This is a genomic window from Alistipes sp. An116 (genome assembly GCF_002161005.1).
Classification (GTDB): domain Bacteria; phylum Bacteroidota; class Bacteroidia; order Bacteroidales; family Rikenellaceae; genus Alistipes; species Alistipes megaguti.
In genome coordinates, this window is sequence record NZ_NFLR01000010.1 from 57,672 (window position 1) to 102,975 (window position 45,304).

The following is a 45,304-nucleotide window of genomic DNA, read 5'->3' on the forward strand; positions in this document are numbered from 1 at the left end:
GGAGGTTGCTTGTTGACCGATATGACGTTTATGTCCCGGTGGTATGGGAGTTGCGCTTCCTTCCCTGCAAGGACCTGTGGATGGAAAAGAATCATCCATGAAAGCACAAAAGAAAACACAGAATAGCCTGTGAAACGAAAAATCTTCATAATAGATGATAGGACGGTGTGATGTCTGGAACTTGTGGATGGTTTATTTGCCAGGCCATACACTAATAAACGATTGTTTTTTTCAGTTTTATGTCGTTAACAGAGCTTCCTATTTTCAGCTCGAATTCTCCCGGTTCGACGACATACTCCATGTCGGCATTCCACAAACCGAACTCATTGAACGGGACCTGTAAGGTTACGGTTTTTGTCTGTCCGGGATCGAGCCATACCTTTTCAAAACCTTTCAGATAGTGGAGGGGCGTTACAACGCTCGAAATACAGTCGTTAATGAAGAGCATGACTGTTTCGTAACCGCCACGTGAACCAATGTTGGTGATGTCCACGCTTACTTCCAAAGGCTTTCCTTCTTCGAGATGTTCGGATGAAACCTGCAGGTTGTTGTAGTCGAATGATGTGTAGCTCAATCCGTGACCGAAACAAAAAGCAGGCTGGTCGTCGCTGCGACCGGAGCCGAGAGCGTAGCCTGTCGTGTAGCGCGATTTTGTTTGGTAGTAGTACATGGGGATTTGTCCTGCGGTTTTGGGAATTGTGATGGGGAGTTTGCCCGATGGATTGACCTGGCCGAAGAGCACTTCCGCGACGGCTTTCCCGCCATACATTCCTGGTTCCCAGGCATTCACAATTGCAGGAATGTTTTCCGTAGTCCACGGGTTGTTAAGCGCCGTACCGGTCACTATTACCGCAACAACAGGAATTCCGGTTTCGGCAATTCTGCGAATCAGTTCTTCTTGTCTGCCATAGAAATCAATGGTTGGCCGATCCGCAGATTCGCCATAAGTACGTAGTCCCCAGTCCGTGCGTATTCCGTACCCTCCTACGGCGATGATCGCAAGGTCGCATTGTTTCGCTTTTTCGACGGCGTCTTCGATTGCGAATTCGTTTAGTTCTCCGCCTTCCTCCAATTGACGGCTCTGCGTAACGGGATCGGTGGTTTCTACCGTGACGTCCGATTTCCTGCCTTTTATGCGGCCGCTGTTGCTGTAGACGATCTCACACTTGTCACCCACGCATTCACGAATACCGCGCAATAACGTATAATAATGATTTTCGTCTTGTTGAAGTGTCGTCCAGTCTCCCAGCATCGACTGATTCGCCGCATTGGGCCCTGTGACGAGAATCCGGCGATATTTCGCTTTGTCAAGCGGTAACAGTCCCCCTTCGTTTTTAAGCAGTACGACGCACTGGCGTGCAGCCTCCAGGGCCAGGTTGTTGGCCTCGTCCCCTCCGTACCCGGGGTTTTGCTCCGTCGGGAGTTCAACATAACGGTTCTCGAAAAGTCCCAGCTCGAACTTCACGGTCAGGATACGTCGGACGGCCTGATCGATTGTCTTCATGGAGATTTTGTGTTCGCGTACGAGTTCGCGCAGGTTGCCTTGAAACATTTGCTGCCCTTGTTCCGTATTATCGGTCGTAAACATGTGCATGTCTACTCCGGCGGAGATTGCTTGACGAACGGCGTCTTTTTGATCCGCAGCTACGCCGTGAATGCGATCTTCCCGCAGGTTTTCGATGTCTCCCATATCCGTGATGATGAAGCCGTTGAATCCGAATTCCTCCTTGAGCATGTCGGTCAACAACCATTTGGAAGCATGCATCGGAATACCGTTTACGTTGTTGTGCCCGGGCATGAGTGTCATCACCCCCTCTTCGACGGCAGCCTGGAAGGGCGGAAGGAACACGCTGCGGAGCATCCGTTCCGAGATTTCGGCATTGCCATGGTTTACACCCCCTACCGAGGCGCTGCCGCCCACATAGTGCTTGACGCATGCCGCGACACGATGTTGCGGATTTTCGTGGTTCTGATAGCCTCTGATGGCACTGCGAGCCATGACGGTCGTCAGAAATGGGCACTCGCCGTAAGTTTCGCCGGTTCGTCCGAATCGTGCGTCCTGCACGATATCAAGGGTTGGTGCGAAGGTCCATTGGTTCCCGGCATTTCGAATCTCCTTGGCTGCAATCTGGGCAGCATGGTTCACCAGTGTCGGATTGAATGTTGCGGCCATGGAGATGGATGTGGGGAAGATCGTGCGGTTTTGCAGTACGCCGTATCCGTGCACGGCGTCCACGCCGACGAGCATCGGGATTTTCAGGCGGGATTTTTCAGAGAGAGACTGCACTTCATTGTAGCGTTCTGGTGTCAATTCGCCAATAAATGCCCCTACACCGGTAGTGCGGATCATTTCGCTCTCTTTGAATTCATCGAACGACCATACTCCCACCATGTCCATTTGAGCGATTTTCTCGTCGAGAGTCATGCGTTTAAGCAGGTCTTCGACCCGTTGCTCTACAGGGAGTGTCGGATCCATGTATTTTTCGGCCTTGCGTGCAAAGCCGGAGAGCACGATAAAGGTTAGAAAAAAAACAGTAAGTATGCTGATTTTACGTTTCATGTCTGGACTTGGAATATTACTGAATGATTGTTCAGATAATGAAAAAGGATGACAACTGACACGCTCATTGTCAACGGGCGTTAGTTGCCACCCTTTCTTCTCATTGGATTGCATTCTGTTTTGGAACAAGACTAACGCGTCCCGTAAACCAGAGTACGTTTACCGTCCCAGGCAACAGCCTCAATGCGGGTCGATCCTGCGGGATAGCGCACGAGTGTGCTGCTGCGATCCGGAGAGTCAGTGCCTACCATGGTTACGCGATCGAGTGTTTCGCCACGGTAAGTCTCGAAGACCGTCACGTTTTTCCAAATGTTGTGTGATACGGTGAATGTGCCATTGCCATTATCTGTAATGCCGTTCCCATACGTGCCCTCGACGGGTAACTGCTTTACGTAAACCGGAAGGCTTTGAGACGAGATGTAGTATATAACCGGAGAGGCGGGTTTGGGATACTTCTTTGCGTAGTCAATCAGTTCTGCCACATCCTCCTCGGTAATTGTGATAGTTCCCACGCCGTAGTCGTCGAAAGTTTTGTCAATGGGTTTTAACAACCCGGCAGTGATGAAGAAATCGGTTAAATCTTCATGGATGACGTCCATGGTGTTGCGCATGAAGTTCAGTTGGTGTTGTCCATTGGTGAAGTTTGCGTCATCCGTTTCCCGTACGATCTGCGCTACGTCCGCGTACCAATCGGGTTTCTGCCATGAGGCTCCAGCAGATAGTCGGTAGTAGAGCATCAATTGCCATAATGGACACAATTTGACAATATGGTCGCCTCCGGTTTCTGCATACCCTGTCATCTTGTCTTGTCCGAACTGGAACATCCACGGTTCGCCATGAGCGACACCATAGGTAAGGTAGCAATTCATGCGACCGCCGAGTTCACGATTACCATTGGTGTCGATGTAACAATTCTCGGTTTCGAGAGAGATCGTACCGTGTAGTGGTACGACACGAGCGCTGAATAGACGTTATTCGTTACCTCTGTGGTTCCCAACCATTTTAATCCGGGACGTATTTGGTTGACATGGCCAAATTCGTGGGCCGGGCCCCAAATATAATTGCGGATCAGACTGACGTCGACGGCCTGCTTCATCGAATTTTTGTCGATGCCCACGCCCACGCCGTCGGCGAAGTATCCCGAAGCGACGGTGCGGCCGAACATGTGGTTTTTGGGTCGGAGGTTGTATTTGACCAGCCCCATGATTTCGTGCTCCATGGTGACCAGTTCGTCGTAGACCTGCATAAGTTCGTATCCGTCCGAGCAGTATGTGCGCAGGTCCTCGGTCGTGAAGGCAAGGTTCACGCTCTTTCCCTTCAGGTCGAAATAGGTGGATACGGCGCCGTCGATCAGCCGTTTCCAGTCGGCCGATGTGTGCTTTGCCAGATCGAAATAGCCATTAACCTTGCCGCTGGCGATGTGAATTTTCACGGGTTTGGCGCTCTTCCAGTTGGTCGTGTAGTAGGAGATATAGCCCAGTCCATTGCTTCTCACCGATAACTTGTTGATTCCCGTGCGCAGGGCGAAGGTGTCGTCGGAGTCGTTGGAAAAATTATGAATGCGCAAGGCTAGACTTTCCCCGTAGGTATCACCCACTATCACTACGACGTCGCTGCCCGACGGAAAGTAGATTCCCGTCGGATTCTCAAAGGGATTGTAATTGCTGGTTTTCAGTATTTTGGCTGTCTCTTTGAGCGTCGGATAGGCTTCGTATTCCTGTACGCGGAACTCCGTTTCATAGGTTCCGTCCAGTAATGCGAGGGCGATTGTCCGGAAGAATTCGTTGCCCATTTTTTCGATTTGCTCTCGCGTCACATCGGATCGCAATTCCGAGAGCGTCTGATCGGCGAAGATCTCGTTGTAGGCAGTAAGGTTATTGTCGCCGTAACGGTAGAACTCCATCTCGGCACAACTGACGAAGTCATTGCCGCCGCTCTTGACGGAGAATTTGAAAGCGGTGGCACCCTCAATCCGCCGGTCAAAGAGGATCGTCGAGGGTGTGGAGCTCATTTGGAAATCGTAGTCGCCCAGTTTGACGAATTCAGGCTCGGCTTCGGTGGCGACAAAGAGTTCGAACTCTCCGAACAGTCCGTTTTCGGCATCCTGGCGGGGTTTGTAGACGAGGTAGTCGACATTCTCGGGATTCTCGAACCGATATTCGAGGGTAACCGGGAAGTTGGCCGGTCCCGACCACGGCGAATGGTAGAGGGTACTCATGTCGCCGTCCCACGACTTTTCGATATTTTCGTCTAACTGGAACTCGCTGGCTTCACCCGAAGCGATCTCGATCCGGATGTCGCCGTCGATGCCTGCGGTGCTGCCCGGGACATAGGTATCCGGCGACGGGGTGGTGGGGCCGGGCGTCGTTTCATCTGCGCTGCTGCATGAGTTTGCTCCCAACAACAGCAGCGGAATCATCAATAATGTGTTCATTTTCATGGTATATGATTTGTGTTGGTCAATTTACCCGGACGCTCTGTCGTGGATTGTATCCGGGTACGGCGGAGCGGAGTTCCGCCTGCCGCCGGATGCTGCGGACAGCACGGGCCGATTCTGTCAGCCCATGCCGTCGCCGCATAACGTTATCAAGCTTCCGGGTCGATAACCTTGAAAGATACTTTTGAGAGTTCGAGCTCCGCCATACACCAGAGAGGCCATGTATCCTGCAGGACAACTTTGTTCACGGTGTATCGGATCTTGGTGAAAGTAGCTCCGGTCTCGGGATAGACGGACATCACGGGAGTCTCATAAACCCCATTTGATACGTCCGGGATCGTGCCGGCGGCAATGGAGCCCAATGTCGTCCAATCCACACCATCGTTACTCCCTTGGATGTCGACCACGCTCGGAGTGTATCCACTGGTGGCCCGGTTTGTTGTCTTGATTTTCACGCCTTGCACCGGTTCCTTAAGGTCAATCTGAATCCACTGTGGATAAGACTCAGAGGTACTGCTCCATAAGCAAGCCCAGTATGTGGCTGGATTGCCGTCAATCAGATTTGCCAAGCTACCTTCCTGCGGTTCCGTGAAGTCGGATGAAAGCATATCTGCTGACAGTTGGATAGGTTCTGGGGGGCCGGCTGTCACGGTAGGAGGCACGCGGAGCGCGGTGGCGCTCACCTCCTCCCAGGTCGAGCTGACGGTTCCGGTCGAACTCACGGAATAGACTTTGAAAGTATATGCACCGTTCTTCTGATAAAGCCCCGAGAGGAGATATTCGTCCGCAAAATGGCTGACATTTACTTTTTTGAGTTCATTTGTCAACGGATCTACATATTGAACCTGAGCATAGAGATAGTCTCCTTCGGTGGGGTTGTCCCACGTAAGGAGAATGGCCCCTTCTTGCGGCTCTGCCTGCAAGTTCGAGATCATTGCCGGAGTGACAGCTCCGCTGTCATCATTGCAGCTTGTGGCCAATAATGCTGCAATTGACAGAAGTAGCAGTTCTGATATTTTTTTCATTTTTTTTCATTTAATGGTTTGACGAGCATGACCTGAAGGTCTAATAACCTGGGTTCTGTACCAATCGGCGCACTACATTCACGTCTTTCTCCGGAATGGGAAGCAGGTAGTTGGTCGGGCTGTTGAAGGACCAGTTGCAGAGCGAAACGGGCGTTTCTTGGAAAAATTCCTCATCGGTAGCCCCCATGATGTTCAATCCTGTGGGCGTCTTGACATATTGTTCGGCTACTTTCCAGCGTTTAACGTCCCATAAGAGATTCCCTTCCATGAAGAGTTCGATGAGTCGTTCTTGTCGGATGATCTCTATCAATTTATTCTGATCAAGAGTCACCCCTGGTACCCTTTTCCACGACTCCTCGACCGTAGGGATGCCGGCTTTGGTGCGTACTTTATTCAGATAGTTTTTTGCAGTTTCGAGCTCTCCCGCTTCGGCAGCAGCCTCGGCAATGATCAGATAGAGTTCACTCAACCGAATAATCGGGAAGGGGAACTGTGTAAGGCCGGCCATCGTGTTGTATGATGGGCTGACGCTTTTCTTCATCAGATACCCCGTCATGCTGTAATCCCGGTCTCGCGAACCGATTCCATAGGTATCGTTTTTGCGGTAAGATGTGCGTATACGCTTTGCATCCCCCTTTTGCATTTCGTACCAACCATTGTGGAACGAGATCCACGCATAGAATCGCGGTTCACGCTTCAGATGCAGTTTGGCAGTTAACTCTCCCTCGTACAAATCGGTTTGCATCCATTCTGCCTGGGAATAGTAGGCTGGATCCACGTCGATGGGCAGACCGTTTTCGGTGTAGAACCGTTTGACAGTCTCCAATGTCGGAGCAATATTACTCCACGAATGTCCCGTGTTATCGTAGGGCGTGGCATTATTCTGGAGGTCATAGGTGCTTTCGCGGCGCGTGTCAGCCCAGATCAACTCGTTGGTATTACGGTCAATATAGGTCATGCGTGCACGCCATTCGAAAATATTCGATGGGTACGGCATCTCTCCGGTATCAGGATCGTCAGGGTTTCCGTCGTAGGGTTTGATACCGTTCTTGTTACACGAGGTTTCCGCTTCAAGTGCATATTGCAGAGCTTTCTTCCATTTGTTTGCGTCGTAATTCTGTGGCATCAGGTGTTCTCCTGTTTCAGGATCGATTAGCGAATCGCTGTAGAACTCCGTGTTGCCGTTGAAGAGCGGTGATGCTGCGTAGAGCCACAGCAGGGCCTTGAGAGTCTTGGCTGCCGGACGGGTTGCACGACCGTAATAGTTTGTGGGTTGCTGTTCGAGCAGGCCATTGTAGGCGTAATCGTACAAATCAGAGATCCATTGCACACATTTGTCGAAATTGGACCGCGGCGGGAACTCTGCAATTTCCGTGTCGAGATCATAGGCTTTTTCCACGATGGGAATGGGTCCGTATGCACGCAACAGGAGGAAATGGTAGTAAGCGATCAGAAAACGGGCTTCGGCCTTGTAGTTCTCTTTGGTCTCTTCATCGAGTCTCGGCACGGAGTCGATATTGTCAATGAGCAGATAGCAACGACGTATGGCGCCGTAGCAGATACTCCAATACGTGTAGTAGCCCGGAGCGGTGGCAGAATATCTGCCCTGCAGGAAAGACTGTTCGAGACTGGATGCAACCTCGGTGGTTGACATGAGCCAAACGCCGCCATTACGTTGGTTGGGCAGGTGTGAATAGCAGGAATAAAGGTATCGTTCAGCTGCATAGCGATCATTGAAAGCGTCTTCTTCGGTAGGTAATTCGTCCGGAACGATGTCCAGATAGTTGCACGAATAGCAGCAAAAGACGATTGTCAGGAGTGTGAGTATCGTTATTTTTCGTTTCATTTCTCACAGAATTTACTTGTTGAAACTGAATTGGATTCCGAGATTGATAACCCGTTGTGTCGGATAACCGAGACCGTTTCCACTACCTACTTCCGGATCCCAGTACTTGAATTCGGAAATTGTGAACAGATTTGTGGCTCTCAGATAGATGCGCATCATCTTGTGGGTGAATCCCACCTCTACGTTCTTAAGTTTCAGGAAGGATCCGTTACGAAGCCAGTAGGTAGATGCGACCGTGTTGTTGGGGTTGTCTTCCTTGCTCAGGCGTGGATATTTGGCCCAAATGTTCGGATTGCTCTCGCTCCAGTAGTCGTCGGCAATGTAGTCCAGTACGTTGCGAGAGATGTCGGTTCCGAAGGGATGGATGCCCGACATTAGCAGCTGTACGTGAGCCGCGCCCTGGAAGAAGAACGAGAAGTCCCATTTTTTGTAACGTATGGTCGGTCCAAAGCCGTAGACAATTTCCGGAGTACTCGAGTATTTCGAGTAGACGCGGTCGCTGGCGTTGATGACACCGTCGGTTTCGCCGTTTACGTCGGCAATGTCCTTGTACTTGATGTCTCCCGGGCGTACTTCCAGCCCACCCAATGCCGTTTGCGAGGGACTGGCGTCGATTTCGGCTTGGTCGATGAAGAGACGGTCGGCGACATAGACCGAATAGGCACCGATAGGGTGTCCGACGATCGAGAGGTTGGGATAGCGTTGGTAGTCGGGCTCATCGTATTCAAGCACCTTGTTTCTGGCGAAGGTGAAGGTCCCCTTGAACGTAATGGAGAAGTCTTTCGAGAATACCTTGGAGTAGTCGGCCGAGAGGTCGAAGCCTCGGTTGTCGACGACGCCCAGGTTTCCGTAGACCACGGTCTTCATGTTTATCCACTGGCTTGTCGGGTTGAACCCGAGCACATCGGGAATGTTTTGCCGTTCGAGGAAGATGTTGCGGCGCTTCTCTTTGAAGAAGTCGGCCGAGATATTCAGGCTTCCCTTGAAGAGTCCCAGGTCGATACCGGCATTCCACTTTTCACCTACCTCCCACTGGATATTCGGGTTCGCGAAGCGCTTGTAGTTGGGGCCTTGGCGGTCATAATTCTGGTCTCGTCCGGTCGTATAGTTCAGGCTGGAATCCTGCAACACGACGTTCGACAGGTAAACAAATCGCTGGCCCGCGCCTACCTGGTCATTACCGACCAGACCCCACGATGCGCGTAGTTTCAGATTGCTGACCACGTCGATGATCGGCTGGAAGAAGCTCTCACGGCTGATCACGTAACCCAGACCCACAGAAGGGAAGAATCCGAAACGGTGTCCCTTGGCGAAGTTCTCCGAGCCGTTATATCCGAAGTTGGCCTCGAACAGATACTTGTGGTCATAGGCATAAGTCAGACGCCCCGCGATACCCTGCTTGCGCTGGGGAAGAGAACTGATGAAGTCGGTGGGCTGGTTCGTGCTGTACTCTTCCTGATTGTAGACGACCATTCCCGTCACGTTGTGTTTTTCTCCGAAGGTGCGGTCGTAGTTGATCATCGCCTGGATGTAGATTTGGCGGTCGCCAGTCGATGCCGAGCCAAAGGTCAGCGTTGGATCCTGCTCGGTTTTCGACATCACGAGATCATATCCTGAAATGCCCGTATGATCGCCATTCCACGTGTAGTTGTCCACCTGGAACTGGTTATATCCGCCTACGCGCGTGGTGGTAGTGGAACTCCAATTCTTGAACGAGAACATGGCGCTGGCTGTCAGGCCTTCGGTCAGGAAGCTGAAATCCTGATGCAGTTCGATGTTGCCAAGTACCGTGCTCTGGAAATTGTCTTGATAACCACGCACCATTTCGGCGTATGGGTTGCGGTGCGAACCGTAGTTTCCACCGGTTTTGCCACCCCAGAGTACATAGTCATACTCGTCGGGCTGTCCGGGGAACATGATGGGAAAATCTACGGGGTTGGCATCCATCACCATTCCGAAGATATTCTGTGCCGACATGTGGGATCCGTGGTAGTCACGCAGCTGTGCGTTGACTTTTGCCGTAAGACGCGTCGTGGGAGTTACATAGACGTTGATATTGTTCTGTAGTACATAACGCTGCACCCTCAGGTCATTTTTGTAGGAGAAAACGTCGGAGTTTCTCAGCATACCGTTGTCGTTATGGAACGACACGCTGCTGAAATAGTCCATCTTGCGGCCTCCTCCTCGGATCGAGATGTTGGCGTTCTGGCTCATTGAGCCTTTGCGGAACATTTCGTTGTACCAATCGACGTTTGGAAAGACGTATGGGTCGAGTCCGAGGCGCGTTGCGTCGATCTTCTCCTGAGAATAGAGCCCGACGGGTGTACCCCCCCCCGATCGGGAATAGAGTGCTTCGTTGTACATCTCCATGAAACGCGGGCCGTCCACGAATGAAGGAACCTTTGTTGGCATGGTGTATGAGCCTTCGACGCGGACGTTGATGTGCGGTTTGTCAAGATCACGTCCCGACTTGGTTGTTACGATCATCACACCGTTGGCACCGCGCGAACCGTAGAGAGCCGTGGCCGTTGCATCCTTGAGGATCGAGAAACTTTCGATCATTTCCGGGTCCAGTGCGTTCAGATCGCCGCTCGAAGCCTTCACGCCGTCGATGACGATCAACGGTGAAGTCATGCCGCTGAATGTCGAAATACCCCGGATCCAGAAGTCGGCGCCGTCGGCTCCCGGCTCACCGGAACGCTGAACGGCAATCACACCGGCCAGTTGGCCTGCAAAGGCTGTGGAGAGGTTCGAACTGGGGACGCGCAGGTTGTCGATGTCGATGCTCTGTACCGATCCGACAACGCTTGCCTTCTTTTGTGTGCCGTAACCCACCACCACTACGTCATCGACTATCTGCGAGCCTTGTTTCATCGTTACGTTGATCTCGGTCTTGCGGCCAACGGTTACAGTCTGCTGATCGAATCCGAGGAACGAGAACTGGAGTTGGGCGCCCTCTCCCGATACGCGGATTTCGTATTCGCCCCACTGGTCGGTGATCGTTCCGTCAGTCGTACCCTTGACCATGACAGTCACACCGGCCAATCGCTCACCCTCGGTGTCGCGCACCGTACCCGTGATGGTTATGCGGGAGGGAACAGCTTCATTGCGAGCCGGAGCACTTTTCCGAGAGAGGATAATGCTGGAGTTGCGGATTGAGTAGGAGATTCCTGTTTCAGCGAAAGCTTCGTCGAGCAGGTCTTGGATGGAAGCGTCCGTTACATCTACGGACACTCGTTCGTTTGTGTCAATTTCGTTTGCTCTGTAATGGAATGTATAGTCGCTGCTATGTTCTACTTCTTCAAAAAACTGTCCCAGCGAGATGTCGGCATGATGGATGCTGAACGTTGTCGAGGATGAGGTTTTTGCAGGTGCCTGCAAGATGGTAGTGAGCAACAGAATGGAAGTCAGTTTCATGGGTAGCAGAAACTTTTTCAGATAATAAAGGGGAGTGGAACTCCTTATTATCGAATGTTTTTTCATACCTTTGTGGTGTTGGATTAGTTAGTATTCATGTCAGATGTGTACGATTAGTCTGCGAATCGGGGGATGTTGCAGCATCTCCCGAACTTCTTTATGAAGAATCAGGATGTATTCATGTCAGATACCGTTTTAAGCGTTAGGGTCAGTAGTTTTTCTTTTTCCGCAGGGGCTGCGATTGACATTATCTGATGTCTATCGAGCCGTCCGCGTTGAATTCATATTCGATGGGTATACTCATTCCAATGATAGTCAGGACCTCTTCCAGCGGTAGCGAACGTTTGAATTTGCCGGTATAGCTTGTTTTTCCCAGATTCTCATTTCCGAGCCGGATCTCTATTCCATAAGCATTTGCGAGAGTTTGTAGGATGTAGTCCAACGGTCGGGCTCGGAAGGTGAGGACCTTTTCCTTCCAGGCGGATGACAGGTATGGATCGGCCTCCGAGACAGAAATTGACAGGTCATGCTGATTGGCCACAGCCAATTCGCCCGGTTTTATTTTCACGTCCGCGACATCCGCTCCAGGCATATGTAGAGCTACGGAACCGCTTTCCAGCGCCACTTCAGTAATATTGCCATTTTGTTCTGTTTGAACATTGAAGCGGGTGCCCAGAACCTTGATCTCCACAGCGCTGGTGTTGACCGTAAAGGGGCGTGAAGTATCTCTTGCCACATCGAAAAAAGCTTCGCCAGTGAGTGTTACGGGACGTTCGTTCTTCGCAAACTTTTTGGGATAGGATAATTTCGCACCATTTCTCAACCAAACGTGCGTACTGTCTTCCAACATGAGTTCGCGAATTCCGGAGTCCATGTTCTCCACAACAATCATCTCTACGGGCCTTTCGAGCAGCAATAGGGTCATTATTCCAGCAGCCAGTATTGCCGCTGCTGCCGCAGTCGTACGTACGATTCGGCGACGCAAGCTAATCGTGCGGCCCTGATCGGAAAGGCGAGTTCTAATCTCCGCCCATGTCTCTTCTTGTATCCGCGACAGTTGGTCTTGGTCTTTGGGTCCGAATTCGATCGTAGTTCGCCGGATGATTCGCTCAGCCTCTTGTGTGGTAAAGTCATCGTTATGTGCGTCGTCAACGGTGTGCTCGTTGACTTTTTTGTTCTGTGATTTCAGAATCTTTTCATCCATTTTCCGATTATTCATATTCCCTTTTTTTATAAAGAGTGAAGCGCCGGGAAAAATACGCAAAGGCCGTCAGTTTTTTTACGGAATTCATCTCTTGTTTTGTTTGGAAGCGCATATTTTATACTTTTACTGTGACAAATCGTTTTTTATGGCTCCGGAAGATCAATTGCTATTAAAAGCCATATCAGAGGGAAACCATCTGGCATTCGAGAAGTTATATAAAGAATACTTTGCGAAGAGTTATTCGTTTGCCCTATATTTCACTCATTCGGAAGAACTCTCAAAGGAGGTTGTGGCTGAAGTATTTTTGAGTTTCTGGAAAAACCGTGAAAGCCTTTGCAAAGTAAAATCGATTGATTCTTATCTCTATGTTTCGATCCGCAATCAGGCATTGTCCATGCTGCGGAAAAAGTCCTGTATTCGACAGGAGCCAATAGAATTGTTCACCTTGCATATTGCTGCAGAAGGCGATGATCCCGAGGACAAGGTATTGCATGAAGAACTTGAGTCTCTGGTTGAAAAAGCATTTGGGCAATTGCCAGAAAGGTGCCGCATGATCTATTACCTGATTAAGGAAGAACGCAAAAGCTACCGGGAAGTTGCGGATCTGCTTGGAATTTCGGAACGGACGATCAACAGTCAAATGACTATTGCCAGGCGGAAACTAACCGCTATATTGCGTGATTATTTCTCTCCAGGACGGACGCCTTCGAAAAAATAATTCCCCGGGTTTGCGTATAATTCGCGTTACGCTACTCTTTAATAGAAACTGACATTTCGTTTCAGCCATTTTTGAAACGAAACTTGTCGGTTTGGATTTGTGCTGCGGTCCTTGTTTTTGCCCGTATATAAGCGCAACAAGAGTGCGACGAACTACTAAACCCAATAATCAACCATGAAAGGAACAATTTTATCTGTTCTCGCATGCGCCACTTTTGTGTCTGCCATTGCAGACTCTCCGGTTTTGGAGATAGAGAGTGGCAGAATAATAGGAGAATCCGCAGATGACGGTTACACAATTGTCTACAAGGGTATTCCTTATGCAGCGCCTCCGGTTGGGGCGTTGAGATGGAAGAAACCTCAGCCTGTTGAGCCATGGGATGGCGTTCGTCCCTGCAATGAATTTGGTCCGGCTTCTCTGCAGGGAGACCAAGATAAACGTTCGTTTTATTTCAGGGAATTTTTTAGTGATGGCGATCCGCAACGCAGTGAAGATTGTCTTTATCTGAATATATGGACGCCAGCGGCAGGCCGTCCATCGGCAAAACTTCCGGTGATGTTTTGGATCCACGGCGGAGCATTCTCGGGAGGTTTTGGTCATGAAAAAGAGTTCGATGGGGAAGCCTTTGCACGGAAAGGCGTAATACTTGTCACTATTAATTACCGATTGGGGTTATGCGGGTTTATGGCTCATCCGTTGCTTACTGCTGAGAATGCGGGAAACGGGTCGGGAAATTACGGTCTTTTCGATCAGTTGGCGGCATTGAAGTGGGTGCGGAGAAACATTCGGGAGTTTGGTGGAGACCCGGATAATATTACGGTTTTCGGTCAGAGTGCCGGAGCGTGTAGCGTGCAGGCACTGGCCTCCTCTCCATTGACCGAAGGTCTGATTAGCAAGGCTATTATTCAAAGCGGAGGTGGTTTAAATGGGCCTCTTGCACCGATGCCACGAGCGAAACTTGAAGAGATCAATAAGAAGATGTGGGATTTGGCGGGCATTACGACGCTCGAAGCAATGAGGTCCTGTCCACCGGAACAGTTTGGCCGGATTGTGTCGGCGTATGTGGCAAGCAAGGGTAGTTACCAACATTCTTCATGGTTGACGGTCGACGGCGAATTGTTGCTCCGGACCCTCAACGAAACTGCGTTGTCGGGCCAACAGCTGGATATCCCGTATATGATAGGATATAATCAGGATGACATGTCTCCCGAGATCATGAAAAAAGCCGCCTTAGAGTGGAGCCTGCTTCTGGAGAAACAGGGGCGTGCGCCGGCCTATGTGTACGCTTTCACGCGGGAACTCCCGCCATATCCGAATGAGTTGAGAATGGATGGAGACGACCGAACCGGAGCGTTCCATTCTGCTGAATTATGGTATGTGTTCGGTACGCTTGGACGAAGCAAAAGAAGATTTACAAAGGCTGACTATGATTTGAGTGAACGTATGGTTACTTACTGGACCAATTTTGCGAAAAGTGGAGATCCTAATGGTGACGGGGTGCCGGTCTGGAGACCTTGTGTGAATGAGGATCGGTATATTCAGGTTTTGGATGTCACTGATTAAGAATGTCGAAAGATTTATAGCATTCCGGGCTTCGTTTTGCGATGGGTTAAGAATGAAAAGAACATAGTTGTTTGTCTGTAATCATATATCATTTTATGAAAACGAAAAACTTTATCTTATCGGCAATCATGTTGATCGGTGTCTCGACCGCAGTTTTCGCCGATGTCAAACCTGCTCCTATTTTTGGCAACGCCATGGTGTTGCAGCGCGATGCGATTGTTCAAGTGTGGGGGACGGCCGACAGCAAAGAGCCTGTCACTCTTTCCTTTAATGGTCAAACCGTTAAGACACGCGCCGATAAGGCCGGTAAATGGAGTGTAAAACTGAATCCCATGCATGCGGGAGGCCCCTATAAGATGATTATTTCAGGGCGAAAGAACCGTGTGGATATCGATGATGTTCTGGTCGGAGAGGTGTGGCTGTGCAGCGGTCAGTCGAATATGGAATTCCGAGTGAAAGAGGCGAATAATGCAGCAGACGAGATCGCAGGGGCTGATTATCCGATGATCCGGTGCTTTACGGTGCAAAAGAGTATGTCGCCGGCTTTGCTGGATGATTGTTTTGGATCATGGGAGGTGTGTTCGTCCGATACGGCAGGAGATTTTACGGCTGTTGGTTATTTTTTTGCGCGAGAACTGTGGAATGAATTGAAAGTTCCTATTGGAATCATCAACTCATCATGGGGAGGCACTGATATCGAAGCATGGACCAGTGCGGATTCATATGCGGCACTGCCCGAGTCTGTTCGTCGTGATTATGGAAATGCTGCAATTGAATTGGAGCGGATGACGAGTCCTGAGCGTGTCGCTATGAAAAAAAAGTATGATGCGGATTTTGCTTCAGATCCGGCCTTGACTGAACATTGGTATGAGAATCCTGGAGATCTGTCAACGTGGAAGCCAATGTATATTCCGAAGGAGTGGAGTCTGACGCCACTTGCCAGAGAGGATGGCCATGTTTGGTTCAGACGTGAATTTGTATTACCGGAGGGAGCCGAAGGTAAAGCTGCGATATTAGCATTAGGCCCCATCGATGATAACGACATCACGTGGATCAATGGCGAGGAGATTGGTAGAACGGTGGGTTATAATATCCCGCGCCGATATTCTGTTGGTGAAAATATTCTGCGCAAAGGAGTCAACACCTTGACTGTCCGTGTAACGGACACTGGCGGCGGCGGAGGTCTGTTTGGGCTGCCTCAGGACATATGGCTTAACGTGGAGGGTAAATCATATTCTTTGGCCGGAGAGTGGAGTTATAAGCCGTCTGTGGTGACGAGTGAGTATGGTATTGTTCAATACGGTCCCAATATGCTTAACTCGTTACTATATAATGCCATGATTCATCCGATCGTGCGATTTGCAATAAAAGGGGTTATCTGGTATCAGGGTGAGAATAATGCAGGAGATGCCTACGCTTATCGTACGCTTTTCCCCAATATGATAGCTGATTGGCGGGATAAATGGGGTTATGACTATCCTTTTTATTGGGTTCAATTGGCCAATTACATGGCCGAAGCCCAGATTCCGCGAGAAAGTGCGTGGGCAGAGTTGCGCGAAGCTCAGTCAATGGCACTTGACCTGCCTCGAACCGGACAGGCTGTCATCATAGACATAGGAGATCCTGGCGATATCCATCCTCGTAACAAGCAGGATGTGGGACACCGTCTTGCACTAAATGTACTGGCGAAGGAGTACGGTCGTACGGATCTTGTTTGGACTGGCCCTACGTATGCATCCTCCGTTGTTGAAGGGAATAAGATCATTGTGACCTTTGATACGTATGGTTCGGAACTGGCCGTGCACAATAAATATGGGTACATAGAAGGGTTTGCTGTTGCGGGCTCCGATCGGGTATTTCATTGGGCGAAAGCGTGGATAACCGAGGACGGGAAGGTGGCTGTTTGCAGCGATGAAGTTGACAAACCGATTGCTGTACGTTATGCATGGAGCGATGATCCAGAAGCGAATCTCTTCAATACAGAAGGTCTGCCCGCAGCACCGTTTCGCAGTGATGATTGGCCGGGAGTGACTATTCGCAGATAACAAACCGCAACGCAACCGGGAACATATTTGTCTTGTTGATATCTTCAGGCTCCTATTGTATCAGTCCTGTTCCGTGATAGTCTAACCGGTTGTTTTACGGCTCATTTGCGAAAGGAAATGTGAATTTGCAATTGCCTGTTTTGATTGTGAACTAATCCTTATCAGATGTTTTTTATGAAGAAATGTATTTGGGTACTTCTCCTCTGTGCCATGGGGATATGGAGTCTCTTGCCGATTGCATGCGGGACATCGGCCGGCGATCGTCAGTTACCTCTTTATCTGGATGAATCCGTATCGTTGGAAGAGCGGATCGAGGATGCCATGAAGCGAATGACGCTTGAGGAAAAGATAGCAGTATTGCATGCACAGTCGAAATTTTCGTCACGCGGAGTGCCGCGGTTGGGAATCCCGGAGTTGTGGTGTACCGATGGCCCACACGGTATTCGTGCTGAGGGCGCCTGGGACGAATGGCGACAGGCTGGTTGGACGAATGATTCTTGTACGGCATTTCCGGCATTGACATGTTTGGCCGCAACGTGGAATCCGGCAATGTCTGCACTCTATGGCCGTTCGATCGGGGAAGAGGCTCGTTATCGGGATAAGGACGTTTTGTTGGGCCCGGGTGTAAATATCTATCGTACACCACTGAATGGGCGTAACTTCGAATATATGGGAGAAGATCCATACCTGGCCTCGCGGATGGTAGTACCCTATGTCCAGGAAGTGCAGAAGAATGGAGTTGCGGCGTGTGTCAAACACTTTGCGCTGAATAATCAAGAATCATCACGCCATACAACGGATGTGGATGTGGATGACAGAGCACTTTCTGAAATCTATCTTCCTGCGTTTCGCGCAGCGGTGCAGGAAGGTGGCGCCTGGTCTGTCATGGGTTCCTATAATCTCTATCGAGGAGAACACGGCTGTCATAATCGCCGTTTGCTTTGCGATATTTTAAAGGGAGAGTGGGGTTTTGACGGAGCTGTGATATCAGATTGGGGAGGTACTCACAATACCGAGCAAGCCATTGCCAATGGTTTGGATCTTGAGTTTGGTACCTGGACCAATGGACTGTCGTCCGGTGCGAAAAATGCCTATGACAGCTATCACCTTGCATTCCCGTATTTGGATCTGCTTCGTCGCGGTGTTGTCTCGGAGTCGGATCTGGATGATAAAGTTCGCCGAGTGTTGCGACTGAATTTCCGCACAGCGATGAATACGCACAAGCCGTTTGGGTCATTGAATTCTCCCGAGCACCTCATGGCAGCGCGACAAATCGCGTGCGAAGGTATTGTCCTGCTGAAAAACGAAGGCGAGATCCTTCCGATCAATCCATCCGGCGTGAAAAAGATTGCAGTGATCGGAGAAAATGCCGTGAAAATGATGACCGTGGGTGGCGGCAGTTCATCGTTGAAGGCACGCTATGAGTGTTCTCCGCTTGAAGGGATCGTCAAAGCTGTTGGAGACCGGGTCGATGTGATATATGAACGTGGGTATATTGGCGGTCTGTCGCCAATGAGCGATGGCGTTGTTGCGGGTTATGACCTTTCCGAGAGCCGGACGGCTGATGAACTGTTGGTTGATGCCCTTACAGCGGCAAGAACGGCGGATGTAGTTCTCTTTTTTGGCGGATTGAATAAAAACAGTCATCAGGATTGCGAGGATTCTGACCGCCTTTCATTATCACTTCCTTATGATCAGGATCGATTGATCCGAGAACTGGCGCAGGTGAATCGTAACCTGGTGGTTGTGAACATTTCGGGTAATGCTGTGTCCATGCCCTGGATAGCAGAGGTTCCGGCAGTTGTGCAGGGATGGTATTTAGGCTCAGAGGCAGGATATGCTCTTTCAGACGTACTGTTTGGCAAGGTCAATCCTTCGGGTAAACTTCCGTTTACGTTTCCGGTTCATCTGGAGGATAACGGAGCGCACGCGACGAATTCTTATATGCCGGGGCCCGGTGTCAACCGCTATGCCGAGGGTCTTTTTGTGGGTTATCGATGGCATGAAAAACAGGGCGTTGCTCCGTTGTTTGCATTTGGCCACGGATTGAGTTATACGACCTTTGAGATTTCAGATGTACGGATGGATCGTGATCGACTCACGAAGAGTGGCAGCCTGCATCTGACGGCAAGGTTGACCAATACGGGAGAGCGATCGGGATCGGAGGTGGTGCAACTCTACATTGGTGACGAGAAGAGTTCGTTGCCACGTCCGGTCAAGGAGCTGAAGGGGTTTGAGAAAGTGACTCTGAACCCCGGAGAGGAACGTACGGTAAACTTCATTATAACTCCTGATGATCTGAAATATTATGATGATGAGAAGCATGCGTGGGTCGTTGAGCCCGGTCGTTTCACGGCTCATGTAGGCGTTTCGTCTGCGGATATTCGAGGGACTGTCGCCTTTTACTATGATGCATAGACTTTATGTTGTGCAAGGCGCACGATAAATCATACTAACTATTAAATACACCAATCTATTATGAAGAAAATTTTCAGTATCGCTGTTTTTGCAGCGTTATTAAGTGTCGGATGCAGTGATGATTGCGTCTCATCGCGAGCTATTCAGACCGTAGTGCCGGAACGTCCCGCCGGGCAGACTGACATGGTTGCCTATGCTGCTCCAGCGATTGATACCGTTCGAGTCGGCTTCATCGGTCTCGGTATGCGCGGACCTGGTGCTGTGGAGCGTTTCATACATATTCCAGGTACGAAGATTGTGGCATTGTGTGACCTTCTTCCCGGCAATGTCGCCAAGTGCCAAAAGATGCTTGAAAAGGCAGGGCTGCCGGCAGCAGCCGAGTATTCAGGCTCGGAAGAGGCGTGGCAGGAGCTTTGTCAGCGTAACGATATAGACTTGGTTTACATTGCCACCGATTGGAAACATCATGCCATAATGGGCGTTTATGCCATGGAGCAAGGCAAGCACGTCGCTATTGAAGTGCCGTCGGCCATGACCCTCGATGAGATCTGGGCGCTAATCAATACCTCGGAACGCACGCGTAAACATTGTATACAACTTGAAAACTGCGTTTATGACTTTTTTGAGATGAACACGCTCCATATGGCTCAGCAGGGCGTTTTCGGGGAGATCCTTCACGTTGAGGGAAGTTATATCCACAATTTGAAAGAATTTTGGCCTTATTATTGGAATAACTGGCGTTTGGAATATAATCAAGAACACCGGGGAGATGTCTATGCTACACATGGCATGGGTCCTGCCTGTCAATTGCTTGATATGCACCGAGGGGATCGTATGACCACACTTGTATCGATGGATACAAAAGCGGTAAACGGCCCTGCCTATATCGAGGAGACGACGGGACAAGCTCCTGAATCTTTTGCAAATGGAGATCATACGATGACCATGATTCGTACGCAGAAAGGTAAAACGATACATATCCAACATGATGTGGTTACACCGCGGCCCTATTCGCGAATGTATCAGCTTACCGGAACGAAAGGATTTGCTAACAAGTATCCTGTTGAGGGCTATGCCTTGGAAGCAGATCAACTATCCTCTGACGAGATGCCAGATCATGAGGATCTTTCTGCACATGGTTTCTTGTCTCCAGAACAACATGACGTATTGGTAGAAAAATATATGCATCCCATCATTCGAGAGGTAGGAGATATGGCTCGTGCGGTAGGCGGTCATGGCGGCATGGATTTTATCATGGACTATCGCTTGGTGTATTGCTTGCGCAACGGACTTCCTCTTGATATGGATGTTTATGATCTTGCTGAATGGTGTTGCCTGGCACCGCTGTCGGCCTTGTCGATAGAGAACGGTTCTGCACCGGTTGAGGTCCCTGATTTCACGCGTGGAGCCTGGAATCGAGTTAAAGGTTTCCGACATGCTTTTGCCGAATAATTTGTCCCTGAAGGCACGTCCCCGAAGATACGTTCTCCGGGGACGTGCATGGACAGCCTTGGAGGAGCTATATAATGTGGCTTTACGTTGACCGTAATATCCGGGATATTGAAATGTCAGAAGGGCTTATTCAGTCAAGTGCTCTGTCCATATCATTGTTATTGGAGAAGGTGTTCGATAAGTTGAAACTATTTATTTCGACTTATGAATTTCATTCAGAAGCTGATGAAATAGAATTTTTCAAGGAGATTAAACCACAAATCTTTTGCAAACTGATCTATTATCGAAAGATCTATAACATCGAGATGAACCGTCCGGTGTCTGGCCCTGATTCTATTAAAGCCTATTTGAACAGGGAGTTGGACCATATTCAGGATTACAACTACAAACGATTGGATTTTTATCGCTACTACCGTAGTGGTGCTTTCCATCTTGACCGAGTGTATTTTCTGCGAAATGTCTCACATGATATCGGACAATATACCGATAGTTTTTATTTTGAACGGGATCCCAAGTTTTCGACGTTTGGAGATTTTCGTGTTGCCAAAATACTTGCCGGTGACATGTTAAGCCAATATTTACTCAATGAATTATTGGAGATCGATTCAAATTTCTTCGTAGCGCAGTCTGATACACGTCTTATTTGGATGGATAGTAAAACAGATCTTTGTGAATTAATCTTTGCGTTGCATGCGAAGGGCTCCTTTGGCCCAATTTCGTTGACTCGACTTGCGACATTTCTTCAGAAAGTCTTCAATATCGAATTCAATACTAATTTTTCACGGACATTCTATGATATGAGTCTTCGCAATAATCCCACCCCATATCTAGATTCTCTGATTGATTCATTGTTAAAGAAGGTGAATCGTACCCGACCAAAACGGTAAATCTTTATTTTAGGGAAAGTATAGAGTATTCTTTTGTGTGGTAATTTTGTAATGTCTTGTATGATAGTTCTTTGTGCTTGATAAACAGCGAACTCTATCTCTTGTTTTAAGTTAGAGAAATCAGTACATAAACCCTGGTTTCTCTATTTTTTTGTGAAAATGATGAGAAAATAGTTGATATTTTACTCTATGTCTGCTCTTTAGTAAGCAACCGGTGAAGTGCGTGTAGCGAATTTATTCCACGCGAGGTATCTTTGCGCCAAAAAGGAAAGATGCTTACACGAGAAGAAATCACAGAGATAGTTCAATACTGCAAGGAGCATGGAGCCTCCTACAAGAGCCGACTGAAAGAAATCGGGATACCCGAGAGGAGGTTTTATGAAAGCAAACGCAGATATGCCGAGGCTCAAGCCAGTGAACGGGAATCAGGCGAGTTTCTTCAGCTGGTGCGTGGAAATGACAGTTTCCCGGGACTTGTGCTGACAAACAGGAAAGCAGGCAAAGGCAGGAAGTCGGGATACCGATGAGCATAGAGATGCGCTCGCAGACAGGGGCAGTATTGCGGATCCAGGGCAATTTGGATGCGACGATGATACTGGCCATAATCCAGGTGTCGTCGAGCCATGTTTAGCCTGAATGACAGCATGAGGTACTGGCTATACAACCGGCCTACTGACATGCGGAAGAGCTACTACACACTGAGTGGAATAGTGACTAATGAGCTGGGATGTGACCCGTGCAACGGTGATGTCTATATCTTCATGAACAAGTCGCGGAACAGGATAAAGCTTCTTCATTGGGAGCCGGGCGGTCTGGTCCTGTACTGCAAGCTTCTTGAATCGGGGACCTTCGGCAAGCCCTCCGGTCAGGAGAAGGATGCCGTCAGCGGGAGGATAGAATGGAGCGAACTGGTCATGATAGTAGAGGGCATAATCGAACAGCCGGACTGTCGCAGACAGTGACTGGAGAATCTGAAGAAACCACGTAGATAAGTGAATGGGAAAGTGCTACAAATTTGCGTATATGGCACTTTTTTCGTATCTTCAAGTATTGAAAACAGAGGAGAAACAAGTAGTTATGACAGTCGAGGAACAGCTGGCGGCAGCACTTGCGGAGATGGAAAATCTCCGTATGGCCATTGCTGAAAAGGACTGCCTAATCCAGGATCTCCAGAACAAGCTTCTGTACGACATCCTGCGGCGTCAGATCCTCTCAAGCGAATACATCCAGATCGACGAGAGCGTGATGCCGGTAATCGACAACGAAAAGCATAAGGCCAGAAAAGGTTACGAGTGGTGCGTCAGGGACGCGGTCTCAGGGGATGTCATATTCTACTATGACAGGGGCAGCCGTGGCCATCACGTTGCCCGGGAAATCCTGAGTAGATACCGGGGAAACGCACAATGTGACGGCTATGAGGCATATGACCAGTTTGAAAAGATGCTCGGGATAACCGTGTACGGCTGCTGGGCGCATGTCCGGAGGAAGTTCGTCGACTCGCTGAAAGAGAACGAACGGCTTGCCATGGAGGGCATACTCTATAAGAAAACTGTACAAGGTGGAGAGCGATGCGGACGATAAAGGCCTGAGCGCGGAAGAGCGTGTGGGACAACGCCGGAAGATATCCTATCCCACAATCCTGATGTTCGAGAAGTGGATCGAGGAAACCTATGCAAGGGTTCTTCCCAAGAGCCGGCTTGGAGAGGCCCTTGCCTATGCCTGCAGTCTTCTTCCCCGGCTGTCGCGCTATGTGAATGACGGTAGGATCAACATCGACAACAACCTCATCGAGAATGCCATCAGACCGCTGGCACTCGGCAGGAAGAACTATCTCTTCTGCGGCAACGACGCCTCTGCATATCGGGCAGCCATCGTATACTCCCTCATAGGCACCTGCAGGGCCGCAAGGGTTGACCCGAGAACCTGGATGGAGAATGTCCTCAGCAAACTGCCTTACTGGCAGCGCGACGGCAAGGATCTCGCGGGGCTCCTGCCCAGAGCCTGGGCAAAGGAATACCCAATCGATCAAAGTAGCACAAACTAGGTCCGACTTGTGCCAACTTTATACAAGTTGGACCTAGTCGGACCTAATAGTAATATTGCCTGTCTAAATCAATACGGTATTCACCGGTTGCTTACGTTTGATTATAATGATAAAGATAAACATTCTTTACATCTTCACCTACTGGAAGAACGATTTATTGAGGAATTCTCGAAATATGGTTACGCTATGAACTGATGCTACTTAAATATCTTGTGATATACACTACCACCGACATCCGTTTTGAGGAGAATATTCGAAATAGCTGTACATGATTCGAGGCTATACATTATGAGGTATTAAAGTAGTTGCTCATAGCAAACTACTTTTTTTATTTTATAACAGGTTACAATGAAAATTCAACTAAAAGGTGAATGATTTTTAGCAAAGTTATTAGGGTATTGTCGTAAATAGTTTCCTAGCTTTTAATACCGAAATACCTGATTAAAAAATAAAATAAGAGTATGAATATGACTACGGGACTAGCAACCTAAATAATCTTTATTGTTTACGGACCTTTATTCTTCATTGTTGTAGTTTGTATAATAGCTTAATGTCTTTATTTTGAACAGATATTCGTACTTGGCCTGCAACAGTTGCGAACGGGCCTTGACCCGGGTGGTCACCGCCGCGTTGTAGTCCGTTACGGTCGCGGCTCCGAGGTCGTACTTCCGCCCCACCTGACGGGCCGCCTCCTCGGCCGAGGCGACGTACTCCTGCGCCCCAAGGTATCGCGCCCAGGCCGTACGGGCATCCAGGAGCGCCTGCGTCACTTCTTTCTCCACCTGTTTCTCGGCCGTTCGCAGCGCATACTCCGCACGCCGCAGGGCCAGTTTCTGACGCTGCACGTTCTTCCGTGTCGTGAACTTCCCGAAAATCGGAATGCTGAGCGACAGCGACACATAGCTGCTCGCATTGTCCCGGTACTGTTCGAAGAAGGGATACGCCTCGTAGCGATAGGTTCCGTCGGCCTGCTGAAACATCTTCTGCCGCGCATCCGAGTAGCTCGATCCGTAGCCCGCCGCGAGCGAAAGGGTCGGCCAGTAGGCGGTGCGTGCAAGCTGCAGGTCGCGCCGGGCCAACTCAATCCCCACCCGTGCCGACTCCACCTCGGGCAGCTGCTGCGCGGCATCGAGCACGGCATCATCCTCCGCAGGAGCTCCGCGAACCAGCCGGGCGGTATCGGGAGCCACGGTCCGGAAGGAGGCGTAGTCTTCGATCTCAAGCAGCTGGCAGAGCTCCAGCCGGGCAATCTCGCAGGTGTTCCGGGCTGTCAGCACGTCGTTTCGGGCATCCGAAAGCTGGGAGCGGATCTGCAGCAGGTCGGCCATCGTCACCTTGCGGGCCTCGACCATCCGCTCCGTCTTCCCGGCCTGGACCTCCAGGTAGCGGGCCGTGACGTTCAGCCGCACGCTGCGGCGCGTCGTCTCCACGGCAAGCAGCGACGAACGCAGGTCGAGTTTCGCCCGCTGGAGGTTGTAGTGGTTGCGCAGTCCGTCGAAAAGCGGCAGACTAACCCCGACCGAGGCGTTGTTGCCCGATACGGTCTGATTCTCTACGAAGTCGTAGGTCGTGGGGTCCAGCACGCGTCCCGTCGAAAGCGAGTAATCCGCTGAAGCCGAAAGATCGGGAGCGTAGCTCCACTTTGATTCCGAGAGCGAGAGGCGCTTCTCCGCGGCCGTGAGTTCCTGCGTCTTGATCTCGATATTCTGCCTGTAAGCATGTGCGATGCACTCTTCCAGCGTCCAGCGCCGCTCCTGAGCATGGCCGGAGGTGCCGAAGAGCAGCAGAGCGCCGATCGATAGGATGCGTATTCGTTTCATGCGGCTATCGGTTTTTGAAGAGGGAGACTATGGGCTGGATGAATTGTTCAATCAGGCGCATCTCCTTCGTGACGATCTCGCCTGTACCGTCCATCTTCTGGATGAGTGGAAGTTCACGTCTGTAGGTGGTCCGCAGGTCGGCGGGGAACTCCACCTCGACGGTATAGACGATGCTCGTACCGTTCTGGGTCTGCTGCTGCTCGGGAACCGCCGAGATCGAATGGACCGTGCCGTGCAGTACGCCGAACTCCATGTAGGGGAATCCGTTGAGTTTGACAAGAACCTGCTGTCCGGTGCGGACCTTTCCGAAGCTGGCCGAGGCGACCTGCATGCGCCCGACGACGGCCAGCTCCCCGTCGGGAACCACCGATGCGATCACCTCGCCCGTCGAGACGTGCTGGTTGCGGCTCCAATAGCGCTGCAGTGAGACATGCCCCTCGGCCGGCGACGTGATGACATACTGTTCGCGCCATTGGGCAATCTGCGCCAGCAGCTGTTGTCGTGACTGCTCCAGCGCCCGCTCATATTCCGCCCGTTCGTTCGTCGCGTCGAGCGTCAATTCGACAAGCTGCTGCCGCGTCTGGAGGATCGTCAGCTCGGTGGAGGTCAGCGTGGCATCGAAACCCGCCTGCGAATTGCGTTTCGAGAGGTAATTTTGTGCCGTGGTTTCGTAGTCCGCCTCGGAGATCACCGCCTCGCGAAGCAGCAGCGAATCGCGTTCCAGCGTGCGGCGTCCGTAGTCCAGATCGGCGGCAAGCAGCGCACGCTGCGTCAGCAGCCGGTTGTAGTACTCCTCATTTTTGGCAATTTGCGCCTCGAGCAGACGGCGCTTGTGCCCCGAATAGTCGATATCGAGATAGTGGCGATAGTCGCGGCACTGCCGTAGAAAGTCGGCCCACGAGGATTGGAGTTCCCCAAGCGCATAGCTCCCGTCGAGCCACGGCGAGCGCACCAGAAGCGGATACGACAGGGTGTCGGCCCCGCGGAGCGAACGCTCCAGGGTGGCGACGTCACCGTAGCGGGCTGCGGTCGTGAAAAGGGCGATCACTTCGCCTGCATGCACTGCATCGCCGTTCGAAATGCAGACCGTATCGAGCAGCCCGTCATAGCGTGCCGCAAGGTCCGAGGGCGGATTGATCGTCGTGATCGAAATCGGGGCCGTGACCGTCTGCGGGTATTTGATGAAATAGCAGCCCAATACGATCCCTGCAAGAATGCAGAAAACAACCGTCACGCCCCACCGTACAACCCACGACGGGGCCCGACCCAGAATAGACTGGGCCTCTTCGCTGTAAAAATGTTCCTCTCTGGTTGGCATTATAAATCTGTGACTAACGTTACATTCCTTCCAGTTGAGCCTCTTCCGTCGGAGTGATCCGCTGCCAGCGGGCAGAAATACGCCCATCACGGTCGATTAGGATCAGACACGGAATCTGCGTTACTTGATACAAATCCGCCAAGTTGGCCTTCTCTGGGAAATAGAGTGCTTCGTCATCGGCCGATTCGCAACTCAGAACCTGCGGGCAATAGTCTAGGTCGTGCTTTGCCAGAGCCTGCCGCCAGGCCGCCGAATCGTCGTCCACCGAAATTCCGATAACATGCAAGCCCTTATCGGCATATTTGCGGGCCAGTTTCCTGATTGCGGGAGCCTCCTTCAGACACGGCCCGCACCATGATGCCCAAAAGTCGAGCAGCACGACAGATTTCTTATAGTCCGACAATCGGATTGAACCGCCCGCCGCCTCGCGCCGTTCGAAATTGCAGGCACGGTCTCCCACCTCATATCCCGTCTCTCCCGGAGCATAGGAGAGCTGGATGCCGGCCAGCTCGCGCAGAATACGGTTCTCCGCCGTTTCGGAAATCCGATCGTAAAGGGCTCGAAGGTGGTCGGAACCATTCCGGCCGGTTCTGATGGAGAGATAGAGCAGATGTGGCGCAATCGTATAGTCTGGATGTCTCGCAACAAATGCCATGCGGAGCGAATCTTCGACAGCCAGTTCCAGTTTGAATTCCTGAACGGCCTGCAGAAATTGCCTCCACAGAGTATCCCGCACTTCAGCAGAAGCCTGCGCCCATTGCTCGTTGAGCTCCATTGCCCGGCGAGATTTCTCATAGGCCCGTTGGGGAACGGCTCCCAGCTGCTTCCGATAATCCTCGACTTCCTCCATCAGGGGGACCCCCGGGCATGTGAAATCATAGGGGTGCAACCGACTCATCTGCAGATGCATTGTGCCCGGCACAAGATATAAACCGACTTCATCCATGTTTTCGAAGGTGAGGTATGCGGGGGTAATTCCCGAAATTTCCCCTTCGAAGTGGATTCTTCCGTCGACCACGTGGGCTGAATCCGTCTGTTTGTACCAGGTACCCTCCCGATAGACTGGGTAGGTGAGCGAGGCGAGTTCAGCAGACCGAGCTTCAGTAATCCGGGCTTCCAATCGAAACCGGTTTTGATTCGGCGATGTGCAGGAAATCGCCAGTAACAGGGTAATAATACCGCATAAATAGTTCGCCTTCATATCAGAAGTGTGTTATAGTGGAGGATACGAGACCTCAGATCCCGTATCCTCTGGCAACTTGCAGATTACATGCAATGGCGTTCGAATCGGCCTTGGCATCTCATGGAAGCACAGATTCCACTTTTGCAATCTGACGGTTTGGAACATTTTTTGTTATTACAAGCAGTTAAATCACCAATGATGATTTCATTCTGCCGCTGCAGAATCCCCTCCAGAGTCGAGGCCATACCCCGATCCCGCCACGAAGGGTCGCGATACTGGCTCAGGAAGGCGCGCAGCATCCCGATATACCCTTCAACTTCGGCCCGCTCCGCTGCGGGCAGCGATGCAACCTGAGGATCGACGGCCAGTGTGTCCAGTTCGGGTTCGAGGCTCCGGGCAAGGTCGACATCCATCCGGTAGGCCGCGTCGTAGATCGAGTGCAGCTGCTCCGCCAGAGCAGCTGCCCGACGTGCCGCCGACCCCGTCCCGGGCAGCAGGCGCTGCAACGCACTCATCAATGTCGCGGGCATCTGCAGATCGACCCCCGTGAAGGTCATCCGCGGCTCCGAGGCATTGTACCCCTTCATCCACTCGACCAGCGCGAGCATCTCCTCCGTCATCCAGGGCCAGACATACATACCGCGGATGAGTTGTTTCGGGTCCCCTTCGCCGCGGATCGTGTAGTCGTTCACCCGCAGGGCCTCGGGACGATTGGCCTCCAGCGCAAAGAGATCGAACCCCTGCCGCGAGGTCAGATAACGCACGATCCGATCCTTCATGGCGAAGATCTCGTCCGAACCGTGCGTACCCTCTCCCAGTCCGACGATCCGACTCGCTGCCGCAACCCGTCCGAGGGGTTCGAGTTCCGTGTAGTCGGCGTCGTCTGGATCGCACGTACGCAGCGGATGGAGATACCGCAGCAACTCCTGCCGGTCAAGCCTGCAACCATACCCCGTGAGCGAGGGGTTGCGCAACGTCCACCGCATCGGCACGGAGTCGTTCCATGCATACTCGAAATCGAGGTTGTACTCCGTCGTACCGACCGGATAATCCTTCCCACAACTGATACTGGTCCCGAGTATCAAAAAAGAAGTGCCCAGTAAAGATAATTTTAGGCCTTTATCAATTCCATTCTCTAAATTTTTATGCACCGAGTTTCTTGTCGGATCGTCTTATCCTCCCAATCGGTTTGAATTATTCAAAATCCAGAAAAAATTCAGACGGCGATACATTGGATATAAATACAAGATAATCATATTGACCGACAATATCCTGATCCCAGAATTCATCTTCGAGCTTCATAGCCCCGACATGTCGGAACTTCATCTGCTTGAGCCATTCGAGTGCCGGGGCATGCTCCTCGCGCATCCGCTTCAGGTCAAGGATGAAGAGGGGCTCATCCAGCTGACGAAGTAGATACTCCAATGTGCCGGGGTAGGCCTCCTGGGCGTCGTGCTGCCACTTCCGCACGCCGGGCTTGATAATCGTATACCGCCCGTCATAGAAGGTGAAGCCGAAGGTGACGTAATCCGCCCCGAGCTGCTGGTCGAGCCAGTAGCCCATTCGCTTGTCCGCTCGTGAGATGTGGCCGTTGTGGGCCCAGAGCACCATGCGCTCGTCGGGATGCTGCTGCCGGAGCCAGAGCAGGTTCTCGGCCATGCACCGATCCCGCCAGAAGAGGTCATGGCCCTGTCCCAGATACTGACGGATGAGGGTGATGCACTGGCGCAGTCCGGCCGCCGATGCGTCGATGCGGGTCTGGAGGCTGTCGAGTTCCTGCGTAATCTCCCCGGCCAGCTGCGGGTCGATGCGCGCCATGCCTCGTTCGTCATACCGCAGTACCTTATCCAGTTTGGAATCTATCCTGTCCAGCAGCTTCTGCGCTGCATCGTCCCCTTTCAGTCCCTGACGGAGCAACTCCCGGGTCTTCGCGGTTGATTGCATGTCAATGCCCGAAAATTCGATCCGGTGGCCGTCGATATTGCGCTGCCGCATCCATTCGACCAGCGACAGCACTTCGTTCACATCCCAGACCCACATGTCGAGTCCAAAAATCCCGACCTTGGCGTGCCCGACCCCCGAACGGATATAGTCATTCAGAACGGTGCCATCCGCCATTTCAGCCTCGAAGACGACCCGATCGAAGCCCAGCTGCCGGTTCAGATAACGAATTATCCGCTCCTTCAACCGGAAAATTTCGCTCGCTCCGTGCGAATTTTCCCCCAGGGCGACCACTGTACCCGTCCCGACCAGCCGGTCGAGCAACCGCAGTTCGACGGAATCCCCATCGGCCGGGTCGCACCCCCGCAGCGGATAGATATAGCGACGGAGCTCCCGCTTTTCGCGAGGGGTCAACCGGTATTTCAACTCCGGAATCACTGTATCGCGGAGCTTCCGGCCGTTGATTCGGACCTCAAGGTCGTCGAACCAGGCAGTGCCACTCCCTGTCAGCATGCCGCCGATGTAAATACCTGCTGCCGAGTCTGGAACTTGTCTGCGAAGCGTCATACGGTGCCACCCTGACTTGCTGTGCTTATGGTGGGCTGACCCGACGCAGAACTCCGAATCCCGGAATTGAACCGAGCCATTGTCGCTCTTCTGAGGAAGAGCGAGGAGGAGTTTGGACCGTTCTGCCGGGTCTCCCTCCGTACGAATCCAGCCACTCAGCTCGACTTCGTGTCCGGCGACGAGCGAGTCGGGCAGCATCTGATAGAAGCAGACAGGCCCCCGGCTGGCCGAATCGCTCCGTTCAAGTCGCAGCGAGGAGCGGCCACGGTACCGGCACAGGGTATCACGCCGGGAGACGTACTCCTCGGCAGACTGATCGCTATATTCCCATCGGGTCAACCTGTCCAGCCCGTCTGTATGCTCGAAATCGAGGTTATATGGGCCAGGATAGAGCGTACTGCAGCTGCAGAACAAGGCGCTTATGATTACAGCAGAATATCGAAAAATATACATTCTTTTTTTTGTGATAAATATAGAAAAAAACAACAAACAATCAATCGATTATCAATTATTTAATTGATATTTATTAAGTGTAAGCGTAGAACCTTGTACTTGTCAATGATAGTTTTACCCGCGTCGGTTTCGGCAACACTAGCCGTAGTTGATTTTTATCCTCAACTAAAGGTGGTGAGGATATCCACCTAAATATCAGCGAGTCAACTCCAGTGCCTGTTCGAGCACTTCGTCACGCCTGGCCTGCAACCCTTCGGCTGTCGGCAGCACCTCGACATCGAGGCGCACGCCCACGTTCTGGGTCGGAGTACCGTCCGGATAGAAGATGCCTATTCCCGAAAAATAGGTCATCAATCCTCCGGGCAACGGGAGACTGACGATATCCCCGTCGGCACCTGAGGTCGGCGAGCCGATGGTCAGCGTCTGCGGGCATCGCTGCAGCGCCATGGCTTGGAATTCGGGGTTGCTCTGCGTCAGCTCGTTTACCAGTAAGATCACTCGTCCTTTGTAGGGCTCGGTGCATTGTGCGGCACCCTCCTCGAAGCCATTGTCCAGCCACTGCTCCTGTCGGAAGAAGAGGCCGGGCAGGGCCAGTGTCTGATGCAACGTCTGCCAGGCAACGACCGGTTCGGTGCACAGCGATTGGGCGGCCAGCGCTATCAGCGCGCCGTCCACATTCAGCGGGTAGGTGCGCAGGTCGATGATGAGTGCCCGCGTGCGAGGCAGCGTCTGTCCGACCTCGGCGAGGTACTCGCGGGAGAATGTCCCGGCGTAGATGTAACCCACCGAATCGGCCAGCAGGCGGAAGGGCGGCTGCACGAACTGAGCCGGGTCGTAAAGGGGGGGGAGACGCTGCCATAGGGCACCGTTGCCACGCGGAGCGTGTCGTAGGCCCCGGCGCGGCGGCGGACCACCTCGGCGGTATCGCGACGTGTGCAGAGCCCATAATAACGGAGGGCCTGTCGCAGGCTCGCCTCGTTCGACCGCGAGGCATATTCCCGCAGCAGCTCCAGCCGTTCGGAGATAGGCTCCCCGTCGATGGCCACCACTTCGTCGCCCCGTTTGAGGGCTCTGTCGTCGGAGTGGCCGACGAAGAGGCGCCCGTCGGCCTGGAGCGGCCACACGGGCAGCATCCGCTGTCCGAAAAGCATCTCGATTGGCGCGTAGGCATGGCCGTCGTTGAGCTCGCGAATTAACCGCATGTAGAGGCGGGCAAAACATCTCCCGTCCGTTTCAATACCCATGAGAGGAATATAGGTGGTGAGCACTTCATTCCAGGGGTGCAGTGTTATCGCCCTGTACGGAGCATAATATTCGATGACGTTCCACAGCCGGAAGAGCAGCAGCAGGTTGAGCCCGCTATCCATCTGCGGAGTCGGATAGAAAGACTCGCCGCGCAACGACAAATATTGATAGTCCGGGCCTTGGTCCGGCTGCCCCAAGCGGAGATAGTAGTTTTCGCCGCGCTCGGCATAACGCAGGTCCTGCAGCAGATGCGACAGATCACACCCCAACAGGGTCGTATCCCGGGTCCACGTCAGGTCGACGGTCGATACCAGTTCGAGCGGTGCCAGGCTCTGTTCGTAATCGACCCGGTTGGGGGTGTAATCTCCCAGCGAGCGGACCCAGTCGAGCAGGTTCCGGTTGCGGGTCTCCCGGTCGGCATGCACGACCCGGGGCAGCAGGGCAAAGAGGGCGCTGTCGATATCGACGCGGCACAGCGTGTCGCAGAAGACCGGATGGTGGTACTTCACATAGCCCCAGACACGGCAGAGGGTTTCGAGATTTCCGACGGCACGGGGATCCTTCAGATCCTCCGCCGTGAGGTTGAATCCGGAGGAGGCAGGGGCAGGGACGGGTGTTTGCTGGGCCTGCATGACAGGTGTAACGCACAACAGACAAAGCAGGATACAGAAAATACGAAACTCTGGTCTCATTTTACTTATTGTTAAGTGATACAAGCAGATATACGATTGGTAAAAAACAATATTTCAAAAACGATCACAATATTGAAGTGCTCTTTTCAGAAATAAACATAAATGGCCGCCAAAAATTCTCTTCGGAGAATGCCGTTAAATTGGATATTCCATCGACCGAAGACTTTCATGCAACTCATTCTCTAATCCAATTCCTTCGGTTCAGGAAACTCATTTGTTCCAACTATTGCAAATGTATACAAAATATTTTAGATATAATTGTTTTGTTTAAAAATACCTGCATTGCGGTGAATTTTTTGTGTTGGATGGAGAAGATGGCTTTCCTGCATGTATATTAGGATAAATGTTATATATTTGTGTGGGAATGTTTACCGACATCCATAATACCTATCCAATCAGATACTGCGAAATGGCGGAAAGAGTAAGACGCACGAATGCTGAAATCGATCATACCGTAATGGCTGAACTCGAAAAACTGGTCATCAAAAGTGGTTTCGGCAACGTGCTTGTCACGGAATTGATGGCCAATGCCCGTTTGGATCCCCCGGTCTTTTATCGGCGCTATGGATCTATCGACAATCTTTATGACAAGTTGGCTCAGAGATACGACTTCTGGATCAATAACACGATCGACACGTCAGAGTTGAGCGCCCTTGGACCTAAATTGTTCTTTGCGAAAACCCTGAAGGCGCTTTATAGGGAGTTATGCAACAATGTGGTCATGCAGAAACTGTTGCTTTGGGAGATGTCGGCTGACAATGAGACGACCCGGAGAACGGCCCGGATTCGGGATCTGATGAACATGAATCTGGTCGAATATTACGACCTGCTGTTCAAACCCGCTCATATCAATATTCGGAGCACTATCGCCCTCTTGATCTCGGGAATCTATTACCTGATCCTGCATAGGGAACGGGCGCCTTTTTGCAAGATCGATTTTGATACGCCCGAAGGCGAGGCGGCCTTTTCGGAGGCGGTGGATGCTTTGGTTGACATGTTGTTTGGTCGGATTGAAATCCACGACGAAAAGCGGGCATGTTACGAACGCATGCTCAAAGACGGAATCAGCAAGAAAAAGGCCTGCCTATATTTGGGGGTAGATATCCATGAATTCGATAGCTGAAACAGTCTGTTTTAAGGATATGCCAGATCAGCGTACTTATATTACCCCTTGGAATATACTTATACTTTCTCCGTAAGTCGATATTATTATCGTGGAGCGAAGCCGGAAATAGTGATAAATTTTTTTATCCCGAGATCCAAGATCGACTGGATATGTGATAAGCATTAGGTTGAGACTTAAAACCCCAATACAAATTCTGTGTACGGAACTATTCTACTTTACATGATCTATCGCATTTACATGCAAATGAAATAGGTTCCCCCATTTTGTTATTGCCTGTTGACGAAATAGAGCAGAATCATGTATGCGGGGATGTAGTCTTTTAAAGCCGTTTTCAGCGATTCGAGGGCCTTTGTAATTTCCCAGGTTACCCGTCGGATCGGAATCTGGTATTTATCCGAGATCTCCTTATGTGTCATGAGGCCGAAACGGCTGTCGGAAAAAATTGCCCGACGGAGTTCGGGCATCTTGGCCAGTTCGCGGCGGATGATTTTTTCTACGTCATTTGAAAAAAGGCAGTTCTCGATTTCCGAACTTTCCAATGACCGAAGACTGATTTGTAACTGCCACTCCTTTCGATCCTGGATGTGATTGTGGATTTTGGAGTGGATGCTGTTCATTCGGATATACTCATAGCAGGCGTTTTTGATGATCTGCACGATGTACATTCGGTAATCGCCTTTTCGAGGCTCCAGCTTGTCTTTGTTTTCCCACAGTCTGAGGAAACAATCCGATACAATATCTTCGGCGGCCGCTTCATTTCGTACATAGGAATATGCCAGCAGTTTGTATGCCTCGATGTTGGCAAAAAAATGCTTGCCGAGTTCGTCGAACGTAAAATCGACTCCCATAGATGTTGCTGTCATACCCATAACTCGAAAACAAAGTTAAGATATTTTACAGAAAAACGAAATTTATTTGTTTGGCATCGATGTGGAGGATCATTTCGAATGAATAATTCATAACATGATGTTTGTCAGTGAGTTATTTTTAATAAACAAAATGAATAAATAACTAAAAAAATTTATTTGCAAAAAAATGCAAAATTTAGTGTAGTACCCCCTGCCCTTATTCATAATATATATAGAACGCTAACTGAAATACGACATGCAAGACGAGGTAATATATCGCTATTTGACCGGGAAATGCTCGCCGGAAGAGGAACAACAGATTCAGGAATGGTATCAGCAGGATCCCGAGACCCATCAACGGGAGATCGATCGGGTTCGTCTCGTTTTTGAGAGCGTCCTGGTCCATCAGATGATCGGCGCGGTGGAGAGGCGCCCCAAACGTACCTGGACACTCCGCAAAGTGGTCCGGTATTCGGCGGGTATTGCTGCCGGGCTGCTTCTTTTTGCCGGTGGATTGTATTGGATGCGGTCTCATACCTATGGTGAAATCTCGTCGCAATACACTGCCCTTGAAATTCCGGCCGGTCAGCGCGTCAGCATGGATCTGGCCGACGGAACGCACGTGTGGCTGAATTCCGGTTCGAGAATTGAGTATCCCGTGGTTTTCGACCGCAAGGTGCGCCGCGTAAAACTCTCGGGTGAAGCCATGTTTGAGGTAACGCATGACGACGAACGACCGTTTGTTGTCGAGACGTTTGCTTCGAATATAGAAGTTCTGGGAACCAGGTTCAACGTAGTTGCTGATGAATCACGGTCGCAGTTCTCCACAACGTTGCTTGAGGGCTTGGTAAAGGTAACATCCGGTGATCAGCATGTGATCCTTCATCCTGATGAGGTTGCCAATCTTATTAACGGACATCTGATGGTTTTTCATAACACCGATCCTGTTGCCATGCAATGGACGGAAGGAATCTTGAGTATGAAGGGGATCTCTTTTGAAGATTTGATGGCAAAATTCGAGCGAATATACGATGTCAAGATCGTGTATGAATGCGAAAAGATCCCGACCATTGAATTTGCGAGCGGAAAGATTCGTGTTTCTGATGGCCTCGACCATGCGTTGCGAGTATTACAGCATGTCGCTGATTTTACCTATGAACGGGATGAGGAACATAACATCATTCGCATAAAATAACAAACATGCGATAGAGTAACATATTGTGTAATTCGGAAAAAAAGAGTGCCTATGATGAAATGACAATGAACAAACCCCTTATCTGACATTCTCTTGAAAAAGGAAGCCTGCGGATATTGCCGATCCGCAGGCCGGTAACAGAGAATAAAACTAACCTTACTACATCTATTACCTTTAATTTCACAAAAGTATGAATAAAACGAGATTCTGCAAAATCCGGAATCTGTTTGAGGTCATTCTGCTGATGTGTCTGTCGCTTCAGATTCGAGGCGCGCAGGCACAGACCGCCCGTTTTACGATCCATCTGGAAAAGGTTCCGATGGAGCAGGTGGTCCATGAAATAGAGGCGCAATCGCGCTATCTGTTTCTATTCAATAAGGACATCGACAGCCGGCGTATTATCGTATCGGTTCACGCCGAGAATCAAACCATTACACAAATTCTTCCCGCGCTTTTCAAGGATACGGGGCTCGATTACACGATCGAGGGCATGTCGGTTCTTGTGACGAAAAAGTCGGAGAAGCCGGAAAAACCGGTAACGGTATCAGGCCGCGTAACCGATCTCAAAGGGCTGCCGATCGTCGGCGCTTCGGTCATCGTTCAGGGGACGACCCTGGGAGTTTCGACCGATACCAATGGCCGCTTTTCGCTGGAGGTCCCGGCCCCGGCGTCATCCCGGGTGCTTGAGATCAGCTACCTGGGTTATGAGACGGCGCGTGTGGCAGTCGGCTCACGCACCCGCTTCGACGTGACGCTGCGCGAGGCAGCTTCGGAGATCGAACAGGTCGTGGTGACGGCCCTCGGCATCAAACGGCAGGAGAAGGCCCTCTCGTACAACGTGCAGCAGGTCGCGCCGTCGGACATCACGATGGTCAAGGATGCCAACTTCATGAATTCGCTCGCGGGCAAGGTGGCCGGTGTGACGATCAACACCTCGTCGTCGGGTGTCGGCGGCGCCTCGAAGGTGGTCATGCGCGGTACGAAGTCGATTCTCCAGTCGTCGAATGCCCTGTATGTGATCGACGGTATCCCGATGAACAACGTCGGAGGCGGAGGCGGCACGGAGTTCGATTCGCGCGGTGCCACGGAGGCCATTGCCGATCTGAACCCCGAGGATATCGAGTCGATTTCGGTCCTGACCGGAGCTTCGGCCGCAGCGCTCTACGGGTCGAGTGCGGCGAACGGTGCGATCATGATCACGACGAAGAAGGGGCAGGCCGGACAGTTCCGGGTGACCTATTCGAGTCAGACGGAGTTCCTTGCACCCTTTGTGATGCCGGAGTTCCAGAACCGCTACGGCACGGGCAGCTACGGATCGGTGTCGGGATCGCCGGTCTACAGTTGGGGCCCGAAGCTCACCGATGCGGCCCGGACAGGCTATACGCCCGATGACTTCTTCGAGACGGGCCATGTCTATACGAATGCCGTGACCCTCTCGGGTGGTTCGGAAAAGAATCAGACCTACTTTTCGGCTGCTGCGGTCAATTCGGACGGAATTATCCCGAATAACTTCTACGACCGTTATAACTTCACGTTCCGCAACTCGACGCAGTTCCTCAATGATCGGCTGCATCTGGATGTCAGTGCGAGCTATATCGTGCAGAAGGACCGCAACATGATCAACCAGGGCGTCTATTCGAACCCGGTTGTCTCGGCCTATCTCTTCCCGCGCGGGGATGATTTTGATGCTGTCAGAATCTTCGAGCGTTGGGATCCGGCGCGCAAGATCAGCGTTCAGTACTGGCCGCAGGGCGAAGGCGGTGACCTGCGCATGCAGAATCCCTACTGGATTGCCTACCGCAACCCGCGTGATACGGACAAGAAACGTTACATGGCTTCGGCCACGCTGTCGTACGACATCCTGCCGTGGTTGAATGTCAGCGGCCGGGCACGCATCGACAACACCAACTCGGTCTATACGCAGAAGCTCTACGCCTCGTCGAATACGACGATCACCGAAGGCAGTTCGCAGGGCCACTATACGGAGATCACGAACGCCGACGAGCAGATCTATGCCGACGTGATTGCCAATGTGAACAAGACTTTTGGCGAGGAGTGGTCTCTGGTTGCCAATGTCGGCGCCTCGATCAACGACGTGCGCAGCCGCGAACTCTCTTATCGGGGACCGATCCGCGATTCGGGTGTTCCGAACCTCTTCACGGTCTTCGACCTCGACCGCGAGAAGTCGCGCGCCCAGAAGTGGGGCTGGCAGGAGCAGACGCAGTCGCTCTTTGGCTCGATCGAGGTAGGGTGGCGGTCGATGCTCTATCTGACCGTTACGGGCCGCAACGACTGGGCCTCGCAGCTGGCCGGATCGCCTCAGAAGTCGTTCTTCTATCCTTCGGTGGGACTTTCGTGGATTCCTTCGGCGACCTTCGACCTGCCGGATGCATTCACCTATCTGAAGCTCCGGGCGTCATTCTCGTCGGTGGGTATTCCCTTCCCGCGTTTCCTGACGACCCCGACCTATGCCTATGACGAGACGACGCAGCAGTGGCTGCCGACCACGTTCCGCGAAATCGGACAGCTCTATCCCGAGCGGACGAAGACCTGGGAGGTAGGCCTCGATACCCGGCTGTGGGACGATGTGCGGCTGAGCGCTTCGTGGTATCTGGCCGACACGAGCAATCAGACCTTCCAGCCGACGGTCTCCACCTCGTCTGGTTATTCGAGCATGTACGTCCAGACGGGTTGCGTGCGCAACACGGGCGTGGAGGCATCGCTGGGTTACGGCCACACGTGGAGCGAATTTTCGTGGGACACGAACGTCACCTTCACCTGGAACCGCAACGAGATTCTCGATCTGATGGACGGCATGTGCGACCCGATGACCGGCGAGCCTTTGAAGGACCGCCTTGAAATCAAGGGCCTCGGCAAGGCAAAGTATATTCTGAAAAAGGGAGGTACGATGGGTGACCTCTATACGACGTCGAATCTGAAATACGACGAGAACGGCTATATCCAGGTCGACCGCAACGGCAACTTCGTGACGACGGACGTCGGCGAGGAGATCTATCTCGGCTCGGTGCTTCCGGACTACAATCTGGCGTGGCGCAACGATTTCTCATGGAAGGGAGCGTATCTGGGAGTTCTCTTCACGGGACGTATCGGCGGCATCTGCTATTCGGCGACGCAGGCCAATCTGGATCTGTTCGGCGTTTCGGAAACTTCGGCCGCAGCGCGCGATGCCGGGGGTGTTCTGATCAACGGCCGAGAGATGGTGGATCCGCAACGCTGGTATGCTGCCATTGCCTCGCAGTCGGGACTGCCGCACTATTACACCTACTCGGCCACGAACTTCCGTCTGCAGGAGCTTTCGGTGGGCTACACGCTGCCGCGCCGCTGGTTCCGCGATGTCTGCTCGATCGATATCTCGTTCGTCGGGCGCAACCTCTGGATGATCTACTGCAAGGCGCCGTTCGACCCCGAGGCGATTGCCTCGACGGGCAACAACTACCAGGGTATCGACTACTTCATGGTGCCGTCGCTGCGCAGCCTGGGCTTCAGCCTTCGTGTTACCTTCTAAAACCGAAAACGTATGAAACGAATCCAACCTATCATCAGCGCGCTTTTCGGAGCTTTGCTCCTGCTGTCGTGGGGCTGCACGGGGGATTTCGACGAGATCAACCGCAACCCGAGCGAGGCGACGAACGAAGAGCTCCAGCGCGAAAACTACAAGATCGGGACCAACATCCGGGGGCTTCAGAACCTGGTGATCCCGGTACAGGAGCACCGCTACCAGTTCAACGAATCGCTCACGGGCAACGCCTTTGCGGGCTACATGGCCGAAACGCCCGACGGCTGGAAGGAGAAGTTCTCGACCTTCAACCCCTCGGCCGACTGGCTGAAATGGCCCTTCGTGATCGTGATGCAGGAGGCCTATCCCTACTACCGGGGTGTCATCAACAATACGGACGACGAGGTGGCTATCGCCCTGGCCAAGCTGTTCCGCGTGGCGATCATGCACCGCATGACCGATACCTACGGCCCGATTCCCTACTCGAAGGTCGTTGAAGATTCGGCCGAGTCGCTGACCGTTGCCTACGACACGCAGGAGGAGGTCTACATGAAGATGTTCGAGGAGCTGGACGAGGTGCTGGCGGTGCTTCACGCCAACGAACAACTCTCGGCCGACGCCTTCCGCAAATTCGACTATGTTTACTACGGCGACATCCTGAAATGGATCAAATACACCAATTCGCTCAAGCTGCGCATGGCGATGCGCCTGTCGTATGTGAAGCCGGAGGTCTCGAAGGCGAAAGCCGCCGAGGCGATTGCCGACGGGGTGATCATGGCCAACGCGGACAATGCGCAGATGCACGCTCCGGAGAACCGTGCTGCCCTGATCTACAACGACTGGGGCGACCATCGCGTGGCGGCCGACATCATCAGCTACATGAACGGCTACAACGACCCGCGCCGTGCCGCGATGTTCACGCAGGGAACGTGGAACAAGAAGAGCGACTATTACGGTATTCGCGTGGGTATTGACCCGACGAATAAGGCGACCATGGTGGAGACCTTTTCGAATCAGGTGATCAGTAGTTCTTCGCCCTATCTGTGGTTCAATGCCGCAGAGGCGACGTTCCTGCGCGCCGAATGGGAACTGCGTTGGGGCAGTCCGGATGCGGCGAAAGAGCTCTACGAGGATGCCATTGCGCTGTCGTTCGAGGAACGGGGCGTATCGGGCGCCGAGAGCTATGTGACAAGCACGGCGAAGCCCGCGAAATACATCGACCCGATGTCGGAATACTCGGCCGATGCCCCGGCGAGCGACATTTCGATAGCCTGGGAGGCGGGCGACACGGATGCGGTCCGCGAGCGCAATCTCGAAAGGATTATTACGCAGAAGTGGATCGCCATCTTCCCGTTGGGAATCGAGGCCTGGTCGGAGTATCGGCGCACGGGTTACCCGCGGCTGCTTCCCGTCGTGGAGAATAAGTCGGGCGGTACGGTGGATTCGCGCTACGGCATGCGGCGCATACCGTACCCGGTCGAGGAGTACACGGAAAATCCGGTGCATCTGCAGGCTGCAATCGACATGCTCGGCGGCCGTGACAACGGCGGCGTGCGTGTCTGGTGGGATGTCAAACCTTTACAATAACGGAATTATGAAAAAAATCGGAATATATCTCTCTTTTGCGGTGCTGTCGCTCTCGGTGGGGTGCAGTGACTGGACGCAGATGGAGCCTGTCGACCAGCAGCCCGTGCGGCCTTCGGAGCAGAATCCCGAACTGTGGGCAGAGTATACGGCGGCGCTGCGTGCCTACAAGGCGGGCAAGCATACGCTCGTTGTGGCGAGTTTCGAAAACGGCTCTACAAATCCCACGAGCGAGAAGGACTGCCTGCGCAGCCTTCCGGATTCGCTGGATGCCGTATCGCTGACCAATGCCGACAACTTCTCGGCCTATGATGCCGAGGATCTGTCGGTCCTGAAGGAGAAGGGCACGCGCGTGCTCTACTTCGTGGACTATGCCACACGCAGCAACGAGTGGGCGGACCTCGGAGCATTGGGATCCTACCTTGATCAGGTGGTAGCCCGGACTCGGGAACTGGGGCTCGACGGGCTCTCCTTCTCCGGACTGCCGACCTATGGCGACGAGGCCTCGCAGCAGGTCCAGCAGGCGGTAGCGTCCCTGTTTCTGGAAAAGTTCGGGGCGGTGGCCGGTCCGGGCAAGTCGCTGACGCTCTTCTTTGAAGGCGATCCGCAGTTTCTGACCGCAGAACAGCGGGCGCAAGTTGATTACATGGTGCTGGATACCAAGACGACGGACAACGCCAGCGACCTGAAGCTGCAGGTCCTGCGGGCCCTGGAGATGGAGAATGTCTCTGAGGATCGGCTGCTGCTGGGCGCGATGACCGAATACGAGTTTCTTGATGAGGACAAGACGGCTTCGGATGCCATTTCGGCCCTTGCCCTGCGCATTCCGGAACTTGGCCCGCTTGGCGGATTGTGCATCTATGATGCGAACACGGACTATTTCGGCAGCGAAATTATCTACGCTTCGATGCGGGCCGCCATCCAGTTGTTGAACCCTGCAAAATAAGCCAGCCATGAAACGAGTGCAAAAATATGCTTTGGTGCTGCTTGCGACGGCGGTAGCCGCTGCGGGCTGCAAGAATGACGAATATGACAATCGCTCGCCATTTGACAACGTGATTTACCTCGATGTCGCCGAGGCGGACGCCACGCAGCTGACGACCTTCAAGAAGACGTTGCCGACGCTCGAACGCGATTTCTCGGTGGTGATGAGCTACCCGGCGTCGCAGGATGTGGAGGTTACGGTCGAGGTCGAGCCGGCTCTTGTGGCCGATTACAATGCCTGCAACGGAACGTCGTGGACCATGCTCGACGCCTCCTATTACGAACTGGCGGAGAATACCGTGACGATTCCGGCCGGAAAGACCACGTCGGATCGGCTGTCTCTGATGCTCAGGAATCTCGATGGTTCGGGCGACGTAGCCGAACTTCCGATCGACGAAACCTACCTTCTTCCGGTTACGATCCGCAGCGCGAGCGGCGGGGTGTCGCTGCTGGGAAGCTCTGCAACGGCTTATTATGTTGTGAAACGTTCGTCGGCCATTACCTCGGCAGCGTCGCTGCGTGACAACTGGATCAACTTCCCGACCCTGGACAAGGCGGGCGCGCAGAGCGATCTTTTCAACAACCTCACGGCCGTAACCTATGAGGCCATTATCCGTGTGGATGACTTCTCGAAACACTCCGAGATTTCGACCATCATGGGCGTCGAGAACTACCTCCTGCTTCGTATCGGTGATGCTGCATTCCCGCGCCAGCAGTTGCAGTTCGACGGTACGGGTGATGCAGCTGCAACCCCGGGCTTCGGTAAGTTCCCCAAGAAGGACGAGTCGAAACTTCTGAACGCCGGCGAGTGGTACCACGTCGCCGCAACGTACAGCTACGCCACGCGCGAGGTCTGCATCTACGTCAACGGCAAGCTGCAGAGCCGCGGTACGGACCTCGGCAATCCCGCCTCGACGCCTTTCAACCTGGCGGGCCGGGCTTTCTACGACCTCTACCTGCAGGATCCTGTCAAGTATGAACAGTACAAGGGCTGGGGCAATTTCCGGCAGTTCTTCCTCGGCAAGTCCTACGACGACACGCGCCAGCTGAACGGCGACATTACCGAGGTGCGTGTATGGAACGTGGCCCGCACCGAGCAGGAGATCTGGGAGAACATGTACGATGTCGATCCGCAGACGCCGGGGCTGATCGGCTATTGGAAATTCGACGAGGGCGAAGGCAACGTCATCCATGACTGGACCGGCAACGGCAACGATGGCGTGGCTGAATTCGATCTCGAATGGCCCTCTGGTATTGAGGTGCCGCAACTCAATAAGGAATAATCATGAAAGGGAACATTATGAAACATACAGGATTTATTCGATTGTTTCGGGGCGCTGCGTTTGGATGCGCAGCAACCCTGCTCCTCGCAGGCTGTACGGAGGAACCCATATCGTATGGAGCCGGACAGGAACCCGATGGTGAGGCGCTTGAAACGGTTTCCGGAACCTTGCGGAGCCGCAGGTCGCTACGCGACCGCATTCCGGTGCGCCTGGTCGAGGGCTATGAGGACGATGTAGCCGATCAGGTCTACTACAGGCTTAATACGACGACTTCGCAGCCGGTGACGGTAACCGTGTCGCCCGACCTGTCGCTCGTTGATACTTATAATGATGCTAATCAGACGAATCTTCAGCCCTTGCCGGCAAAGAATGTGTCGATAGGGAATGGTGGTGCGCTGACTGTGACAGCAGGGACTACGGTTTCTGATCCGCTCGAAGTTACCTTCTCGGCTGATGGTCTGGCCCCGGGAACTTATCTGTTGCCTCTTGCCGTGCAGGACGCTGATGAAGTACTTTATTATGGGGTAACTGTTCGGGAATTCGACGAGAACATCTATCAGGATGGCGATGACCTTTATAATATAGAATTGGATACCGAGTGGACAACTGTTTTTTATGTCAATACCAGTGAAGTACAGGCTCAATATGCAGATTATGTGGCATGGGAAAAACAGGATATGACCACTTTCGAATCGGTCTACAGGGCTTCATTGGGCAATATTATCGTATTGCGGATCGCGCAGGTAGACTATGATGCCGCGTCGCAGCAGGTGATTTTTGTCCCGACCTCCGATCTCTTCTATACATTGGAGCATTCGGATAAATATATTGCCCAGATGAAGGACAAGGGCCGGAAAATCTGCGTCTGCATCGAAGGGGCCGGCAAGGGAATCGGCTTCTGCAACATGACCGATGCGCAGATTGCTGACTTTGTATCGCAAGTGAAGGTTTTTGTAGAAACCTACGACCTTGACGGCATTAATCTTTGGGATCGGGGCGCTGGTTACGGCAAGGAGGGGATGCCCGCTATGAATACCACCTCCTACCCGAAACTGATCAAGGCGATGCGAGAGGCTCTCGGCAAGGATCGGTTGTTGACCGTCGTGGATTATGAGGAACCGACCGAATATTTCCATGATACCTCTGCCACGGGCGGTATTGCTGTAGGAGATTATATTGACTATGCATGGCATGGATATGTATCTGAAGATGAACCGGTTGTGTTTTGTAATCCATATAATTCAAATACATTGTATGTACAACGAGTTCAGCGTAAGCCTTTTGCTGGATTAGAAGAAGCGCGTTATGGAAATGTCAATGTTCCATTTTATGCTGCTAACAGTAATTTGTTTATGGATTTCGACGGTGCATGGATATATGATCTTTCTGGATGGGGCGAAAATCCAACTTGTAATTTAATAGTGTTTAATGATTTAAAATTACCTGAAGCAGTTGTGGCAGAACGGGGTTGTATTGATATGTTGGATAATTTCTTTATGAATTTATCATATGATTATGATGGGAATCAGATGTTTAATTCCATCGTTGTCACACGCATACCCGGTATATATAGAAATAGTTCGAAGAACTATGATACTTTCGCAAAAGATTGGTAAATGCAGGTAAGCACCAAAATGATGTTTGACCGGCATAGCCGATAAAAAAACATTCGATAGTCGGGGCGGTTTTTCCCGCCCCGATTGTTCACTATTTTATTCTTTTCGATAAAGTAGCGTCCATTTGGGGTGATTGAATCTTGAAATTCGATTCGAAAAGGAAAATAGGGTAGCTTGATTTTTGGGTGTAAAAAAAAGTGTAAATCTCGTAACTACTTGATTTACACCCTTTCTGGCGGTGCGTAGGGGACTCGAACCCCTGACCCCGTGCGTGACAGGCACGTATTCTAACCAGCTGAACTAACGCACCCCTTTC

General features: G+C 52.0%; 32 protein-coding genes and 1 tRNA gene (1 of these 33 running past the window's edge). 16 read left to right on the top strand and 17 right to left on the bottom strand.

Annotated features, from left to right (window positions below; genetic code table 11):
- From B5E60_RS08395 to B5E60_RS08430, 8 genes are all read right to left on the bottom strand, one after another.
- A protein-coding gene (locus B5E60_RS08395; protein WP_087311059.1) for a glycoside hydrolase family 2 TIM barrel-domain containing protein crosses the window boundary here: on the bottom strand, positions 1-95 show its beginning. 3,319 nt of this gene lie to the left of the window's left edge; the window shows 95 of its 3,414 coding nt (coding positions 1-95); it begins with the start codon at positions 93-95; its stop codon lies off the left edge, out of view.
- 116 nt (positions 96-211) lie between these two features.
- Positions 212-2,560, bottom strand: coding sequence for a glycoside hydrolase family 3 N-terminal domain-containing protein (locus B5E60_RS08400; protein WP_087311060.1), 2,349 nt, complete (start codon positions 2,558-2,560; stop codon positions 212-214).
- Between the two features lie 131 nt (positions 2,561-2,691).
- Positions 2,692-3,429 carry a M60 family metallopeptidase gene (locus B5E60_RS14340; RefSeq protein WP_087311061.1) on the bottom strand — a complete coding sequence of 246 codons (738 nt, stop codon included), beginning with the start codon at positions 3,427-3,429 and terminating at the stop codon, positions 2,692-2,694.
- A complete protein-coding gene (locus B5E60_RS14345) occupies positions 3,426-5,000 on the bottom strand; it encodes a M60 family metallopeptidase (protein ID WP_087311062.1) in 1,575 nt (524 codons plus the stop codon). The genes B5E60_RS14340 and B5E60_RS14345 overlap by 4 nt, the downstream gene beginning before the upstream one ends.
- Before the next feature lie 146 nt (positions 5,001-5,146).
- Complete coding sequence (locus B5E60_RS08415) at positions 5,147-6,022, bottom strand: discoidin domain-containing protein (RefSeq protein WP_087311063.1); 876 nt, start codon at positions 6,020-6,022, stop codon at positions 5,147-5,149.
- Positions 6,023-6,062: 40 nt separating this feature from the next.
- Positions 6,063-7,868, bottom strand: a complete 1,806-nt coding sequence (locus B5E60_RS08420) for a RagB/SusD family nutrient uptake outer membrane protein (RefSeq protein WP_087311064.1) — start codon at positions 7,866-7,868, stop codon at positions 6,063-6,065.
- Between the two features lie 12 nt (positions 7,869-7,880).
- Positions 7,881-11,351 (bottom strand): TonB-dependent receptor, encoded by a 3,471-nt coding sequence (locus tag B5E60_RS08425; protein WP_204246460.1) that lies wholly within the window; start codon positions 11,349-11,351, stop codon positions 7,881-7,883.
- A 181-nt stretch (positions 11,352-11,532) separates the two neighbouring features.
- Positions 11,533-12,504, bottom strand: a complete 972-nt coding sequence (locus B5E60_RS08430) for a FecR family protein (protein WP_087311066.1) — start codon at positions 12,502-12,504, stop codon at positions 11,533-11,535.
- A gap of 130 nt (positions 12,505-12,634) precedes the next feature.
- Here B5E60_RS08430 and B5E60_RS08435 point away from each other — a divergent pair, with 130 nt between their 5' ends.
- The 9 genes from B5E60_RS08435 (at position 12,635) to B5E60_RS14350 (ending at position 23,616) form a co-directional block, all read left to right on the top strand.
- Positions 12,635-13,207 carry an RNA polymerase sigma factor gene (locus tag B5E60_RS08435; RefSeq protein ID WP_162611612.1) on the top strand — a complete coding sequence of 191 codons (573 nt, stop codon included), beginning with the start codon at positions 12,635-12,637 and terminating at the stop codon, positions 13,205-13,207.
- A gap of 174 nt (positions 13,208-13,381) precedes the next feature.
- Positions 13,382-14,770: a carboxylesterase/lipase family protein gene (locus tag B5E60_RS08440; protein ID WP_087311067.1), complete on the top strand. Its 1,389-nt coding sequence runs from the start codon at positions 13,382-13,384 to the stop codon at positions 14,768-14,770.
- A gap of 95 nt (positions 14,771-14,865) precedes the next feature.
- Positions 14,866-16,815 carry a sialate O-acetylesterase gene (locus B5E60_RS08445; RefSeq protein WP_087311068.1) on the top strand — a complete coding sequence of 650 codons (1,950 nt, stop codon included), beginning with the start codon at positions 14,866-14,868 and terminating at the stop codon, positions 16,813-16,815.
- Between the two features lie 210 nt (positions 16,816-17,025).
- Positions 17,026-19,233: a glycoside hydrolase family 3 C-terminal domain-containing protein gene (locus tag B5E60_RS08450; protein ID WP_239403284.1), complete on the top strand. Its 2,208-nt coding sequence runs from the start codon at positions 17,026-17,028 to the stop codon at positions 19,231-19,233.
- A 57-nt stretch (positions 19,234-19,290) separates the two neighbouring features.
- Positions 19,291-20,685 (top strand): Gfo/Idh/MocA family protein, encoded by a 1,395-nt coding sequence (locus tag B5E60_RS08455; protein ID WP_239403285.1) that lies wholly within the window; start codon positions 19,291-19,293, stop codon positions 20,683-20,685.
- A 113-nt stretch (positions 20,686-20,798) separates the two neighbouring features.
- On the top strand, positions 20,799-21,572 hold the full coding sequence (locus B5E60_RS08460; protein WP_239403281.1) for an RteC domain-containing protein: 774 nt from the start codon (positions 20,799-20,801) through the stop codon (positions 21,570-21,572).
- 644 nt (positions 21,573-22,216) lie between these two features.
- Positions 22,217-22,534, top strand: a complete 318-nt coding sequence (gene tnpB, locus B5E60_RS08470; RefSeq protein WP_262481284.1) for an IS66 family insertion sequence element accessory protein TnpB — start codon at positions 22,217-22,219, stop codon at positions 22,532-22,534.
- Between the two features lie 34 nt (positions 22,535-22,568).
- Positions 22,569-23,153: an IS66 family transposase gene (locus B5E60_RS08475; protein ID WP_087311072.1), complete on the top strand. Its 585-nt coding sequence runs from the start codon at positions 22,569-22,571 to the stop codon at positions 23,151-23,153.
- Positions 23,131-23,616, top strand: a complete 486-nt coding sequence (locus B5E60_RS14350; RefSeq protein ID WP_162611614.1) for an IS66 family transposase — start codon at positions 23,131-23,133, stop codon at positions 23,614-23,616. The genes B5E60_RS08475 and B5E60_RS14350 overlap by 23 nt, the downstream gene beginning before the upstream one ends.
- Positions 23,617-24,131: 515 nt before the next feature.
- Here the strand turns inward: B5E60_RS14350 and B5E60_RS08485 are convergent.
- From B5E60_RS08485 to B5E60_RS13940, 7 genes are all read right to left on the bottom strand, one after another.
- Entirely contained in the window at positions 24,132-25,436 is a 1,305-nt protein-coding gene (locus tag B5E60_RS08485) for a TolC family protein (RefSeq protein ID WP_087311074.1), read from the bottom strand.
- 4 nt (positions 25,437-25,440) lie between these two features.
- Positions 25,441-26,754 (bottom strand): HlyD family secretion protein, encoded by a 1,314-nt coding sequence (locus B5E60_RS08490; RefSeq protein ID WP_162611615.1) that lies wholly within the window; start codon positions 26,752-26,754, stop codon positions 25,441-25,443.
- A gap of 19 nt (positions 26,755-26,773) precedes the next feature.
- Positions 26,774-27,955, bottom strand: a complete 1,182-nt coding sequence (locus B5E60_RS08495) for a TlpA disulfide reductase family protein (RefSeq protein WP_087311076.1) — start codon at positions 27,953-27,955, stop codon at positions 26,774-26,776.
- Between the two features lie 65 nt (positions 27,956-28,020).
- The gene (locus tag B5E60_RS08500; protein ID WP_087311077.1) at positions 28,021-29,022 is read right to left on the bottom strand and encodes an erythromycin esterase family protein; all 1,002 of its coding nucleotides are present in this window, start codon (positions 29,020-29,022) and stop codon (positions 28,021-28,023) included.
- Positions 29,023-29,131: 109 nt separating this feature from the next.
- Positions 29,132-30,391, bottom strand: coding sequence for an erythromycin esterase family protein (locus tag B5E60_RS08505; protein WP_162611616.1), 1,260 nt, complete (start codon positions 30,389-30,391; stop codon positions 29,132-29,134).
- Positions 30,392-31,093: 702 nt separating this feature from the next.
- Positions 31,094-31,684 (bottom strand): S41 family peptidase, encoded by a 591-nt coding sequence (locus B5E60_RS13935; protein WP_162608253.1) that lies wholly within the window; start codon positions 31,682-31,684, stop codon positions 31,094-31,096.
- Entirely contained in the window at positions 31,576-32,835 is a 1,260-nt protein-coding gene (locus tag B5E60_RS13940; protein WP_162611617.1) for a hypothetical protein, read from the bottom strand. The genes B5E60_RS13935 and B5E60_RS13940 overlap by 109 nt, the downstream gene beginning before the upstream one ends.
- A gap of 457 nt (positions 32,836-33,292) precedes the next feature.
- On the opposite strand from B5E60_RS13940, the gene B5E60_RS08520 reads away from it, so the two are divergent.
- Positions 33,293-33,958, top strand: coding sequence for a TetR/AcrR family transcriptional regulator (locus tag B5E60_RS08520; RefSeq protein ID WP_239403283.1), 666 nt, complete (start codon positions 33,293-33,295; stop codon positions 33,956-33,958).
- Between the two features lie 269 nt (positions 33,959-34,227).
- Here B5E60_RS08520 and B5E60_RS08525 read toward each other — a convergent pair whose 3' ends face one another.
- The gene (locus B5E60_RS08525; protein WP_087311081.1) at positions 34,228-34,830 is read right to left on the bottom strand and encodes a sigma-70 family RNA polymerase sigma factor; all 603 of its coding nucleotides are present in this window, start codon (positions 34,828-34,830) and stop codon (positions 34,228-34,230) included.
- 235 nt (positions 34,831-35,065) lie between these two features.
- On the opposite strand from B5E60_RS08525, the gene B5E60_RS08530 reads away from it, so the two are divergent.
- From B5E60_RS08530 to B5E60_RS08555, 6 genes are all read left to right on the top strand, one after another.
- Entirely contained in the window at positions 35,066-36,004 is a 939-nt protein-coding gene (locus tag B5E60_RS08530; RefSeq protein ID WP_087311082.1) for a FecR domain-containing protein, read from the top strand.
- A gap of 190 nt (positions 36,005-36,194) precedes the next feature.
- Entirely contained in the window at positions 36,195-39,530 is a 3,336-nt protein-coding gene (locus B5E60_RS08535) for a TonB-dependent receptor (RefSeq protein ID WP_087311083.1), read from the top strand.
- A gap of 12 nt (positions 39,531-39,542) precedes the next feature.
- The gene (locus B5E60_RS08540) at positions 39,543-41,108 is read left to right on the top strand and encodes a SusD/RagB family nutrient-binding outer membrane lipoprotein (protein WP_087311084.1); all 1,566 of its coding nucleotides are present in this window, start codon (positions 39,543-39,545) and stop codon (positions 41,106-41,108) included.
- 7 nt (positions 41,109-41,115) lie between these two features.
- Positions 41,116-42,051, top strand: coding sequence for a glycoside hydrolase family 18 (locus B5E60_RS08545; RefSeq protein ID WP_087311085.1), 936 nt, complete (start codon positions 41,116-41,118; stop codon positions 42,049-42,051).
- A 7-nt stretch (positions 42,052-42,058) separates the two neighbouring features.
- Positions 42,059-43,372: a DUF1735 and LamG domain-containing protein gene (locus B5E60_RS08550; RefSeq protein ID WP_087311086.1), complete on the top strand. Its 1,314-nt coding sequence runs from the start codon at positions 42,059-42,061 to the stop codon at positions 43,370-43,372.
- Positions 43,373-43,389: 17 nt separating this feature from the next.
- Entirely contained in the window at positions 43,390-44,988 is a 1,599-nt protein-coding gene (locus B5E60_RS08555; RefSeq protein WP_204246461.1) for a BT_3987 domain-containing protein, read from the top strand.
- A gap of 233 nt (positions 44,989-45,221) precedes the next feature.
- Here the strand turns inward: B5E60_RS08555 and B5E60_RS08560 are convergent.
- Positions 45,222-45,298 (bottom strand) — tRNA-Asp (locus B5E60_RS08560).
- Positions 45,299-45,304 lie beyond the last annotated feature (6 nt).

Bases quoted from the DNA above. Each gene is read 5' to 3' on its own strand.
- B5E60_RS08400 (WP_087311060.1), bottom strand. From the start codon at position 2,560: ATGAAACGTAAAATCAGCATACTTACTGTTTTTTTTCTAACCTTTATC.
- B5E60_RS14340 (WP_087311061.1), bottom strand. From the start codon at position 3,429: ATGAATTGCTACCTTACCTATGGTGTCGCTCATGGCGAACCGTGGATG.
- B5E60_RS14345 (WP_087311062.1), bottom strand. From the start codon at position 5,000: ATGAAAATGAACACATTATTGATGATTCCGCTGCTGTTGTTGGGAGCA.
- B5E60_RS08415 (WP_087311063.1), bottom strand. From the start codon at position 6,022: ATGAAAAAAATATCAGAACTGCTACTTCTGTCAATTGCAGCATTATTG.
- B5E60_RS08420 (WP_087311064.1), bottom strand. From the start codon at position 7,868: ATGAAACGAAAAATAACGATACTCACACTCCTGACAATCGTCTTTTGC.
- B5E60_RS08425 (WP_204246460.1), bottom strand. From the start codon at position 11,351: ATGAAAAAACATTCGATAATAAGGAGTTCCACTCCCCTTTATTATCTG.
- B5E60_RS08430 (WP_087311066.1), bottom strand. From the start codon at position 12,504: ATGAATAATCGGAAAATGGATGAAAAGATTCTGAAATCACAGAACAAA.
- B5E60_RS08435 (WP_162611612.1), top strand. From the start codon at position 12,635: ATGGCTCCGGAAGATCAATTGCTATTAAAAGCCATATCAGAGGGAAAC.
- B5E60_RS08440 (WP_087311067.1), top strand. From the start codon at position 13,382: ATGAAAGGAACAATTTTATCTGTTCTCGCATGCGCCACTTTTGTGTCT.
- B5E60_RS08445 (WP_087311068.1), top strand. From the start codon at position 14,866: ATGAAAACGAAAAACTTTATCTTATCGGCAATCATGTTGATCGGTGTC.
- B5E60_RS08450 (WP_239403284.1), top strand. From the start codon at position 17,026: ATGGGGATATGGAGTCTCTTGCCGATTGCATGCGGGACATCGGCCGGC.
- B5E60_RS08460 (WP_239403281.1), top strand. From the start codon at position 20,799: ATGTCAGAAGGGCTTATTCAGTCAAGTGCTCTGTCCATATCATTGTTA.
- tnpB (WP_262481284.1), top strand. From the start codon at position 22,217: ATGAGGTACTGGCTATACAACCGGCCTACTGACATGCGGAAGAGCTAC.
- B5E60_RS08475 (WP_087311072.1), top strand. From the start codon at position 22,569: ATGGGAAAGTGCTACAAATTTGCGTATATGGCACTTTTTTCGTATCTT.
- B5E60_RS08485 (WP_087311074.1), bottom strand. From the start codon at position 25,436: ATGAAACGAATACGCATCCTATCGATCGGCGCTCTGCTGCTCTTCGGC.
- B5E60_RS08490 (WP_162611615.1), bottom strand. From the start codon at position 26,754: ATGCCAACCAGAGAGGAACATTTTTACAGCGAAGAGGCCCAGTCTATT.
- B5E60_RS08495 (WP_087311076.1), bottom strand. From the start codon at position 27,955: ATGAAGGCGAACTATTTATGCGGTATTATTACCCTGTTACTGGCGATT.
- B5E60_RS08505 (WP_162611616.1), bottom strand. From the start codon at position 30,391: ATGCTGACAGGGAGTGGCACTGCCTGGTTCGACGACCTTGAGGTCCGA.
- B5E60_RS13940 (WP_162611617.1), bottom strand. From the start codon at position 32,835: ATGAGACCAGAGTTTCGTATTTTCTGTATCCTGCTTTGTCTGTTGTGC.
- B5E60_RS08520 (WP_239403283.1), top strand. From the start codon at position 33,293: ATGGCTGAACTCGAAAAACTGGTCATCAAAAGTGGTTTCGGCAACGTG.
- B5E60_RS08525 (WP_087311081.1), bottom strand. From the start codon at position 34,830: ATGGGTATGACAGCAACATCTATGGGAGTCGATTTTACGTTCGACGAA.
- B5E60_RS08530 (WP_087311082.1), top strand. From the start codon at position 35,066: ATGCAAGACGAGGTAATATATCGCTATTTGACCGGGAAATGCTCGCCG.
- B5E60_RS08535 (WP_087311083.1), top strand. From the start codon at position 36,195: ATGAATAAAACGAGATTCTGCAAAATCCGGAATCTGTTTGAGGTCATT.
- B5E60_RS08540 (WP_087311084.1), top strand. From the start codon at position 39,543: ATGAAACGAATCCAACCTATCATCAGCGCGCTTTTCGGAGCTTTGCTC.
- B5E60_RS08545 (WP_087311085.1), top strand. From the start codon at position 41,116: ATGAAAAAAATCGGAATATATCTCTCTTTTGCGGTGCTGTCGCTCTCG.
- B5E60_RS08550 (WP_087311086.1), top strand. From the start codon at position 42,059: ATGAAACGAGTGCAAAAATATGCTTTGGTGCTGCTTGCGACGGCGGTA.
- B5E60_RS08555 (WP_204246461.1), top strand. From the start codon at position 43,390: ATGAAACATACAGGATTTATTCGATTGTTTCGGGGCGCTGCGTTTGGA.